General features: G+C 52.5%; 53 protein-coding genes, 1 other RNA gene and 5 pseudogenes (1 of these 59 running past the window's edge). 25 read left to right on the forward strand and 34 right to left on the reverse strand.

Annotated features, from left to right (window positions below; translation table 11 throughout):
• A pseudogene (locus ABK821_RS18920) lies at positions 1–113 on the forward strand (IS5 family transposase); the annotation flags it as partial.
• A gap of 12 nt (positions 114–125) precedes the next feature.
• Positions 126–509 (forward strand): annotated as a pseudogene (locus ABK821_RS18925) (YlaC family protein); the annotation flags it as partial.
• 100 nt (positions 510–609) lie between these two features.
• Here ABK821_RS18925 and ABK821_RS18930 read toward each other — a convergent pair.
• Positions 610–990 (reverse strand): annotated as a pseudogene (locus ABK821_RS18930) (PLP-dependent aminotransferase family protein); the annotation flags it as partial.
• On the opposite strand from ABK821_RS18930, the pseudogene ABK821_RS18935 reads away from it, so the two are divergent.
• Positions 931–1,299: pseudogene (locus ABK821_RS18935) on the forward strand (GNAT family N-acetyltransferase); the annotation flags it as partial. The pseudogenes ABK821_RS18930 and ABK821_RS18935 overlap by 60 nt on opposite strands.
• On the opposite strand, the gene ykgO reads toward ABK821_RS18935, so the two are convergent.
• The 3 genes from ykgO to ABK821_RS18950 form a co-directional block, all read right to left on the reverse strand.
• Positions 1,296–1,436, reverse strand: a complete 141-nt coding sequence (gene ykgO / locus ABK821_RS18940; RefSeq protein WP_003859006.1) for a type B 50S ribosomal protein L36 — start codon at positions 1,434–1,436, stop codon at positions 1,296–1,298. The pseudogene ABK821_RS18935 and the gene ykgO sit on opposite strands and share 4 nt — an antisense overlap.
• Positions 1,436–1,699, reverse strand: coding sequence for a type B 50S ribosomal protein L31 (locus ABK821_RS18945; RefSeq protein WP_138358321.1), 264 nt, complete (start codon positions 1,697–1,699; stop codon positions 1,436–1,438). Before ABK821_RS18945 ends, ykgO begins: the two co-directional genes overlap by 1 nt.
• A 118-nt stretch (positions 1,700–1,817) precedes the next feature.
• Positions 1,818–2,891, reverse strand: a complete 1,074-nt coding sequence (locus ABK821_RS18950; protein WP_138358021.1) for a LacI family DNA-binding transcriptional regulator — start codon at positions 2,889–2,891, stop codon at positions 1,818–1,820.
• 268 nt (positions 2,892–3,159) lie between these two features.
• Between ABK821_RS18950 and ABK821_RS18955 the strand changes: the two genes are divergently transcribed.
• Positions 3,160–4,431 (forward strand): maltoporin, encoded by a 1,272-nt coding sequence (locus ABK821_RS18955; RefSeq protein WP_138358023.1) that lies wholly within the window; start codon positions 3,160–3,162, stop codon positions 4,429–4,431.
• A gap of 120 nt (positions 4,432–4,551) precedes the next feature.
• On the opposite strand, the gene ABK821_RS18960 is transcribed toward ABK821_RS18955, so the two are convergent.
• The 6 genes from ABK821_RS18960 to ABK821_RS18985 form a co-directional block, all read right to left on the reverse strand.
• Positions 4,552–4,866: a glucose PTS transporter subunit EIIB gene (locus ABK821_RS18960; RefSeq protein ID WP_138358025.1), complete on the reverse strand. Its 315-nt coding sequence runs from the start codon at positions 4,864–4,866 to the stop codon at positions 4,552–4,554.
• Positions 4,867–4,931: 65 nt separating this feature from the next.
• A complete protein-coding gene (locus ABK821_RS18965) occupies positions 4,932–6,989 on the reverse strand; it encodes a beta-galactosidase (RefSeq protein ID WP_138358027.1) in 2,058 nt (685 codons plus the stop codon).
• Between the two features lie 31 nt (positions 6,990–7,020).
• Entirely contained in the window at positions 7,021–8,223 is a 1,203-nt protein-coding gene (locus ABK821_RS18970) for an arabinogalactan endo-beta-1,4-galactanase (protein ID WP_138358029.1), read from the reverse strand.
• Positions 8,224–8,227: 4 nt separating this feature from the next.
• Positions 8,228–9,079, reverse strand: coding sequence for a sugar ABC transporter permease (locus tag ABK821_RS18975; protein ID WP_138358031.1), 852 nt, complete (start codon positions 9,077–9,079; stop codon positions 8,228–8,230).
• Positions 9,080–9,089: 10 nt separating this feature from the next.
• Complete coding sequence (locus ABK821_RS18980) at positions 9,090–10,397, reverse strand: carbohydrate ABC transporter permease (RefSeq protein ID WP_142501750.1); 1,308 nt, start codon at positions 10,395–10,397, stop codon at positions 9,090–9,092.
• A 55-nt stretch (positions 10,398–10,452) separates the two neighbouring features.
• Complete coding sequence (locus tag ABK821_RS18985; RefSeq protein ID WP_138358035.1) at positions 10,453–11,685, reverse strand: maltodextrin ABC transporter substrate-binding protein; 1,233 nt, start codon at positions 11,683–11,685, stop codon at positions 10,453–10,455.
• A 355-nt stretch (positions 11,686–12,040) separates the two neighbouring features.
• Between ABK821_RS18985 and ABK821_RS18990 the strand changes: the two genes are divergently transcribed.
• Entirely contained in the window at positions 12,041–13,150 is a 1,110-nt protein-coding gene (locus ABK821_RS18990; protein ID WP_138358037.1) for an ABC transporter ATP-binding protein, read from the forward strand.
• 245 nt (positions 13,151–13,395) lie between these two features.
• Here ABK821_RS18990 and ABK821_RS18995 read toward each other — a convergent pair whose 3' ends face one another.
• A complete protein-coding gene (locus ABK821_RS18995) occupies positions 13,396–13,668 on the reverse strand; it encodes a metal-sensing transcriptional repressor (protein ID WP_138358039.1) in 273 nt (90 codons plus the stop codon).
• Between the two features lie 164 nt (positions 13,669–13,832).
• Here ABK821_RS18995 and ABK821_RS19000 point away from each other — a divergent pair, with 164 nt between their 5' ends.
• Positions 13,833–14,654 carry a nickel/cobalt efflux protein RcnA gene (locus ABK821_RS19000; RefSeq protein WP_343178326.1) on the forward strand — a complete coding sequence of 274 codons (822 nt, stop codon included), beginning with the start codon at positions 13,833–13,835 and terminating at the stop codon, positions 14,652–14,654.
• Between the two features lie 72 nt (positions 14,655–14,726).
• Here ABK821_RS19000 and ABK821_RS19005 read toward each other — a convergent pair whose 3' ends face one another.
• The gene (locus tag ABK821_RS19005) at positions 14,727–15,341 is read right to left on the reverse strand and encodes a hypothetical protein (RefSeq protein ID WP_343178327.1); all 615 of its coding nucleotides are present in this window, start codon (positions 15,339–15,341) and stop codon (positions 14,727–14,729) included.
• A gap of 87 nt (positions 15,342–15,428) precedes the next feature.
• Here ABK821_RS19005 and ABK821_RS19010 point away from each other — a divergent pair, with 87 nt between their 5' ends.
• A complete protein-coding gene (locus ABK821_RS19010) occupies positions 15,429–16,856 on the forward strand; it encodes a PLP-dependent aminotransferase family protein (RefSeq protein ID WP_343178328.1) in 1,428 nt (475 codons plus the stop codon).
• 133 nt (positions 16,857–16,989) lie between these two features.
• Here ABK821_RS19010 and ABK821_RS19015 read toward each other — a convergent pair whose 3' ends face one another.
• The 3 genes from ABK821_RS19015 to ABK821_RS19025 form a co-directional block, all read right to left on the reverse strand.
• Positions 16,990–17,205 carry a hypothetical protein gene (locus ABK821_RS19015; RefSeq protein ID WP_138358047.1) on the reverse strand — a complete coding sequence of 72 codons (216 nt, stop codon included), beginning with the start codon at positions 17,203–17,205 and terminating at the stop codon, positions 16,990–16,992.
• Positions 17,202–17,459, reverse strand: a complete 258-nt coding sequence (locus tag ABK821_RS19020) for a hypothetical protein (RefSeq protein WP_138358049.1) — start codon at positions 17,457–17,459, stop codon at positions 17,202–17,204. The genes ABK821_RS19015 and ABK821_RS19020 overlap by 4 nt, the downstream gene beginning before the upstream one ends.
• A gap of 416 nt (positions 17,460–17,875) precedes the next feature.
• Positions 17,876–19,243 carry a PTS transporter subunit EIIC gene (locus tag ABK821_RS19025; protein WP_142501754.1) on the reverse strand — a complete coding sequence of 456 codons (1,368 nt, stop codon included), beginning with the start codon at positions 19,241–19,243 and terminating at the stop codon, positions 17,876–17,878.
• A gap of 276 nt (positions 19,244–19,519) precedes the next feature.
• Here ABK821_RS19025 and ABK821_RS19030 point away from each other — a divergent pair, with 276 nt between their 5' ends.
• Positions 19,520–20,719 carry an enolase C-terminal domain-like protein gene (locus ABK821_RS19030; protein ID WP_395034072.1) on the forward strand — a complete coding sequence of 400 codons (1,200 nt, stop codon included), beginning with the start codon at positions 19,520–19,522 and terminating at the stop codon, positions 20,717–20,719.
• Here ABK821_RS19030 and ABK821_RS19035 read toward each other — a convergent pair whose 3' ends face one another.
• Positions 20,720–21,436, reverse strand: a complete 717-nt coding sequence (locus ABK821_RS19035) for a GntR family transcriptional regulator (protein ID WP_138358055.1) — start codon at positions 21,434–21,436, stop codon at positions 20,720–20,722.
• Positions 21,437–21,618: 182 nt separating this feature from the next.
• Here ABK821_RS19035 and ABK821_RS19040 point away from each other — a divergent pair, with 182 nt between their 5' ends.
• Positions 21,619–22,164, forward strand: a complete 546-nt coding sequence (locus ABK821_RS19040; protein ID WP_138358057.1) for a flavin reductase family protein — start codon at positions 21,619–21,621, stop codon at positions 22,162–22,164.
• Positions 22,165–22,341: 177 nt separating this feature from the next.
• Here ABK821_RS19040 and ABK821_RS19045 read toward each other — a convergent pair whose 3' ends face one another.
• A complete protein-coding gene (locus ABK821_RS19045; RefSeq protein ID WP_395034074.1) occupies positions 22,342–23,244 on the reverse strand; it encodes an NAD(P)-dependent oxidoreductase in 903 nt (300 codons plus the stop codon).
• A gap of 423 nt (positions 23,245–23,667) precedes the next feature.
• Here ABK821_RS19045 and ABK821_RS19050 point away from each other — a divergent pair.
• Positions 23,668–23,982: pseudogene (locus ABK821_RS19050) on the forward strand (PQQ-dependent sugar dehydrogenase); the annotation flags it as partial.
• 195 nt (positions 23,983–24,177) lie between these two features.
• A complete protein-coding gene (locus ABK821_RS19055) occupies positions 24,178–25,173 on the forward strand; it encodes a LysR family transcriptional regulator (protein WP_395034075.1) in 996 nt (331 codons plus the stop codon).
• A gap of 134 nt (positions 25,174–25,307) precedes the next feature.
• Here the strand turns inward: ABK821_RS19055 and ffs are convergent.
• Positions 25,308–25,404: signal recognition particle sRNA small type (gene ffs / locus ABK821_RS19060), an RNA gene on the reverse strand.
• A 266-nt stretch (positions 25,405–25,670) separates the two neighbouring features.
• Here ffs and ABK821_RS19065 point away from each other — a divergent pair.
• Positions 25,671–25,982, forward strand: coding sequence for an MGMT family protein (locus ABK821_RS19065; RefSeq protein ID WP_395034077.1), 312 nt, complete (start codon positions 25,671–25,673; stop codon positions 25,980–25,982).
• A gap of 37 nt (positions 25,983–26,019) precedes the next feature.
• On the opposite strand, the gene ABK821_RS19070 is transcribed toward ABK821_RS19065, so the two are convergent.
• Positions 26,020–26,532 carry a YbaY family lipoprotein gene (locus tag ABK821_RS19070; RefSeq protein WP_142501760.1) on the reverse strand — a complete coding sequence of 171 codons (513 nt, stop codon included), beginning with the start codon at positions 26,530–26,532 and terminating at the stop codon, positions 26,020–26,022.
• Between the two features lie 220 nt (positions 26,533–26,752).
• On the opposite strand from ABK821_RS19070, the gene tesB reads away from it, so the two are divergent.
• A complete protein-coding gene (gene tesB, locus ABK821_RS19075; RefSeq protein WP_395034079.1) occupies positions 26,753–27,616 on the forward strand; it encodes an acyl-CoA thioesterase II in 864 nt (287 codons plus the stop codon).
• Positions 27,617–27,669: 53 nt separating this feature from the next.
• Here the strand turns inward: tesB and amtB are convergent, their stop codons facing one another.
• The 5 genes from amtB to ABK821_RS19100 form a co-directional block, all read right to left on the reverse strand.
• Positions 27,670–28,956 carry an ammonium transporter AmtB gene (gene amtB / locus ABK821_RS19080; RefSeq protein WP_171034786.1) on the reverse strand — a complete coding sequence of 429 codons (1,287 nt, stop codon included), beginning with the start codon at positions 28,954–28,956 and terminating at the stop codon, positions 27,670–27,672.
• A 33-nt stretch (positions 28,957–28,989) separates the two neighbouring features.
• Positions 28,990–29,328, reverse strand: a complete 339-nt coding sequence (gene glnK, locus ABK821_RS19085; RefSeq protein ID WP_008503304.1) for a P-II family nitrogen regulator — start codon at positions 29,326–29,328, stop codon at positions 28,990–28,992.
• Positions 29,329–29,572: 244 nt separating this feature from the next.
• Positions 29,573–31,351: a SmdB family multidrug efflux ABC transporter permease/ATP-binding protein gene (locus ABK821_RS19090; protein ID WP_142501761.1), complete on the reverse strand. Its 1,779-nt coding sequence runs from the start codon at positions 31,349–31,351 to the stop codon at positions 29,573–29,575.
• Positions 31,344–33,116 (reverse strand): SmdA family multidrug ABC transporter permease/ATP-binding protein, encoded by a 1,773-nt coding sequence (locus ABK821_RS19095; protein ID WP_395034080.1) that lies wholly within the window; start codon positions 33,114–33,116, stop codon positions 31,344–31,346. Before ABK821_RS19095 ends, ABK821_RS19090 begins: the two co-directional genes overlap by 8 nt.
• A gap of 42 nt (positions 33,117–33,158) precedes the next feature.
• Positions 33,159–33,617 carry an Lrp/AsnC family transcriptional regulator gene (locus ABK821_RS19100; RefSeq protein ID WP_138358073.1) on the reverse strand — a complete coding sequence of 153 codons (459 nt, stop codon included), beginning with the start codon at positions 33,615–33,617 and terminating at the stop codon, positions 33,159–33,161.
• Positions 33,618–33,732: 115 nt separating this feature from the next.
• On the opposite strand from ABK821_RS19100, the gene ABK821_RS19105 reads away from it, so the two are divergent.
• Positions 33,733–34,785: a PLP-dependent cysteine synthase family protein gene (locus tag ABK821_RS19105; protein WP_138358075.1), complete on the forward strand. Its 1,053-nt coding sequence runs from the start codon at positions 33,733–33,735 to the stop codon at positions 34,783–34,785.
• Between the two features lie 157 nt (positions 34,786–34,942).
• Entirely contained in the window at positions 34,943–35,638 is a 696-nt protein-coding gene (gene queC, locus ABK821_RS19110; protein WP_343178333.1) for a 7-cyano-7-deazaguanine synthase QueC, read from the forward strand.
• A 108-nt stretch (positions 35,639–35,746) separates the two neighbouring features.
• Here the strand turns inward: queC and ABK821_RS19115 are convergent, their stop codons facing one another.
• From ABK821_RS19115 to bolA, 9 genes are all read right to left on the reverse strand, one after another.
• Positions 35,747–36,145 (reverse strand): YbgC/FadM family acyl-CoA thioesterase, encoded by a 399-nt coding sequence (locus ABK821_RS19115; protein ID WP_142501764.1) that lies wholly within the window; start codon positions 36,143–36,145, stop codon positions 35,747–35,749.
• Between the two features lie 110 nt (positions 36,146–36,255).
• Positions 36,256–36,624 carry a helix-hairpin-helix domain-containing protein gene (locus tag ABK821_RS19120; RefSeq protein ID WP_138358081.1) on the reverse strand — a complete coding sequence of 123 codons (369 nt, stop codon included), beginning with the start codon at positions 36,622–36,624 and terminating at the stop codon, positions 36,256–36,258.
• Positions 36,625–36,773: 149 nt separating this feature from the next.
• Positions 36,774–38,648, reverse strand: a complete 1,875-nt coding sequence (gene ppiD, locus ABK821_RS19125; protein WP_343178334.1) for a peptidylprolyl isomerase — start codon at positions 38,646–38,648, stop codon at positions 36,774–36,776.
• Positions 38,649–38,861: 213 nt separating this feature from the next.
• Complete coding sequence (hupB, locus tag ABK821_RS19130) at positions 38,862–39,134, reverse strand: nucleoid-associated protein HU-beta (RefSeq protein ID WP_002444653.1); 273 nt, start codon at positions 39,132–39,134, stop codon at positions 38,862–38,864.
• Positions 39,135–39,342: 208 nt separating this feature from the next.
• Positions 39,343–41,697, reverse strand: coding sequence for an endopeptidase La (lon, locus tag ABK821_RS19135; protein WP_138358085.1), 2,355 nt, complete (start codon positions 41,695–41,697; stop codon positions 39,343–39,345).
• A gap of 182 nt (positions 41,698–41,879) precedes the next feature.
• A complete protein-coding gene (gene clpX, locus ABK821_RS19140) occupies positions 41,880–43,154 on the reverse strand; it encodes an ATP-dependent protease ATP-binding subunit ClpX (RefSeq protein ID WP_138358087.1) in 1,275 nt (424 codons plus the stop codon).
• Positions 43,155–43,284: 130 nt separating this feature from the next.
• Positions 43,285–43,908: an ATP-dependent Clp endopeptidase proteolytic subunit ClpP gene (gene clpP / locus ABK821_RS19145; protein WP_138358089.1), complete on the reverse strand. Its 624-nt coding sequence runs from the start codon at positions 43,906–43,908 to the stop codon at positions 43,285–43,287.
• A gap of 315 nt (positions 43,909–44,223) precedes the next feature.
• A complete protein-coding gene (gene tig, locus ABK821_RS19150; RefSeq protein WP_142501766.1) occupies positions 44,224–45,522 on the reverse strand; it encodes a trigger factor in 1,299 nt (432 codons plus the stop codon).
• A gap of 346 nt (positions 45,523–45,868) precedes the next feature.
• A complete protein-coding gene (gene bolA, locus ABK821_RS19155; protein ID WP_138358093.1) occupies positions 45,869–46,186 on the reverse strand; it encodes a transcriptional regulator BolA in 318 nt (105 codons plus the stop codon).
• A gap of 422 nt (positions 46,187–46,608) precedes the next feature.
• Between bolA and ABK821_RS19160 the strand changes: the two genes are divergently transcribed.
• The 7 genes from ABK821_RS19160 to cyoE all read left to right on the forward strand — a co-directional run bounded on the left by ABK821_RS19160 (position 46,609) and on the right by cyoE (position 53,975).
• Positions 46,609–47,187: a lipoprotein gene (locus tag ABK821_RS19160; RefSeq protein WP_138358095.1), complete on the forward strand. Its 579-nt coding sequence runs from the start codon at positions 46,609–46,611 to the stop codon at positions 47,185–47,187.
• Between the two features lie 43 nt (positions 47,188–47,230).
• Positions 47,231–48,706, forward strand: coding sequence for a muropeptide MFS transporter AmpG (gene ampG, locus ABK821_RS19165; protein ID WP_343178335.1), 1,476 nt, complete (start codon positions 47,231–47,233; stop codon positions 48,704–48,706).
• Positions 48,707–49,186: 480 nt separating this feature from the next.
• Entirely contained in the window at positions 49,187–50,134 is a 948-nt protein-coding gene (cyoA, locus tag ABK821_RS19170; RefSeq protein ID WP_138358099.1) for a cytochrome o ubiquinol oxidase subunit II, read from the forward strand.
• A 19-nt stretch (positions 50,135–50,153) separates the two neighbouring features.
• Entirely contained in the window at positions 50,154–52,136 is a 1,983-nt protein-coding gene (gene cyoB, locus ABK821_RS19175) for a cytochrome o ubiquinol oxidase subunit I (RefSeq protein ID WP_343178336.1), read from the forward strand.
• Complete coding sequence (locus tag ABK821_RS19180; RefSeq protein WP_138358103.1) at positions 52,136–52,747, forward strand: cytochrome o ubiquinol oxidase subunit III; 612 nt, start codon at positions 52,136–52,138, stop codon at positions 52,745–52,747. The genes cyoB and ABK821_RS19180 overlap by 1 nt, the downstream gene beginning before the upstream one ends.
• Complete coding sequence (locus ABK821_RS19185; RefSeq protein WP_138358105.1) at positions 52,747–53,076, forward strand: cytochrome o ubiquinol oxidase subunit IV; 330 nt, start codon at positions 52,747–52,749, stop codon at positions 53,074–53,076. The genes ABK821_RS19180 and ABK821_RS19185 overlap by 1 nt, the downstream gene beginning before the upstream one ends.
• An 11-nt stretch (positions 53,077–53,087) precedes the next feature.
• A complete protein-coding gene (cyoE, locus tag ABK821_RS19190) occupies positions 53,088–53,975 on the forward strand; it encodes a heme o synthase (RefSeq protein ID WP_138358107.1) in 888 nt (295 codons plus the stop codon).
• Between the two features lie 196 nt (positions 53,976–54,171).
• Here the strand turns inward: cyoE and ABK821_RS19195 are convergent, their stop codons facing one another.
• Positions 54,172–54,930: an IclR family transcriptional regulator C-terminal domain-containing protein gene (locus tag ABK821_RS19195; protein ID WP_138358109.1), complete on the reverse strand. Its 759-nt coding sequence runs from the start codon at positions 54,928–54,930 to the stop codon at positions 54,172–54,174.
• Between the two features lie 152 nt (positions 54,931–55,082).
• Between ABK821_RS19195 and ABK821_RS19200 the strand changes: the two genes are divergently transcribed.
• The 3 genes in view from ABK821_RS19200 to ABK821_RS19210 are tightly spaced (at most 12 nt apart) and all read left to right on the forward strand, a layout consistent with a single transcriptional unit that may run on beyond the window.
• Complete coding sequence (locus ABK821_RS19200) at positions 55,083–55,904, forward strand: shikimate dehydrogenase (protein WP_142501768.1); 822 nt, start codon at positions 55,083–55,085, stop codon at positions 55,902–55,904.
• Positions 55,901–57,577, forward strand: coding sequence for an FAD-dependent oxidoreductase (locus ABK821_RS19205; RefSeq protein ID WP_138358113.1), 1,677 nt, complete (start codon positions 55,901–55,903; stop codon positions 57,575–57,577). The genes ABK821_RS19200 and ABK821_RS19205 overlap by 4 nt, the downstream gene beginning before the upstream one ends.
• 12 nt (positions 57,578–57,589) lie before the next feature.
• A protein-coding gene (locus ABK821_RS19210) for an NIPSNAP family protein (protein ID WP_138358115.1) crosses the window boundary here: on the forward strand, positions 57,590–57,671 show its 5' end (the start). It continues 239 nt past the right edge of the window; only the first 82 of its 321 coding nucleotides appear in the window; its start codon is at positions 57,590–57,592; the stop codon falls past the right edge of the window.

Below are 57,671 nucleotides of genomic sequence, written 5' to 3' on the forward strand. Positions count from 1 at the left end.
CATTGAAAGAAAACAGGCGAATCGCCACACGTTCGGAAAAAACAGCCAGAAACTACCTGAGCATGCTAAAACTGGGGGCGATCAGGTTATTTTTAAGGCGATTGTTAAGTTAAGGGACACAGCCTAGCTTTATTCGTCATCACCCGTGGCTGTTTGTTGCCATGTACGCGGCTTTCCTGGCCACACTCGTTGTGATGATGCGTTCAGAAACGCTGGTAGACTCAGTGTGGCTGCTTATCGTCCTGTTCGTTCTGCTAAACGGTTTTTTCTTCTTTGATGTCTATCCCCGCTATCGCTACGAGGATATTGATGTACTGGACTTTCGCGTTTGCTACAACGGCGAATGGTACAACACCCGATTTGTTCCCAACCAGCTGATCGAGCGTATCCTGCAATCCCCCCGCGTCGCCGATAAACAAAAAACGCAGTTGCGGAAAATGATTGATACCAAAGGTGAGCTTTCATTCTACGATGTATTTTCTCTTACCCGCGACGGAACGGCCCAATAAGACGATTCAGCGTCCGCAACGCCGGAATAAAATGCGCGGCGGACGTATTACCGTAGCCCAAAACCAAGCCGCTTCTGGCGTTTTTCGCGTCAAGATAAAAACGGCTTAACGCTGCCAGATGACGGGCAATCGCCTGCCATAGCCTCCGGTTCTCCTTGCGTGTCGCCAGAGCCCAACAATACGCCCCCCTCTTCACGCAATAACTTGTCAAGGAGCCGACGCCAGATAAAAAGCGGGAAATAATTCACCGCAGGCACACCCGGCGTAAAGTGTAACGTTGGCGAGTCATGATGCGTGCCTGTCTATCATGTCTGCAAACGCTCAGAGAGCACGACAATCAGCTCTTCCTCGTTATCCTTTCCCAGTGATTTCAGCGCTGCAACATACGTTTCCTGATGGCTATGCCGCAGATATCCTTCGGTTGCTCCAGGGCGCTGTCGAGAGTATTGCGCGACGACCTCAGCCGCTTCGCCATAGCACGGCAATGGCAACCGAAGCCCAGTGGCTGCTGATGCGTTACGTGTTTGAAACTCTCGGCTATCGCCGCTACGAGTGGAAATGTAATAGCCTGAACGAGCCTTCTCGTCGGGCGGCGCTGCGGCTGGGATTTCAGTACGAGGGGCGCTTTCGGCAGGCGCTGGTGGTAAAAGGCCACAATCGCGATACCGACTGGTTTTCCATTATCGATAGCGAGTGGCCGCGAATTGATAAAGCGATACGGCAATGGCTGGCCGCCGACAATTTCAGCGCCGACGGCCAACAGTTACGCAGACTGGAAAGTTTCCGTTAACGTCTTTTTTTACGTCCCTGCACGGCCTTAAAGCGGGGATTACTTTTGCAAATCACGTACAGCCGCCCTTTGCGCTTAACGATCTGGCAATCCGGGTGGCGCTGTTTGGCGCTGCGTAAGGAATTAAGTACCTGCATTATTTGCTCCTTTTCGCATCAAGAAAGCCACCGAAACGCTGGCGGAAGCGCGCGGTACTGCCTTCATTGTTGAACGTTTTCTGTTTGCCAGTGTAATAAGGATGCGATTTGGACGACACATCAATTGTTACATAGGGATACGTGACGCCTTCCAGTTCAATCTCACGTTCAGTTTTAATCGTTGAACCGACTTTAAAATACTCGTTGGCGCTGGTGTCATGAAAGACCACCGTGCGGTAGTGCGGATGAATATTGGGTTTCATCATGGCCTCAATAATATGTTATAACATAACAATAAAATACGCCAGACCGATACAAAGATCAACCATGACAACTCCGTGGGTAATAGAGAGTCGGCGGCACTGGCCGCCCTTCTCCGGATTAAGGATTTAACTGATGCGCCAGCACCCGTAGCTGCTCGGCAATAGATTGCAGGTTTTTACCAGATTCCGTTTTAGGCCCGCTAGAGTGGCGTACCACCAGACGAGCCGGGAGAATAGAAGATGTATGGGATGTCTCGTTATCGCCGCTATCAAGGATGCGACGCACGGCTTCTTTTCCCTGCAGATCAAGATCCAACGATACGGTTGTTAGCGCCGGATAAAAGAAAGAGCTTTCATAAGTATCATCGTAACCAATGACTGACTTTTCTCCCGGGATCGGTACCTGATGCTGATGAAACGCGCTCAGCACGCCAAGCGCCATCTGGTCATTGCCCACCAGAACCGCAGTAAAGTTTGGCGTTTCACGCAGCATTTGTAGCGCCCCCGCATAACCACTCTGCGCATCCCAGTTACCGCGAATCACCGTTACTGGCTGTAGCCCATAACTTTCCAGCGTCTCTATCCAGCTTTTCAAACGTAATCTTGCCGATACCGAGCTTTCAGGCCCGGCCAGTACGGCGATCTCCCGATGACCCATTTCATACAGGTATTTGACGCTGGCCCGGGTACCATCAGCCGGATTAAACGAAACGTTAAACACAGAACTATAGGGATCAACATCCAAAAAAAGACAGACGATATCATCGTTATCAACCGCAATTTTCTGTGCTTTTTCAGTCTCAAGCGGCACATTGATGATAACCTTATCTACCCGCTGGGACTTCAGTTCATTGATCGAATCCTGAATACTTTGGTTGACGCTCTCATCGATCATTGAAATAAGCACCTGATACCCTTCCATATTCGCATAGCGTTTCACCGCCGCAGCAACCTGGGACGGCGCATGCAATGCAAGGGAAGTCGTCACCAGACCCACGGTATGACTCCGCTTACCGACCAGTTGTTGTGCCAGACGATTAGGGACATACCGCAATTCTTTAATGGATTTCTCTACCTTACTGCGCGTGGCTTTGGATACATTAGCAGACTTATTGAGTACCCTGGACACGGTCTGATAGGAGACACCCGCATGGCGGGCAACATCTTCTAAGGTCGCGCTTTTAGACTTCATGGTCCGGTTCCTTATATTGTTATCCCTGGATTGTAACAGGGGCAATTTTAAAAAACGCCCATTGCAGCACTTCCTGAACAACAATCCTCACAAAAAGTATGACGTTCACAATACAACAAAATGTGAATAGACTCACTACCCGTAACAAAACCCGCTTATTTATTTGCAGTTAATCACACTATAGCGATCATCCATTTGCCTGGACTCTGATTTAGGACTTTTATGACACTTGTTATGTGAACGTAATACAAAAAATAAGAGGAATGACATGAACACTACGCTACGCACACTCTCCGTTGCGTTGGCCGCTGCGCTGATTTCACCATCCGTGTTTGCCGCTTCCGCTACAGTCCCGGGTATCGATTTTCATGGTTATCTGCGCGCCGGAGTTGGGGTCTCCGGTGACGGAAGTGAAGCCGAATGGCAAAAAAATAAACTGGGACGTCTGGGTAATGAATCCGATACCTATGGCGAGCTGGAGTTAGGTTCAGAAGTTTACAAAAAAGACGACGTCAGTTTTTATCTCGACAGCATGGTCAGCATGGTGTCTGATGGCTCTAACGATAACGAAACAACGCTGGATGATGATGCGCAGTTCGGCCTACGTCAGTTGAACCTGCAAATCAAAGGCCTGATTCCCGGCGATCCGAATGCCGTCATTTGGGGCGGTAAACGCTACTATCAGCGCCACGATCTCCACATCATCGACACCAAATACTGGAACATTTCCGGTTCCGGCGCGGGGATTGAAAATTACACATTCGGCCCAGGCGCCGTCTCATTTGCCTGGATCCGCGGAGACGCCAACGACGTTGACTATCGCGTCGATGGCGACAGCAACGTCAACATTAATTACCTCGATCTACGCTACGCAGGCTGGAAGCCCTGGTCCGGTTCATGGACAGAATTTGGTATCGATTATGCGATGCCGAACACCACCAAGAAGCAAGACACCTACGGCGGGCTATATGATGCTGAAAATGGCGTTATGCTGACCGGTGAAATCAGTCAGGATATGCTGGGCGGCTACAACAAGACGGTGTTGCAGTATGCGAATAAAGGGCTGGCGCAAAACATGGTCTCCCAGGGCGGCGGCTGGTATGACATGTGGCACTACGTTAATGACGCCACCGGCTATCGCGTGATCAATACGGGTTTAATCCCGATTACCGACAAATTCTCCGTTAACCATGTACTGACCTGGGGATCGGCGGATAACATTACTGAGTACACGGATAAAACGCGTATGATCTCGCTGGTGGCTCGCGGGCAATATCAGTTCACCGACTACGTGCGTCTGATTGGCGAAGTGGGCGGTTTTTACCAGAAAGATAGCTACAAGAACAATACCGATTACAAACAGGCAGGTGAAAAATACACCATTGCACTGGGTCTGGCGGATGGTCCAGACTTTATGTCACGCCCGGAACTGCGTATTTTCGCATCCTGGCTGAATGATTCTGAGAATGGTAAGCCGTTCGAAGATCAAACAGCCAACAATACGTGGAACTTTGGTGTCCAGGTAGAAGCCTGGTGGTAATGATATTTAAATCTGTTTTATCTCCCACTGTAAGGTCGTTAATTACCCTCCGGTAATCATTATTGCCATTGAATGCTTGCTATATTTTCGGGATAACCCATTATTGGGTTATCCCATTTTTTATTTACGGCTGGCAAAGTGTTCATCAAGTAATTGTCGCAAGGCATCAGACTGCTTCCCGAATATAGCATGTACCTGTTGCCCAAGAATAATTACACCAAGCGCCCCCTGCTGCTGCAAAGACCGGGAATCAATAACCGCCAGATTATTTACCGTAACCCGTAAACGGGTAATACAGGCATCAACATTAATAATGTTGCTCTCACCGCCAAAGGCCTGAATTAAATTTTCAATCTGTTGTTGTTCCGCATGACTCAACGGTTCCATCTTACGGGGTTGAGAAAAATAATTCAGAAAGGATTTCAAACTCACCATAACAGACTCCTGACAGACAGATAAAAAAACGCCTGCTCTCAGGGGCAGGCGCGGGTAAAGAAAAATTACGCGTTACGGCTAAGGACACGACAATCCCATGCATTTAACGTTAACGGCCCATTCAGCGCCGTCGCGGTAAGACTATCCTGATAGCCCTGCGGCAGGGTTACGCTATGCTGCTGTGCGCTGAAGTTTTGCAGGAATACGTACGTGGTTTCACCATCGGTACGCGCGGTCGCCACCACGCCTGGCGGGAATTCGACTTCAACCGCACGCGGCAGCGCCAGTTCTTCGCTGAGAGTGGCAAAGAGATCCCGCTGGAAGGCCAGATCGTTGCGCGAAGCCACATGCCAGGCCTTGCCCTTGCCGAAGTGGTTCACGGTGACCGCCGGTCTTCCTGCGTAAAAATCATCGCGGTAGGTCGCCAGCGGTTGCGCCGTTTCGGTATGAATCAGTTCACACAGATGGCGTACCTGATACGGTCCCTGCAATCCGCCTTCATTGCCAGCCAGGCCCTGCACAAGATTACGTTCACCATCATTCAGACAGTCGATCTCCTCCGCCCAGATACCCAGCAATTTACGTAGCGGGCCAGGGAAACCACCGAGATGGCACAGGTCCGATTCGTTAACAATCCCCGTCCAGTATGTTGTCACTAAATGGCCGCCGTTAGCCACAAACGCCTCGGCACGTTCGGCAAAGCCGTCGCGAACCATATATAACATCGGCGCAATGACCAGTTGATAAGCGCTCAGATCAACGTCAGCATCAATAATATCAACCGCGATACCCTGTTCCCAGAACGGACGGTAGTGCTCGTTGACGGTATTTTCATACTCCATGCCGAGATTACGCGGCCCCTGCGCATCATCCAGCGCCCAGCGGTTTTGCTGGTCGAAAATAATCGCGACTTTAGCCTCTGTTCTGCACCCCACCACGCCCTGGAGCTTGCTTAACATATCACCGAGTTTAGTGACTTCACGGCCCACGCGCGTGTCCAGATGGCCGACATGGTCGATAACCGCACCATGAAACTTCTCCACCGAACCGCGACTCTTGCGCCACTGAAAATACTGCACTGAATCAGCGCCGTGCGCCACCGCCTGCAGGGAAGAGAGAATATGCATTCCCGGCTTCTTCAGCTTACTGGTCGGCTGCCAGTTGGTCGTGCTCGGCGTGGATTCCATCAATACAAAAGGTTTCCCCCCTTTCAGGCTGCGCATCATGTCGTGATACATGGCGGTGTAGCAGGCCAGCGTGGTTTCGTCTTTATCACGGTGCCACATGGGATAACTGTCCCATGAGATAAAGTCCAGCGTCTGCGCCAGTTGCCAGTAGTCGTAATCGTAGAAATACTCCATGAAGTTGGTTGTGACCGGCAGGTCGGCATTCGCCGCTTTCAGCGGGGCGATTTCATGACGACAGAAGTCAGTCACCTGCGCGGTATTGAAACGATGCCAGTCAAGGTTGAGGCCATGAATTGAGATCTCCCCCTGCGGAGCCGGAGATTCAATCTGCGACCAGTCGCTATAAGTATGGCTCCAGAAAGTGCTCCACCAGGCATGATTGAGGTTATCCAGCGTTTTGTAGCGCGCTTGCAGCCAGTCGCGGAATCGCTGCTGGCACAGATCACAGTGGCACTCGCCGCCATATTCGTTGGAAATATGCCAGCCCAGTACCGCCGGATGATGAGAATAACGCTCTGCCAGCAGCGTATTGATTTTCAAGGTTTTCTCGCGATAAACCGGCGATGACATACAGTGATTATGACGTCCGCCGTGCAGCGCCGGTACGCGATCGCGGCCTACGCGCAGCACCTGAGGGTACTTTTGCGACATCCACGCCGGGCGCGCACCGCTTGGGGTGGCGAGAAACACATGAATGCCAGCGGCATACAATTTATCAAGAATATTATCCAGCCAGCCAAATTCAAATACGCCTTCCTGAGGTTCCAGTTTCGCCCAGCTAAATATTCCCACCGACATGACATTACATTTTGCCTGCTGCATCATGGCAATATCTTTATCAATAATATCGGGGTAGTTCTCCCACTGCTCCGGATTATAGTCGGCGCCATGCAATAGCGCATTGACCTTCGGGCTCAAAGGCGAAAATTTCTTCATAATAAACATCCTGAAATATAAAGCTGAATAATTAATTAAACACTTTCAATGATGGCAATGCTTTTCCCTGGCAATCAAATAGCGCCTGATTTTCCCGCGCATTACCCTCTTTCCACTCATCGTGGATATATTTCATACCGGCAGGCGTCGCCCAGGTATTTCCCGGTACGGCAATCCACGTCGGCTCCCAATAAAAAATACCTTTGCCCCGATGATCCGGAACATCAGCTACCGCCTGCATTAAGTCATGAATATAATTGTATTGCCCCTGGACGGTAGCAGGGTAACCCCCGGCCTTTTCCTCTTTTGCCTGAAAACTGTTTTCGGCGTTATCGCAGTTCTTCAGGGTATAAGCATACGCGGCTTCGACAACAATCACGTCTTTATGATAGCGCTGACTGATATCATCCATATTGGCTTTCAGCGCGCTAATCGGACCATTCCAGTAGGTGTACATCGACAGGCCGATAATGTCATAAGGCACATTGCGTTTGCTGATTTCATCAAACCACCAGCGGAAGGTGTCATTTTTGGTCCCTTCAGCCAGATGGAGCATGATTTTTACCTTCTCACCGTGAGTAAGATTTTCCTTCAGGCCGCTGATAGCGGCATTAAGCAGCCCTGCCAGACGATCGAACTCACCGCCGCCCTGCCCCCAGCTTTTTCCTTCCGGCCACAGTATGCCGCCATTGATTTCGTTGCCGATCTGCACCATATCCGGCAGTACGCCCTCCTGCTTAAAGCGCGCGATCGTGTCACGGGTATAGTCGTGGATCGCGGTTTTCAGCTGTGGATAATCCATTTTTTCCCAGGCTTTCGGTTTGAACTGTTTGCCTGGATCGGTCCAGAAATCACTGTAGTGAAAATCGAGCAGCAACTTCATCCCCTGGGCTTTTGCGCGCTTCGCCAGCGCCAGCGTCGTCGCCAGATCGTTATCCCCGCCGCCATAACGCTGGCCCTGAGCATCTTTAGGATCAACCCACAACCGCAGGCGAACATAATTCACACCATCAGCCTTCAGAATCGCGATCGGGTCTTCAGGCTGATTATTGTGGTTAAAGAACTTTGCGCCGTATTTTTCAGCATCCAGCAGCGTGGAGATATCCGCGCCTTTAATAAAATCGGCAGGCATGTTGCTAAACGGCCTGGTTTGCAGCGTCTCTTCCGCAAGCGTAGTGGCGGAAAATGAGCATGCCAGAGCAACAGCAAACCATACGGGAGGGAATTTTTTCATGGGATTATCCTTTTGTACTACCGGAGGTCAGACCGGAAACAAAGTATTTTTGGAGCGCCAGATACAAAATCGCGACCGGGACAGCAATCAGCACCGCTCCCGCCGCGTAGGTGGTATAGCTGGCCCCCATCTTCTGCGCGACCAGGTTATACAGGCCAATCGGCAGCGTGTACTTATCCGGCGTACGCAGGATGGTGCTGGAGAGAATGAAATCCCCCAGCGGGCCGGTGAACGAAAACAGCGCAACGACCGCCAGAATCGGCTTCGACAGCGGCATGATAATTTCGATAAAAATACGAAAACTGCTGGCGCCATCCATCCGCGCCGACTCGTCCAGATCTTTTGGGATCGCATCCAGATAACCTTTCATTAGCCAGGTATTCATCGGGATCATGCCGCCAACGTAGATCAGCACCAGCGCCAGGTGGCTGTTGATCAGCCCCAGCAGTTGCGAAAGAACAAAGATCGCAATCAGCGCTGAGAACTGCGGGATCATCTGCAATAGCAAAAACAGCATCAGCCCATTCTGTCGCCCTTTAAAACGAAAGCGGGAGAACGCATAGGCGGTGAAACTGACGCTGATTAACGTCAGCACCATGGTCATGAAACTGATCTTCATCGAATTCCAGTACCAGGTCAGATAATTCACATTACCGTTGAACAAATCCTCATAATGCTGAAACGACAGGTTTTCCGGGATTATTGATGTGCTCAGCAAACTATTCCCGGCATTCAGCGACGCCCCTACCGTCCAGATCAGCGGATAAATAATGATCGTCGACACCAGGATGACCACCAGCCAGGTAAGTGACAGACGAATCCACTTTTCGCGTTTAATACTCGGTGCTTTAGCCATGTTGCTTCCCTTACGCCATATCGTCATTTTTAAAGGATTTAGTGGCGCGGAACTGCCACAACGCCAGACCGACGACAAAAATCGACAGCAGGATCGTAATGGTGGCCGCGATGGCGTATTGCGAAGACGACATCGTTAATTTGTAGATCCACGACACCAGAATATCCGTGCCGCCGGCATTAGACCCCGCCACCGCCGGGCCGCCGTTGTTGAACAGATAGATAATGTTGAAGTTGTTAAAATTGAAGGTGTATTGCGTGATGATGATCGGCGCAATGGAGTACAGCACCAGCGGCAGCGTAATGGTCCGCAGGCGGGTAAATGCACTGGCGCCATCCATAGTGGCCGCTTCATAGAGATCGTCCGGGATCGCCTGCAGTACGCCGGTGGTCATGGCGAAAACAAACGGGAAGCCAAGCCAGGTCTGCATCATGATCAGCGCAGTCCTGGTCCAGAACGGGTCGGTCAGCCACGCCTTCGGACTAATATCCAGGAACGACAATATCGCGTTATTAATCACCCCGAATGAATCGTTGAACATCCCGGCAAAAACCAGAATCGTGACAAACCCTGGCACTGCCCACGGCAGGATAAAAATCGTGCGAATCATTGGTTTAAAGCGCAGATCTTTCTGGTTGACCAGAATCGCCAGCAGCACGCCGACGGTGCATTGCAACGTTGTCGCCAGCAGCGTCCATACGACCGTCCATTGCAGCACGTCAAAGAAGGTTGAGCGCCAGATGGACAGGGTAAAAATATTGATGAAATTTTTGAATCCCACCCAGTCCACCAGCTTCGCTGGCGGCGTGTGATAAAGGTTGTAGTTAGTAAACGCGATCGCGAAACCGAACAGAATCGGGAAAATGACGACAAACACCAGCAAAATAAAGCCAGGCGTGATCATCAGATAAGGAAAACCGTCGCTAAGCAGCATTTGATACTGTTTACGTACGCTATTCAGCGCCAGGCCTTCATCGCGTTTTTTGCCATTTACCCACGCATCACGCAGCGAGAGAAAATAGATAAGCAGACCGAAGGCGATAACCAGTACGCTGATGATCCCTTCCGCCAGCAGAAAAATAGAGTTATCCCGCGGCACCTCTTCACCTAAGGTGTATAACCCCCACAGGCCTTCGCTGAGAAAATCATAAAAAATGCGCATAAAACTGCTCAGCAGCGCCAGGAAGACAATCCCCTTCAGCCACTGGCGGTGATAAAACTGTCCAAAGCCCGGCACGATAGCCAGCAACAGGCCGCACCACGCATGGCGTCCCGCGCCACGCGCCTCGGCAATATTTTCGCTGGGATTGATAATCACACACCACTCCTTCTAAAAACGGGAGGCCCTCCTCCCGTTCTGTTACATCACCTGGTTACTGATTGCTGGCCTGCATCGCTTCGATTTGCATCTTGATCTGCTTCACTGCGCTATCAAGCGCCGCCTTCGGCTCCTGTTTACCGGTCAGGCTCAGCTCCAGCGCGGCATTGGCCGGCCCCCAGACTTCACCCATTTCCGGGATCCCCGGCATTGCCGTTGCCCGCGCAGACTGCACCGCCACCGCGCTGGCCTTTTCATCATTCTTAATCACCGGATCGTCGATCATCGATTTCAACGGCGGGATTTCGCCCGTGGCGATGTAACGCGCTTTCACATACTGCGGCTGGTTGATAAATTCGATGAACTTCTGCGCCAGCGCTTTATCTTTACTCCAGGTCGACACCACATAGCCTTTCACGCCGAGGAAGGAGCTCATTGGCTTGCCATCCGGCAGCATTGGCAGCGGAACAACGCCATAGTTAATCCCTGCCGCTTCATAGGGCTGGAAAGCCCACGGACCATTGATGACCGCCGCCGCTTTCTTCTCGGTAAACAGCGAGTCGATGGCATTCAGCCCGTTATCGCCGAGGATCCCTGCCGGGAAAACCTTATCGGTGTAGAATTTTTTCAGGAAGGTCACCGCTTCCACCGCGCCAGGCTTGTTCAGGCCAATATCCTGCGGGTTGAAACCGCCCTTATCGTTTTTGCCAAAGATATAACCGCCCATTGGGGCGATAACACCCCAGCTGTAGTAGATCTGGTCAAATTTCGCCAACAGGCCGTATTTGCCCGCATCACGCTGTTTTTTCGAATAGTCGAACCACGCCTGCAGGCTATCCAGCGGTTTGTCGATCAGGTCTTTGTTATAAATCAGTACCAGGGTTTCCACCGCTTTCGGCACGCCATAAAGCACGTTATCCATCCGGAAGGCGTTGATTGATGCCGGCGTAAAGGCCGCCTGCTTTGCTTTATCCATCGTCAAAGGAGACAGCAGCCCCTGGACAACCGCGCCACCTAACTGGTCATTAGGGATCACCAACACATCCGGCCCGATCCCTGCCGGTCCATCAAGACGCAGCTTTTCCAACTGCTGGGCGTAGGGCATCTCCTGTACGTTAACCTTGACGTTGAACTGCTTTTCAAAATCGCTCACCGCGGCTTTAATACCATCGGCTTTTTTAATGTCTTCCCAAACGTTTAGCTGTCCAGCCGCGTGCGCCTGCACGCTCGCGAGTTGCCCGGCAGTCAGGGCAGTAAGGATCAGTGCAGCAAGAGTGTTCTTTTTCATTATCAACCTCATGTGAAGGTATAACAATTTAATGGTTTTAATTGTGAAGTGGTGACTTCGGTTAATCGCTTAATCAATTGAGAAATAGCGATTCATGAACAACAATCTCGTTATCTTTGATTTGTTATACGCTACGCTTTGAATACCAATAAAACCACTAAAAGCTGCCAGTTGTGTGATCATGATTACAGAAATGAAACTTCAATATAGGGCGCGAAAAATCTGGAAGTTATAGTCAGTGCATGATTTTAGTGTCGTTGAGCATCGTCAGGCTGAGTTGTTATACGTTATACAAAAAACAGTTTACAGTCCAAATCCCAACGGCAAACAACGGCTACTAACCTGGGGAATGTTGATGTCCAATATACGACTGAGGAATGTCACTAAACGGTTCGGCAGTACAGTGACGCTGCATCAGATAAACCTTGATATTGAAGATGGCGAATTTGCGGTATTCGTGGGCCCATCCGGCTGTGGTAAATCCACTCTCCTGCGGATGATCGCCGGGCTGGAAGAGGTCAGCGACGGTGAGGTGCTGATTGGCGATGAGGTGATGAATGACGTCGTTCCGGCACATCGCGGCGTCGCCATGGTATTCCAGTCCTATGCGCTCTATCCGCATATGACGGTGGCGGAAAATATGGGTTATGGTCTGAAGGTCAACAAAGTGCCAAAAGATGACATTCGCCGTCAGGTTGAAATGGTCGCAAAAACGCTGCAACTCTCTCATTTATTAGATCGTAAACCGAAACAACTTTCTGGTGGCCAGCGTCAACGCGTGGCAATTGGTCGCGCCATTGTGCGCAATCCGCGGGTGTTTATGTTTGACGAACCGCTCTCCAACCTTGATGCTGAACTGCGTGTTGAAATGCGTCTGCATATCGCCAAACTCCATCATGAACTCAAGACCACGATGGTTTATGTGACCCACGATCAGGTCGAAGCGATGACCCTGGCCGATAAAATCGTCGTGATGAACTACGGGAAAGTAGAGCAGACGGGTTCACCGATGTCGCTGTATTACAACCCGGTGAATAAGTTCGTCGCCGGATTTATCGGTTCGCCCAAAATGAACTTCCTGCCCGCAACGGTGACCGCCTGGCAACCCGATCAACTTAGCGTGAAGATGGCGCAAGACCACCATCTGACGCTCCATATCACCACATCACCGTTACAACCGGGTGCTTCCGTTACGCTTGGTATTCGTCCTGAACACCTTTCAACGGATGTAAATATTGGTACCGTTGTCGAGTTTCAATGTGAAGTCGTTGAGAGACTGGGCAACAATACCTATCTGTTCGGCCAGTGCTATGGCCACGATAACGTCAAAGTTCTGTTGCCCGGCGACGTTCATTTCCAGCCCTGGCAGAAAATCAGCGTTGCGTTTGACGATCGCTACTGCATGGTGTTCGACGAAAATGATCAACGGATTAGCGCCGATATCGCCGCACCTGATGCCCATTAAACGCAGTGTCTGATTATCGTGACTGCGCTTGAGCACAGGAATATGCGCCACGTATTCACAATACATAGCGACGGTAAGGAAGCACTTAATCTGGCGACCATCGCCGAAGGGAAAAAGCCAAAAACGGCGCAAGCGGCTCCGCGTTGGTCGGGCGCGCCGTCCCCGAAGACGGCTTTGCGATCAAAGACGCCGTGCGTCCCGTGGGTTGTCGGATCCGACGCCCCTGAACAACTCCGGACCTGATGCTATTTCAGATAGGATTTTATCACCTGCATCACCACGTCAAGGTCAGCTTCACGCTGGCCTTCTTCCGGCTCTTTAACCACATGGTCTGTTAAATGCCCCTGGATGACCTGCAGCATCATACCGTTAACCGCGCCGCGAATCGCCGCCAGCTGCTGCAAAACCTCTGCACACTCATGCTCCCGATTGAGCATTTTTTCCAGAGCGGTGCTTTGCCCCTGAATTTTCTTCAATCTGGTCAATAACATCTTCTTGTGACGAACGGTATGTGACATGACGCGATCCACGGTTTGATTAATAGGTCATTTTCACTGACAACACAGTATCCAATGAGAACAGCATAACACGCCCTACTCCCCCGGAGTATTTTTCTACTGGGGGGTAGTATTAGCTTACTGGGGGGGAGTAGTATACAGTCACGTTTGTCAAGGAACGCCATATGAACGATTTCACGTTACTGCTGCAACAGGGCAATGCCTGGCTGTTTATCCCCGGAGCGATTCTATTAGGTGCGCTGCACGGCCTTGAGCCCGGACACTCGAAAACCATGATGGCGGCATTTATTGTGGCAGTGCACGGCACGCTGAAACAGGCTGTACTTCTGGGCTTAGCGGCGACAGTGTCGCATACGGCGGTGGTCTGGCTGGTGGCAATGGCGGGGCTGTGGTTTGGCCGCGGCTGGAATGCGCAAACATCAGAACCCTGGTTTCAGTTGATCTCCGGGATACTCATCGTGTTAATTTCCTGCTGGATGCTGTGGCGTACCTGGCTGGTATCTCACTGGCATGAGCATGAGCATGAGCATGAGCATGAGCACCATCATCACGATCATCCGCATGGACACAATCCCCATACTCATCAACATCCGCTGATCGCCGCCGATCGCCAGCAGGATGCTCACCAGCGCGCGCACGCTGAAGAAATTAATCGTCGTTTTAACAGTCAGCGAGCCACCACCGGGCAGATTATGCTGTTCGGGCTAACGGGCGGGCTCATCCCCTGCCCGGCGTCAATTACCGTCCTGCTTATCTGCCTGCAACTGAAAAAATTCTCGCTGGGCGCCACCCTGGTGCTAAGTTTTAGCGTCGGGCTTGCGCTCACCTTAGTGGCCTCTGGAGCGATTGCCGCCCTGAGTCTCAGGCATGTCGCTAATCGTTGGCCCGGTCTGAACGCCCTGTCCCACAAAGCGCCATGGATTTCCGGCACGCTGATTATGGCGCTGGGCTTATATATGCTGTTTTATGGCTGGAATAACCTGTAGTTGCCTTCCCGGCATCAACAGGTTTTCCGGAGATTCGGCAGGTCAGCTTCTGTACCCGCTGACAGCGTAAAATCAGGAAACCGCCTCATCGGGTTTTGCCAGCGCTTTACCCCCTATGGGCTGGCGAAACCACGGCAGGCACAGTTGGATCAGCGGCCCAATCGTCAAAGCATAAAGCACGGTTCCCGGGCCAAAATTACCGCCCATCAGCCAGCCAATCAGCAGGACGGAAACTTCAATTACCGTACGAATGCCGCGCAACGACCAGCCGGTACGCGCATGCAGGCCCGTCATCAGGCCATCACGTGGCCCGGGGCCAAAACCTGCGCCAATATACATCCCCGTCGCCAGCGCATTGAGCACAATAGCCGCTACCAGCAACAGACTGCGTGCCACCAGCGATTCCAGCGGCGGCAACATCGCCAGAGTGGCATTTGCTGCCAGCCCCAGCACAATCACATTGCTCACCGTTCCCAGCCCCGGCATTTGGCGTAGCGGGATCCACAGCAGCAGCACTGCCGCCCCCGTCAGAATCATGACCGTACCGAAATCCAGACGGAACTGCTTGCCAATACCAAGGTGAAACACATCCCACGGATCGGCCCCCAGGCTGGCATGCACAAATAACGCGGTCGATACGCCATACAGAACCAGACCAATATAAAGCTGCAATAAACGACGGATCATTTTTCACCTCAGGACAATTGCGATCATCCACATCATCAGTAAAAATGGATTGATAATTAATGGCCAGTTTTTAAAAAGTGGATCGCTATGTCTGCTCGTCGCTTTGGTTCTCAGTCACTGGTACGCCTGCTCGGCAACTGGCAGGAATCTCACTCTCGTACACCGCTCTGGCGTCAACTGGCGGAAGCGTTACGCCTGCTGATCCTCGATGGCCGTCTGCCGCTGGAAACCCGTCTGCCCGGCGAGCGTGAACTGGCGGCATCCCTGAATATCAGCCGTACCACCGTTGCCAGCGCGCTCGGACAACTACGAGAAGAGGGCTACCTTTACAGCCGCCAGGGAAGCGGTTCGCGTATTGCCCTGCCGGAACGACCTATGGAGACGGCAGCGGAAAACCCGGCCCCGTTATCCATCAATTTGGCCGTCGCCGCGCTTAGCGCCGGGCCAGAGATTCATCAGGCCTACCGCCAGGCCCTCAAAATCATGCCGCAGCATTTAGCGAACACCGGTTACGATCAACAGGGGCTACCGCAGCTGCGCGCCGCAATCGCCAGCCGCTATAACCAACGCGGCCTGCCGACACGTAGCGATGAAGTGATGATCGTCAATGGAGCGCTCAGCGGATTCGCGCTGGCGCTGCGTTTATTAACCGGGCCAGGGGATCGCGTCGTGGTGGATGCGCCAACTTACCCCATGGCCATTAGCGCGATTCAGGGGGCGCACTGCCGCCCGGTTGGCGTTGCGTTACCGCAGCAGGGCTGGGACTGCGACGGTTTAGCGGCAACGATTGCGCAAACGTCGCCACGGCTGGCCTGGCTGATGCCGGACTTCCATAACCCCACAGGTCGCTGTATGGACAGCATCACCCGTCAGCGGGTAGCCAATATCGCCGCACAAACCCACACCACGCTGGTGGTGGACGAAACAATGGTTGATTTATGGTATGACGCGCCACCGCCGCCGCCGCTGGCAACGTTCAATGTCGACGCACCGATAATCACTATCGGCTCTGCGGGGAAAAGTTTTTGGGGCGGCCTGCGCATCGGCTGGATCCGCGCCTCTTCGCGAACAATTGCCTCATTAATTCAGGCGCGCGACGCTCTCGATCTCGGCACGCCATTGCTGGAACAGCTAGCCTGCTGCTGGCTACTGGAAAACGAGCATTCCCTGTTGCCATTGCGACGAAACATGCTGGCAGCCCGCCGGGATATGTGCGGTGCGCTAATGGCGGAGTATTTTCCTCACTGGCGCTTCACGCCGCCGGAGGGCGGGCTCTCGTTTTGGGTTGAATTGCCGGAGATGCTGGCAACGATCTTCTCCGCGCGCGCGGAAAGTCACGGCATTCACATTGGGACAGGAACCCGATTTGGTCTGGCTGGCGCCTTTGACCGTTATTTGCGTTTACCTTTTACGCTGTCGGACGAAGAGCTGCGCAGGGCTTTTAATACCCTGCAGCCGATATGGCATAGCCTCACAGAACAGAAAACACATTTCCGCATCAGGAAAATCATCTAATAAAATATCGACGGGCTGGTGCCAGCCCGTCAAAAATCATCATCGATGATACTTGCGAGATGTTTTTATAAAATTGCGTTTCAACCTTGTCATCGAAAAATGTCAGTGCGATGACAAAAGCGAGATAATTCCATTAATGCTGGCGTGGGATTGGAAATCCCTTTAGCGAAATAATAAAGCCGTCTCCATCCTTTTTAATTTTAGCCCCTGTATCACACCAGTCGGAGGCAAGGCGAAAGAACTCATCACTACCAATATTCCAGTTCAAACGCACGTGTTTAACGTACCCGGAACGGAGCATGTCACAGGCTTCGCTATAATTGCTGGCTGTAGAGAGTTGTTGTTTCATTTTTTCTTCTTCAGGATTTTGCGTAGTGCCTTGATTTCTTTAGGGGTTAACGGAGAGGTTTCCTCTTCGACATGCTGGTTATCGATATCTTCTTCTGAAACCGCCGGTTCATCTGCTGATTCTGCTACCTGAAAGGCTAACTGCAGCAGTTTTTCCGTGGCCGTTCCTAAGTTTTCGTTATTTTCTTCCGCATACTGACGGAGTTTTTCTTTTAACTCGCTATCAATTTTTACGTTCAGAACTACTGTGGTCATAATCACGCTTCCCGTGAAATAAAATCATCATAGAATTAATACACGAAGTTAACATGCTAATCCAGAGATATATTTTTAGCTTATACCCGACAACATTTTCCCATCAATAATCTGCACGTTATATATGACATTAAGATGACAATAAGATGTCATTTAAATTTCAAATTTATGACACTGGCGTCGTGTGGCCTTTTCTTCGCCAGACACGTCCACATGAACAGAAACAGCATGCATGACCGCAACGCTGTTCCCTACATAAAAATACATAACGATATTAAAACAGGCGCCACGTCGGAATAGCCAACAAAATCACAGGCCGCCCCGTGCAGCAAAGGGCAATAACTCACTGACGATGACTGAAGGTGAAGAGATAGCGAGCATTCGTCTGGCGCGCCAACAGGCGCACCAGCGTCAAGCTACTCCACTGTGTCTTTACCTACCAGTACAGTGGTTAACAGGAAAGAAAGCAGCAGCGCGATCGCCACGCCGGAGAGGGCAAAAACAAAATACGGGCCAATATACGCTGGCAGGCTAAAGATACTCGACAAAATATAGCCATACAGCCGGACCCCGAAGAAAGCAATAAATGCAGAGGCCAGCGAGCTTGCTACCGTCGCGGCAATAAACGCTTTTTTATAACGCGTCAGGACGCCAAACAACGCAGGCTCCGTAATGCCCAACAGTGCGGAGATTGCCGCCGATAGCGTCACCGTTTTGTCCTGACGGTTGTTACTTATCCGCCAGATAGCGAACGTCGACCCGGCAATCGCCATATTCGCCATAAACATCATCGGCATCAACATGTCATAGCCCTGCTCGCTAAAGTTTTGCAACGCAATGGGCGTCATTGCGTGATGCATACCGGTAAGAATAGCGATCGGCCGAATCGCCCCCACAACCAGCCCGGCAAAACTGGCTGAAATACCAAATAACCCCTGAATAAACAAGGCCAGCACTTTACCCAACCAGATCCCAATCGGCCCGATAACCACCAGTGCCGCCAGCGCCGCGAGAAACAGCGTCAGCGTCGGCGTGAAGACCGTCTTTAATACGTCCGGCATGATCCTGTCCACCCAGCGGTGAATATAACTCAACGCCAGAATGGAGAAAATCACCGGAATAACGCTTGCGGCATAGTTAAATACCGAAACCGGTATCGCGTTGAGTAACCAGAAGGCGCTCACCGCCCCTTCCTGATGCGACGCCAGCGCCTTTGCAGCATCGATCAGCGATGGATACATCAAACAGGCAGCCACTGCCGCCGCCAGATATTCATTGGTTTTGAAAATTTTCGCCGCCGATACGGCGAGGAAAAATGGCAGAAAATAAAAAACGCCACTGGCTATCAGGTCAATCACCACCACGGTATCGCTTTTCGCCGAGACCACATTCAGAGCAATCAACCCGGCCAGCAGGCCCTTTATCATCCCGGCACCGGCAATCGCTGGCACGATGGGACCAAACACCCCGGAAACCGTATCCATAAACAGCGATACCAGACTTTTGCGCCGTTGAATAGGCGTCTCGTTTTGCGGCGCTTTTCCCAGCACCGTCAGCATTTGCTCATACCAGCTATTTACCTTCGGTCCGATAACAATCTGAAACTGATCGCTTTGCAGTTGCGCGCCAAGCACGCCCGGTAGTGCCTTAATCGCGTGTTGATCAACTTTATTATCATCAACCAGATCAAAGCGTAAGCGCGTCATACAGTGCCAGACATTGTTGATATTATCCTGTCCGCCGACCAGACGAATAATATTAGTAATGGCTTCTTGCGTCCCCATAAATGCTCCTGCAGGAATATTGTCGTTTTAATATCTGCCCAAAAGGGTAGAGAAAGTCGACATTCAAAACAAACCAATAAAACATGAACTCCATCACAAATTACCATCAATAAGCCATAAAAAGCCCGATAAAAATAAAATTGGTATGGTTTTTAATTAAATTAAACAAAAATAACTTACCAAAATTTTTATTAAAAAAAGGTTTACCACAGTACAAAATTAAGGAGATGATAATACCCCTATCGGCACATCACTTCGCTGTAAAGGAGTCTCCCAGTGACGCCAACCATCATTCAAAATATCGAATGCTTTATCACTCGCCCGGACAGACATAACCTGATTACCGTGCGGGTTAGCACCGACAAAGGTCTTACTGGCCACGGCTGCGCAACCTTCCAGCAGCGTCCGCTGGCGGTCAAAACCATGGTTGATGAGTATCTGAAACCGCTGTTGATCGGGCGCGACGCGAATCATATCGAAGATCTCTGGCAGATGATGAACGTTAACGCCTACTGGCGAAACGGTCCGGTGATAAATAATGCGATATCCGGCGTGGATATGGCGCTGTGGGATATTAAAGGCCAACTGGCAGGCATGCCGCTTTATCAGTTGCTTGGCGGGCAATCCCGGGATGCCATTGCCGCCTACAGCCATGCCAGCGGTGAAACGCTGGAAGCGCTCTTTGCCCGCGTAGACCACCTGCGCGAACAAGGCTATCGTCATGTTCGCTGTCAGTTAGGTTTTTACGGCGGGACACCGACGCAACTGCATACTCCGGAAAACCCAACGCCCGGCGCCTGGTTCGATCAGCAAGAATATATGGACAATACCGTCGCCATGTTCAGGGCGCTACGGGAAAAGTATGGTTCTGGTCTGCAAATTTTGCATGATGTACACGAACGCCTCTTCCCGCAGCAGGCAATACAACTGGCGAAGCTGCTGGAGCCCTATCAGCCGTATTTTATTGAAGATATTTTGCCGCCGCAGCAGAGTGCCTGGCTTGAGCAAGTGCGTCAGCAAAGCTGTGTTCCGCTGGCGATGGGAGAGCTTTTTAATAACCCGGCGGAATGGCATGAACTGGTGGTAAACAGGCGCATCGATTTTATTCGCTGCCATATTTCGCAAATCGGCGGCATCACTCCGGCACTAAAACTGGCCGTGCTGTGCCAGGCCTTTGGTGTACGCCTTGCCTGGCATGGTCCTGGCGATATGTCTCCCATTGGGATCGCGGTTAACACGCATCTAAATATTCATCTGCATAACGCGGCGATCCAGGAATACATTCCCTGTTCAGTGGAAACCAACAACGTTTTTCCCGGCGCGCCGGTGGCGAAAGACGGTTTTATCTATGCGCCGCAAACGCCGGGCATCGGCGTAACGTTCAATGCGGAGGAAGGCGCACGCTACCCGGTCGTTTACCGCCCGCACGAGTGGACGCAAAGCCGTCTGCCGGATGGCGCAATCCACACACCGTAATCAGGCCTCGCCCCGGCGGAAGGCGAGGTTTGCCCGGTTATGCGGAATCACATAGGTACAGGTGTAGTGGATATCAATGATATCGCTGATTTCATACACTCTACCCCCTTCCAGAATCCCGCGATTACTGATGTGCATAGCCGGGCTGCCTTTCTTGCAGCCCAGCAGCGCCGCCTGCTCACGACTGACAGCAACCGCACGATAGGTCGTCAGCATGTGCGAAATCTGATATCCCTTTCTCAGGACATACTGCTGCAATGAGCTCTCGATGATTTGCTGATTCAGATCGGCGAAATCCGCGGCAGGCATGCGCGATATTTCAATTTGCACAGCCTCTTCATCCACAAAGCGCAGCCGACAGAATTGCCAGATAAAACTGTCATCCGTCAGTCCAAAGATCTGTTGTTCATCGCGATCGGGACGTTTTTTATGCAGACTGACCAGCCGAAAGCGGATCTGATCGAAGCGTTTTTCAGTGATAGAATTGTAGACCAGCGGATTGTTGCGCGCCTGCTCGTTAATCCAGATCCCAGACCCTTGCACAACCCGCACGACGCCAATGCTGGCCAGCTTTTCAATCGCCTGACGAATGGTAAAACGGGAGACACCATACTCTTCCGCCAGCTGTCTTTCGGGAGGGAGTTTGCGCGGCCCGGATTCACTGCTTTGATAAATTTTGCTTAACAGATCCTGAGTGACAAACTCTTTTTTCTTCATCCTTATTCATTCCTGAACGAAATGCGTGTTATCGCATTTGAAGGTTTGTTTTCACAGTATCAAACAGAGCAGGCCGTGCCGTAAAGCGCTGTCAACGCCCTGTTGCGCAGCGCGCAGAAAGTAACCAGATAATCCTCTGGATTTGCTATCTTTTAAACAGGCTTACTCATGGAGATAGCGCGATGAAAAAGCAATCCTGGCCCCTGCATGATGTGCGTCACTGGCTGGAACCCGGCCCGGTCGTGCTCGTCAGCAGCCACTGGCAGGGTAAAAACAATATTATGACGCTGGGCTGGCATACTATTCTCGAGTTCACTCCGTCATTGATAGGGTGCATGATCTCAGCCGGTAACCTCAGCTATGAGCGGATCCGCCAGAGCGGTGAGTGCGTGATCAACTTACCCGACGCACAGATGGCAGATATCGTCGCGGGAATTGGTAACTGCAGCGGCGACAGAATCGATAAGTTCGCTGAATTTGGGCTGACGGCGGAAAAAAGCGAGCGGGTTAGCGCCCCGTCCATTGCCGAATGTCACGGCAATTTCGAATGCCGTTTGTACGATGACGCGATGATCGATAGCTACAATTTCTTTATTTTTGAAGTGGTCGCCGCGCGGGTGAACCCCCAGCCGACTTGGCCGCAAACCCTGCACTACACCGGAGGTGGTCTGTTTCGCACGGATGGCGACATTATCGACCGCCAGGCATTATTTACCAAAGTATCCTGAGCGTTATTCGTCCGGCAAAGGGGATATTGGGCCATAGCGGCATCACTAAGTTCAGGGACCTGACAGCTTTTGAACTATGCAGGCGTCCGGGAAACGATCGCTATTTTGGTCATTCGCTACCCGCGATTGCCCATAAATGCGTGGGGCCCCTGAACGGTCTTATCATAACTGTTCCCGTCATACCTCTTCTGATAAAGCAGTTTGCGAGCCGAAGTGAGAGTGTTTCGCAAGCCAGAGGTAAATCGATGCCAGATCCAGGTCTGAATAACCATTATCTGCCGCATCGTCCCAGCAATCGGCAATTTTTGTCAGAATGGGGAGCTCGATTTCTCCTGCGGCATCAAGTGCCAGATTCGCATCTTTCAGCGCATGACTGAGCTGCATTTGCGGTGAGAAACGATTTTCCGCGATCATCTCCAGTTTAGCTTTCACATACGGTGCCGCCAGTGGCCCACCATCCAGCGCCTGCCAAAACTCAGCAGGTGTAAAACCTAATTTTGCCGCCAGTAAAGTACTCTCGGCAACGCCCTGCATCATCATAATCAGCCACGTATTGAGGACGAGCTTCATTTTTTGACTACTCCCTACGCCTCCAAACCATTGAGTTCGCCGGGCAATCGCAGAAAACACGCACTCAGCCGCCATACAACGCGTACGAGCGCCGCTGGCGAGCACCAGAATTTGCGCATTTTCTGCCGGTTTTTTAGTACCCGATACGGGGGCGTCGAGATAAGTCAGGGAAGGACGTAGTGATTCCAGCAGGTTTGCCGCCTCTTTGGTTTCCTCTACGCCAATAGTGCCCATTTGACAAAAGATAGCCCCATCCTGACACGCGGGTGCTATCTGTTGGATCACATTTAACGTCGCTTCTGCATTCGTCAGGACGGAAAGGATCACTTCCGCAGACTCGACTGCCTGCTGTGGTGTCGCATGACGGATGAGCCCACTGGCAAGCAAATCCTCACCTCGCGCTGGCGAACGGTTCCAGCCGTGGACGGTAAACCCATTTTTTAGCAAATTACTGGCAAACGCATGCCCCATGGCACCGAGTCCAAGGACGGCAACAACAGGTAAGTTCATGACATTTTCTCCTGCTTACATCAATGTAATTCCGTAGTGTTTCCGGTTATACCCTGATTAACGCTATGTAACTGGATTAGGTGAATACCACCATAACGGAGTGTAACATTATAAGGTATGGCGATTTATGCAAAACTGATTTCCATATTTTGACATATCGAACCTGTTAACAAAATGTATAATCACTTCGCGTTTTTAATATGAATAACCAATAACATATCGGGTTATTTACCCTGCTGCAATGCACCCGTATGTATGTGGCTAAAAACAGTATCAACACACTTCGTACCCACTCTCCCTGACGAGGAATGAATAATGAGTGATAACGCTCCCAAACGGTGCAATATCCTTGCGACCATCTTTTATAATTTTCTCAACCCGAACCTTATGGTTTTTTTATTGCCTGTGTCAAAGACAAGGCGCCTTAGTTCCCACGTCGCGCCATTAGGCATGTTGTTTTATACTGGCGGGATGTTGCCGCAAAAATACCAGGGTGGCGTATTCATCAGTGAGCACGGTAGCCGGGACCGTTCGCCGCTTAACGGTTATAACGTCAGTTTCATCGCATTTAAAGAAGGCAAGCCCGTTGGTAAACCTGAAAGTATTATTAGTGGCGTTGTCTCCGAAGATGAAAAAGAACTGTCTGGCGCACCCGTGGGGCTCGCACAGGACAATCAGGGCGCATTAATTATCGCCGATGATGTTGGCAATACTGTCTGGCGGGTAACCGAAAAATAATATCCGTTCTTATCATTCGGCTTCTCGCATTCAGGGAATGCCCTTTTTATACATCGCCAGTCACGCCAATAAATATCAGGACAGCCACGGACGAAAAAAATGATGAGCAATAAAGTCAAGTCGATTATTATTAAGCGCCTTCGCCATGAGTGGGTTACTGAACAGGCATTCATCATAAAAGAGACGTAAAATTCGATGAACCATTTAGCTGCAATCAGAACCTTTGTCAGCGCCGCGGACCTTAAAAGCTTTAGTGCTGCGGCCAAAGCATTAAATATCGAAGTATCAACTGCTTCCCGCCATATTTCTGATTTAGAAGAGTACTTACATGTCACACTATTTAACCGGTCTACTCGTGGGTTAACGTTGACGGAAACAGGGGATTTTTTCTACTCACATGCTCAACAATTGTTATTACAGTGGGAAGAAGCGCGTCATTTAACGACCGCGATGGATAAACACCCTTCCGGCCTGCTACGCATTAGCGTTCCCAGCACATTTGGCCGATTGCATGTTATGCCATTTGTTGATGAGTTTCTTCGCTTACACCCTAACGTTACGCTGGATATCAGCTTCAATGATGAAATACAAGATCTGATTGAATCCCGTATCGACTTAAGCATCCGTATTGGCGTATTGCCTGACTCATCCATTCATGCCCGAAGGCTGGCCTCACAAACGCGTTCAGCCTGGGCCAGTCCACAGTGGATTGCAAAGAACACCCCTTCAGCAACTCCCGGGACCAACAACGACAGGCAAGAAGAGATCGCTACTGTGATGTTTTCGCGACTGCATGGTTCAGGGTGGTTTACGCGTAAAGTCGGCTCAACGGGCGCATGGCGACGGATACCTGTACATTATCGTCTCAGCGTCAGCGACAGCGCCGCAATGCTTTATGCCTGCTGCAATCATGCGGGAATTGCCATTTTACCGGACTGGTTGTCCCATGAAGCAGAGAGAAAAGGCGACATTCAACGGGTCTTTCCTGACTGGGAATTTAGTATGTTCCCTGCTGAAACCGCTATCTGGATACTCTATCCGCAGAAGCGAATATTGCCACGTAAGGTCCGAACCTTTATCGATTTTATGGTCGAAAAGGTGGGAATACCGCCCTACTGGGAGCGAAGTAAGGGTATGACTTATGAGTCTGTTAACCACGTTAACCCAAAAACAGACAAAGGCATTCGTTAACCTGCATAAGAAGGGAACACCCCGAATATCACGCTGATTTGCGGGCGACAGACAAACGGCATATCACTCGCCAATCAATGCAAAAAGACAAGCGTTTTAACCATTGAGGTGTCGTTAGCACAAATGGGTGGGGGCCCTGCCAGCTACATCCCGGCACACACGTCGTCTGCTCTGGCTGCTTCCTTCCGGACCTGACCTGGTAAACAGAGTAGCGTTGCGGGAGAACCAACAGGGCCCCCATTGAGAGCGCCAGTGACCTGACGCGCTGGCGCATTATCCCTGCTGGCCCGGTGAATTGCAAGCTACCGCCGATTAGCTGCTGGTTTATTGCACAAAGGAGAGAAATGAACACTGTAGAAACCCTTTGTCCGTACGCCCCGATGCAGGCAAAGACGCCTTGAGGATATCGCGCGGCCGAAAGCCTGCGGCTTCATCCGCTATCTGTACAGGCGGTCATCTAACGCTTATTCTGAATCTTTCCGGCAACAGGATGTAGCATGAATTCTCACGATACTTTCCCCCAGCGGGTCTGGCAGATAGTGGCCTCGATTCCAGAAGGCTACGTTGCCACCTACGGCGATATTGCGCATCTGGCAGGTTCGCCGCGTGCGGCACGCCAGGTGGGAGGTGTGTTAAAGCGGCTGCCGGAAGGGTCCACGCTTCCCTGGCATCGCGTGGTTAACCGTCATGGCGATATCTCCCTCACCGGCCCCGATCTACAGCGCCAACGCCTGGCGCTGTTGGCAGAGGGCGTACAGGTTTCCGGTAGTGGCCATATCGACCTGCAACACTATCGCTGGATTTATTAAAGGTAAATAAATGCCCCGGAGAGGGGCATGGTCGTGATTATTGCGCGGCAGGCACAGCGTCATTAGCCATTGGTACCGCCGTTTGCTGGACCGGAATCAAATGCAGATCGGCACGATTACCGCCCTGGTTAATCACTGTCTGCACCGTATCAGTGATAAACATCAACTGGCCATTAACGGTAATCGCGGCACTTAACAGAATGCGTGCGTTGGGCTTAATGTCCGCCGGGTTATAAGGCAATACAAAGTTAAACGGCGCCTGCTTTCCTTCCGTCCTGACCGCTTTTTGCGACAGGACGCGCGCGGGCGCATCAGCCAGGGACGCATCCGATAAGGTCACGGTCAATACAGCATCCGGCGGTAATGCCACGCGATGTCGAATGTTGATGGTCCCTGAGACATTAGGTTGTTGCTGCGAGGAGCTTAGAGAGGCAATGCCATAAGGATCGGGTGCCGCCGTCTGGTTCGCTGTATTGCTGCCGTGATTATTCGCACAGGCAGATAACGTCGCCGCCACGGCTAACGCGCTTAGCATATAGGCAATTTTCATTCTTTTCTCCTTTTTATCCCTTATATAACAGGAGCACATCCTGCCAGGATCAGGAACAGGACATGAGCATCGTGAATAAGTGTGGCACAGATCTCAGTTCTCTTCCTGGAAATGAGCCCATATTCAGATTCTTGCACCCATCGGACCACTTACGATTCCAGGTTATACTTTGCCTCAATAACGCGCTGCGCACGGCAGCCACCATTGATTGAGGGTCACTATGAGTCAGGCACTAACCAATCTGCTGGGATTATTAAATCTGGAAAAAATTGAAGAAGGGCTATTCCGCGGGCAGAGCGAGGATCTGGGATTGCGCCAGGTCTTTGGCGGCCAGGTGGTAGGTCAGGCACTCTATGCAGCCAAAGAGACCGTCCCGGCGGAACGTCTGGTTCACTCGTTCCACAGCTACTTTCTGCGTCCCGGGGACAGTCAGAAACCTATCGTCTATGACGTTGAAGTCCTGCGCGACGGTAATAGCTTTAGCGCCCGCCGGGTTGCGGCCATTCAGAACGGCAAGCCTATTTTCTATATGACCGCGTCTTTTCAGGCCCCGGAACCTGGCTACGAACATCAAAAAACGATGCCCACGGTGCCCGCCCCGGACGCCTTACCCTCTGAAACGGATATCGCCCGTAAGCTGGCCCACCTCTTGCCACCGCAGGTTAAAGATAAATTTCTCTGCGATAAACCACTGGAAATTCGTCCGGTTGAATTTCATAACCCGCTGAAAGGCCACGTTGCAGAGCCAGCTCGCCAGGTATGGCTCCGCGCCAACGGGGCGGTGCCGGAAGATCGCCGTATTCACCAGTATCTGCTGGGCTACGCTTCTGACTTTAACTTCCTGCCTGTGGCGCTGCAGCCGCATGGCGTCGGTTTTCTGGAGCCAGGAATGCAGGTTGCCACTATCGATCACTCAATGTGGTTCCATCGCCCGTTCGACATCAACGAATGGCTGCTTTACAGCGTTGAAAGCACCTCCGCCTCTAGCGCGCGGGGTTTTGTCCGCGGTGAGTTCTACGCTCAGGATGGCACGCTGGTCGCATCGGCAGTGCAGGAAGGCGTGATACGTAACCGTAACGCATAAAAAAACAGAGCCTCCCTGGGGAGGCTCTGTTGTGCATGGAAATACGTTATTGATCAGGCATTGTAGGCGTTTTCGCCATGGCTGTTCACATCCAGACCTTCGCGTTCCTGGTCTTCCGGTACGCGCAAACCTACGGTCATATCGGCAACTTTGTAACCAATAAAGGCAACAACACCGGACCAGACGATAGTGAGCGCAATACTTTCCAGCTGTACCAGCACCTGATGGCCCATGGTCACACCTTCCGCATAACCCACGCCGCCCAGAGAGGCCGCAGCAAAGATACCGGTCAGGATACAACCGACAATACCGCAAACGCCGTGTACGCCGAACACATCGCACGGATCGTCAACACGCAACCAACGTTTCAGCACGGTTACGCCCCACAGACCCGCCAGGCCCGCCGCGATACCCACAATCAGAGAGGCGCCAACACCGATGTAGCCACACGCTGGAGTGATACCGACCAGGCCCGCAATGGCCCCGGAGCATGCGCCCAGCAGAGACGGTTTACCGCGAGTCGCCCACTCACCGAAGGTCCACGCCAGGATGGCCGCTGCCGTTGCTACTACGGTGTTGACGAAAGCCAGACCGGCAATTTCGTTCGCCGCGCTAGCTGAACCGGCGTTGAAGCCAAACCAGCCAACATAGAGAATAGCGGTACCGGTGAAGACCATCGGCAGATTATGCGGTTTGAACGCTTCTTTGCCAAAGCCAACGCGTTTGCCCATCATGTAGGCACCCACCAGTCCGGCAACCGCGGCGTTGATGTGTACAACCGTACCGCCCGCGAAATCAAGCGCGCCGTGCGTCGCCAGCAAGCCGCCGCCCCATACCATATGCGCAATCGGCACATAAGAGAGGGTCAACCATACCACCACGAAAATCAGCACCGCGGAGAAGCGGATACGTTCAGCCAGCGAACCGACAATCAGGCCGACGGTAATACAGGCGAAAGAGCCCTGGAAAGCAACATGAATATATTGATAGAAGCTGCCCATCAGCGCTTTTAACTCAATATTCTTCAGCAGTACCCAGTCGAAGTTGCCGAAGAAGCTACCGCCTGTGCTGAAAGCCAGGGTATAGCCATAAACCACCCACAACACGCAGACCAGAGCAAAGGTCACAATGACCTGGGTCAGCATAGAAAGAACGTTTTTACTGCGGATCAAGCCACCATAGAACAGCGCAATTCCCGGAATGGTCATAAAAAGCACCAGCGCGGTGCAAATCATCATAAAAGCGTTGTCGGCCTTATCAGCTACTGCCGGAGCGGCCATCGCCAGTCCCGGAAGAAGCGCCAGAGCTCCCAGACCTGTTTTCATTGTTGCTATCTTCATTGTTTCGTTCCCCATCACTGTGTGCTCTGAAATTTACAGTGCCGCTTCGTCAGATTCGCCGGTACGAATGCGAATGACGCGCTGCAGCTCGGCGACAAAGATTTTGCCGTCGCCAATCTTTCCGGTGTAAGCCGCTTTGCTAATGACATCAATGACTTCATCAAGCTGATCGTCAGCAATCGCAACGTCAATCTTCACTTTAGGAAGAAAATTAACGCTGTATTCGGCACCGCGATAAAGCTCCGCGTGGCCTTTCTGACGGCCGAACCCTTTAACTTCAGTGACCGTGAGGCCCTGAATACCCATTGAAGATAATGCTTCACGCACGTCTTCCAGTTTGAATGGTTTGATTACCACGGTAACCAGTTTCATAAGTCCCCTCCAGTCAGAATTCGGTAATGGCCGCAGCTAACACGCAGGGAATAAAGCAAAGGCTATGCCAGAAATGAAAAAGGGCCGCTAAGCGGCCCTTGAATGCGGAGGAAAAAGAGTAACTCTGCTGAAACGAAGCGACAAAACGCCGCCACCAACTAAAATCGCACCATTTCAGTGCGCAATATGTGACATTCTTGCACCAGATTAAACCACAATGCAGAGACTGCCTGCTTATAGTGCATCAGGCAATAAGCGACGCTTCCTGGGCGCTGGCCGCCAGCTCTTCGCCCGCTAATTGCAACTGATACATCTGCCAGTAACGGCCTTTAGCCGCCAGCAGTTGCTGATGGCTCCCGCGCTCTACGGCCTGACCGCGATGCAATACCAGAATCGTATCAGCCTCGACGATGGTCGATAAGCGGTGCGCAATCACCACCAGCGTCGTGTGCTCACGCACCCGCGCCAGCGCCTGCTGAATCGCCTGCTCGGTCCCGGAGTCAATATTGGCCGTCGCCTCATCAAGGATCAGCACCTGCGGCGTATCGACCAGCACGCGAGCCAGCGCCAGTAACTGCTTCTGACCGACAGAGAGGTTATTCCCCTGCTCGCCCAACTGCGTATAAAGCCCGCCATCCATTTCACGAGCCAGCCCTGCCAGTTGCACCGCTTCCAGCGCGTCCCAGACCTGAGCTTCGCTGATATCGCGGCCAAGCGTGACGTTAGCATAGAAGGTATCCGCCAGCACGACCGGATCCTGCTGCACCATCGCAATCCCCTGGCGTAGTGCACGGTGGCTTAATGAAGGAAGCGGACGACCATCGATACAAATCTCTCCCTGAGTTAACGGATAGTATCCCATCATCAGGCTCGCCAGAGTGCTTTTACCGCTACCGGTGTGGCCGACCAGCGCCACAAAACTGCGCGACGGGATAGTGAGATTGATGTCCTGCAACACCAGGCTATCGTCGCGATAGGCAAAAGAGAGATGTTCGATACTGATCTCTCCACTCCGCAACGGTTCGTTATCCTCGCCCCAGGCCTGGCGCGGTTTGTCCATCAGTTCGAAGACCCGCTCCCCCGCGACGACCGCCTGCTGCAGCATCGACTGCTGAGTTGTCAACTCAATAAGCGGCTCGTTCAGGCGCCCAAGATAGCTAATAAAGGCGTACAGCACCCCGACCTCAATCATTCCGCTGCGACTAAAAGCAAACAGCATCAACAAACCGCAGAGAATTAATGAAGAGAATAAACTCAGCAACGGACGCAGCAGAAAGCCATCGAGGCGCAGCGTTTGCATACGCGCCAGATAGTGCGCGTAGCTGGCTTCACGCATCCGCTCGCCGAACCGCGCCTGCTGGCGGAACTGCTGAATAACCCCCATGCCGTTAATCACTTCATTAAAACCGTCGTTAATATCCGCCAGCCAACTGCGGACGCGTCTGACGATTGGCGTGCTGTAGCGCTGATAAATCATCATCACGCTCAGCACCGCGGGGAAGATGGCAATAGCCACCAGCGCCATCCGCCAGTCGAGGCTAAACATCGCCACCAGCATCGCGCCAATCAAAGCAGCGCTACGCAATACGGTAGCCACAACGGTGACGTACAGATCACGAATCACTTCCGTATCGTTAGTCACCCGTGAGATAAGCTGTCCGACCGGCTGGGTATCAAACTCGCTGAGCGGCTGACGCAGCGCGGCATCCATCACGTCGCTCCGCAACTGCTGCACCACGCCGACCGCGGCCCGATTAAACAGCAGTGCCTGACAGTAATGCAAAATTGCAGCAAGCATTTGCAAGCCAATGTAGGCGGCGGCGAGGCCGCACACTAACTTCAGCGGCAACGCATGTTTCGCGACCATGTTATCAATAAAGTAACTAATCAACAGCGGACCGCTCACTTCCGCTATCGCCGCAACCCACATGATGATAACCGCGATCATTAACGGTTTGCGCCACGGAGAACCATAAGCCAACAGGCGCTTTAACGTCGGCCAGAGTTCAGTAAAACTACGCACCAGCGACCTCCTCTGGTTCTTGTGGCACATCATCCAGCGCCGCTTCCAGCTGTTGATAACGGTACATATCGCGATACCAGCCCGGCTGTGCGCTCAGAGCCTCATGGCGACCACGCTGGGCGACATGCCCATGCTGCATCACGAGGATCTCGCTGGCTTCCGTCAACGCCGACAGGCGATGGGCGCAGATGATCAGCGTCCGCCCCTCCCCCCACTGCGACAAATTATGCAAAATCTGGTGTTCCGTGCGGCCGTCCACCGCCGACAGCGCATCATCAAGAATCAGAATCTCCGCCTCCAGCAGTAGCGCGCGGGCAATGGAAATGCGCTGTTTCTGCCCGCCGGAAAGCATCACGCCGCGCTCACCGACTTCGGTGTTATATCCCTGCGGCAGACGCAGGATATCTTCATGCACGCAGGCAAGCCGCGCGACATGCTCAATTTGCGCCTGCGTCGCCTCCGGTTTGCCGAGCGCAATGTTTCTGGCGACAGTATCGGAAAACAAAAATGGCGTTTGGTTGACCACCGCCAGTCGGGCACGCCAGCTATCCAGTTGTAGCCGGGTCAGAGGAACATTGTGGAAGCGGATGTCACCTTCAGTCACGTCAAAATGACGCTGAAGCAATGCCAGTATAGTGCTCTTGCCGGAACCGGTCGGCCCGCAAATGCCCAGTCTCTGCCCGGGCTGCAGCGTAAAATTGACCTTTTCCAGAGCGGCACGATTGGCCTGTGGATAGATAAATTTATGAACAGCGAAGCTGAGTACACCCCGCCCTTCCGCCGCGGGTTCTCTGCCGTCGTTAACGACCGGCGCCTCTTCCAGCATGGTACGAATCCGCGCATAGGCCGCGCTGCCGCGCTCGACGATGTTAAACATCCACGCCAGCGCCAGCATTGGCCAAATCATCAGGCCGAGATACATCACAAAGCTGGTAAGCTGCCCAAGGGTCATGCTGCCCTGCAAAACCATCCAACTACCGCCGCCGATCGCCAGCAGGTTGGCAGTACCTATGGCGAGATAAATCGTGGGATCAAAGCGGGCGTCAATGCGCGCCACGCGCATATTTTTCGCCCCGGTATCCGCGGCATCGGCGGCAAACTGCGCCGATTGCCGGTCTTCAAGGCCAAAGGCTTTGATCATGCGAATACTGGTCAGGCTCTCCTGAGTACGATCGTTCAGGCTGGAAAATGCCGCCTGCGCCACGCGAAAGCGCTCATGTAACACCTCGCCATTGCGCTTGATCGCCAGCGCCATAATTGGCATCGGCAGCAGCGACAGCAAGGTTAACTGCCAGCTGATCTGCGTCGACATCACAATCAGCACCGCACAGCCCATGACCATGGAATCCACCAGCGTCAACACCCCTTCGCCGGCAGCAAAAACCACCCGATCAACATCATTTGTTGCGCGGGCAATCAGATCGCCGGTACGGTGGCGCAGATAAAAAGCCGGATGCTGACGACTAAGCTGGCGATAGAAATCCTCGCGTAGCTCTATAGCCAGTTGATAAGAGGCGCCAAACAGCAGAACGCGCCAGACATAGCGCAGCAGATAGACCATCACCGCAATAACGATCAGCAGGACGATCCACATCCATACCTTTTCTGTGGTGTCGTGTTGTTTCGTGACGCCATCAACCACGATGCCCACCACTTTTGGCGGCACCAACTGGAGAATGGCAATGATAATCAGCAGAGTAACGGCGCCGAAATAACGGCGCCACTCCCGGCGAAAATACCAGCTAAGTTGAACAAATAATCGCAAGCGGTTAAATCCTGAATGTATAATTCGTGGCGGCAGAAGCCGTTAATCAATAGGCAAGGCTGTGGTGTATTTTATCTGTTCCATCGCAAAACTCGAAGTGACATCCGAGAGCCCTGGCACGCTATTCACCAGACGTTTATAAAAATCATCGTAGCTCTTCATATCTGCCACCTGCACCCGCAGCAGATAGTCATACTCTCCCGCCATGCGCCAGAAGCCGAGAACCTCCGCCATCTGCTTGACCTCGCTGACAAAGCGGCAATACCAGTCGCTACTGTGATGCTGCGTCTTAATCAGCACAAAGGCCGTCAGCCCAAGCCCGACTTTTTCCGCATCCAGCAAGGCAACGCGCCCGCGAAGAATACCGTCGTCTTCCAGCCGCTTCAGACGCTTCCAGCAGGGCGTGGTGGTCAGATTAACGGCATCAGCCAGCGCCTGCAAAGAAAGGGTACAGTCATTTTGCAGCAGAGAAAGCAGCTTACGGTCTATTTTATCTAACATTGCGCACCTCGAGAGAAAAATTTACTCCGTTCATTGTAATTGAAAGGTTAAATGGCAACAATTTTTCCTTCTGTTTCCGCTAAGCTGGGCACAAAATGACAAACAGGAAATCAACATGAACAGCGCATGGGTAAAACACGCGATTAGCGAAATTAATGCCGATTATCAGCGTTCTGCCGACACGCATCTTATTCGTCTTGCGTTGCCGGCATTCCCCGGCATCCAGCTTTACCTGAAAGATGAAAGTACCCATCCGACCGGCAGTCTGAAGCATCGCCTGGCCCGCTCCCTGTTTCTCTATGGTTTGTGCAACGGCTGGATTAAAGAAGGAACGACAATTATCGAATCCTCTTCCGGTTCTACTGCTGTCTCTGAAGCATACTTCGCCCGTCTTTTAGGCCTGCCGTTTATCGCCGTTATGCCTTCCTGTACGGCGAGACGTAAAATTGAACAAATTGAGTTTTATGGTGGCCGCTGTCACTTTGTCGACAATGCCTGTGAAATCTATGCGGCTTCCGAAACGCTGGTACGCGAACTGAACGGTCATTATATGGATCAGTTTACCTTTGCCGAACGCGCTACCGACTGGCGTGGAAATAACAATATCGCCGACAGCATCTTCCGCCAGATGAGCCATGAACCTCACCCCCAGCCCTCCTGTATCGTCATGAGCGCAGGCACCGGCGGAACCTCGGCAACCATTGGCCGCTACATCCGCAGTCAGGGTTATGATACCCGGTTAATGGTGGTTGACCCGCAAAACTCGGTTTTTATGGACTACTGGCAGAGCCGCGATACCCGCCTCCGCAGCCCGGTCGGCAGCAAAATTGAGGGTATCGGCCGCCCACGCGTCGAACCTTCATTTATCCCCGATGTGGTCGATGAGATGCTTCGCGTGCCGGATGCCGCCAGCGTCGCCACCGCGCTGTGGCTGGAAACGCTGCTCGGACGTAAGGTCGGGGCATCAACCGGCACCAATATGTGGGGAGTGCTGCACCAGGCCGTTCGTATGCGTGAAGAGGGCAGTACCGGCTCAATTGTTACTCTGCTGTGTGATAGCGGCGAACGCTATCTGGAAAGCTACTACAACCCGCAGTGGGTCGCGGCCAATATTGGCGATGTCTCTCCGTGGCAGGCGCAAATCGCGGAAATGCTGCAGGTAAAATAGTGATCGTCTCCGTGCGGCAAAAGATTCCATCCGCACGCGCACGGTGGGTTTGATTCCACCTGCGCCGTGCTTCCTGGCTGCAACGTCGCGACAGAGCTGGTCGTCGCGTTCATCAGGCGCTACCATACGCCCATCATATTAACAGTCAGGAATTACCATGAAACGCGCCGTAGTTGTCTTCAGCGGAGGACAAGATTCGACGACCTGCCTGGTGCAGGCACTGCAACAGTATGACGAAGTGCATTGCGTCACTTTTGATTATGGCCAACGCCACCGCGCGGAGATTGACGTTGCCCGCGAGCTTGCGCTGAAACTGGGTGCGGTCGCTCACAAAGTGCTGGATGTCACCTTGCTTAATGAACTGGCCGTCAGCAGTCTGACGCGCGACAGCATTCCGGTACCGGACTACAAGCCGGACGCCAGCGGGATCCCCAACACCTTCGTACCCGGACGCAACATCCTGTTTTTAACGCTGACAGCAATTTATGCTTATCAGGTTAAAGCGGAAGCCATTATTACCGGCGTTTGCGAAACCGACTTTTCCGGCTACCCGGACTGCCGTGACGAGTTCGTGAAAGCGCTGCACCATGCGGTCAGCCTCGGAATGGCGAAAGATATTCGCTTTGAGACGCCGCTGATGTGGCTCAACAAAGCCGAGACCTGGGCATTAGCCGATTACTGGGGCCAGTTAGATCTGGTGCGCATCGAAACCCTGACCTGCTATAACGGCATTAAGGGAGACGGCTGTGGTCAATGTGCCGCCTGTAATCTGCGCGCCAACGGTCTGAACCATTATCTGGCGGATAAACCGACAGCGATGGCGGCAATGAAGCACAAAACCGGGTTAAAGTGATCGTTTTGCCGGATGGCGGTACACGCACCTTATCCGGCCTGGCGACATTCACCCGGGTCAATGTCGCCCGTAGGCCTGATAAGCGAAGCGCCATCAGGCAACTTTCCATTACTTCACCATCTGCTCCAGTTTCTCGCGCAACTCACCTTCCAGCGGCAAGGCTTTCTGCGTTTTCAAATCAATACAGACAAAAGTAATCTGCGCGTCCACCACAACCTGCCCTTCCGGCTCAAGCGTAATGACCTGGCTTAAAATGCCGCTCTTCCCGTTTAACTGCTGCACCTGGCTGGTGACAGTCAGCAGATCGCTCAGCACGGCAGGGCGACGGTAGTTAATATTAATATTCACCACCACAAAGGCGATGTTGTGCGCGCTCATCCACTGGAAGCCCGAGCTGTTTTCCAGCCCCTCCCAGCGCGCCTCTTCGAGAAATTCCAGATAGCGCGCATTATTCACGTGCTGATAAACATCCAGATGATAGCCACGAACTTTGATTTGTGTCTGCATAGCGTAAATGCCTTGTCTTTAATTGTTGTATTGAGGTCAGAGGTCACACCACCTATGTGACCTCTTCAGTCTGGCAAATATTTACCACTGTGCAAACATACGCTGAAAAATTACAGCTTCAGGTGTGACAGATTTCTCTCCACCAGCGCGTTGCCCATACCAGGTACCTGTTTTAAATCATCCACGGTTTTAAATGGCCCATATTCTTCCCGGTAACTCACGATGGCCTGTGCCTTCTTCAGGCCAACGCCATTCAAAGCCCGCGACAGCTCTTCAGCGCTGGCACTATTAATACTGACCCGGTTCCCTTCCCGGTTGGTCGCGCTTAACGCCTCAGAAGCCTTCACCGGTGGCGACGGTACACTTTCTTTCGTTATTGACGGTGCCTTGCCAGCGGAAGGTGCCGCCTGTGCTATCTGGCTTCCCGCCGCACAAACCAGTACGGCAGCGGCAATAAGGGTTTTAACTCCTCGTTTCATGCTGTTATCTCCTTGTTTGTAGACAGCAGAGCCACGATATCGACGAGGGGAAAAGAGTACAAAAGTCAAAAAACAGAAATGGAAAAGGCCGCGAAAGCGGCCTTTGAGAATTACATCACGTTACTGGCTTTTACCAAGCAGACACGCAATTATTGTTGCTGATTGATGATGTCACCGAACTTAATTTTCGCGGCTTTACGCAGGTTACTCATCAACGCTTCGAAAGCGATCTGCGCATTATTCTGAGTGATCCCCTGAATCATCGTTTTTTTCTGCTCTTCGGGCATCGTACCCGCTTTCACGTCGTCCAGCGCCAACAGAACCACGTTACCCTGCATATCAGTGCCGACACCATAGCTCGGTTTGCCCGACTGCGGCAGCGGCAGTGCAAAGACAGACTGGCTCAGGGCGTCCTGACCGGTGCGTGACAGCGTCTGCGGCGCGCCAAAGGCCAGACCTGCGGCTTTCATCGCGTCGTCGCCTTTGCCCGCTTTCAGGTCCGTCAGCAGCTTATCAGCATCCAGCTTCGCCTGCTGCTCCGCCTTATTGTGCTTAACGATATCGCTTACCTGTGATTTGACGTCCGCCAGCGGTTTTACCGCTTCCGGTTTATGTTCGCTGATGCGCAGAACAAACGCACGGTCACCGTCAACGGTGATGATATCGGAGTTGCTGCCGGGCGCACCATTTTCACCAACCAGACCACCGTTGAAGATAGCGTCAGCAACCGGTTTGAAATTCAGCGCCGACGGCAGGTTATCACGACCAAACCAGCCGGTTTCAACAACTTTCAGGCCTGCAACCTGGGCGGCACTTGCCAGAGATTCGTTATCGTTGCTCGCCGCATCGCTGACTTTCTGCTGCAACGCATAGTAGGCGTCCAGCGCTTTTTCCTGTTTCACCTTCGCCGCGATCTCAGTACGAACCTCAGACAGCGGTTTAACTTTCGCCGCCTGAACGTCATCAAGACGCGCCACCAGGAAGCCAACCGAAGATTTAATGACGCCGGAGATCTGACCTTTTTCTTTCAGACCTGCGTTTTTCAGCTCAGGTACGGTTACCGCATCGTCCAGCCACCCCATATCACCGCCGTTACGCGCAGAGATAATGTCGGTTGATTTTTCTTTCGCTAAAGTGGCAAAGTCAGCGCCTTTTTTCAGCGCATCAAGCACCGCCTGCGCATCCGCTTCGGTTTTGGTCTGGATGACGCTATAGCGGTTACGCTGCGGCTGAGTGAACTGATCCTGATGCTGGTCATACCATGCCTGAATTTCTTCGTCCGAAACGTTTTCCTGCATGTTCGCGGCATCCATCTCGATGTAACTCACGCGGAACTGCTCAGGCGCCATAAAATGCGCCTGATTCTGCTGGTAATATGCGTTGATTTCATCGTCAGTGGCAGTTTGTTTCGCTGCCAGCGCATTTACGTCGATAGTCGCTTCACGCACCACGCGCTGTTGTGAAACCAGCGCCACCAGTTGGTCAGACTCTCCCGGCAGCATAAAGTCGGTACCGGCAACAGCGTTAATCAGCTGCTGAGTCGTCAACTGATTGCGCAGGGCCTGCGCATACTGGTCCGTGGTCATCCCCATCTGATTAACGATACCGCTAAAGCGCTCGTTATCAAATTTACCGTTCGACTGAAAAGCCTGGGTCTGAAAGATAGCCTGCTTAACCTGCTCGTCACTGATGCTAAGGCCAAGTTTACGGGCATACTGGTCGAGCAGCGCCTCGTCAATCAGACGGTTCAGCACCTGTTGACGCATCGCTTTCATGTAATTTTCATTACCCGCCAGCTCCGAGAAGCGATCGCCAAGCTGCTGCTGCATACGATTACGCTCGCTGGCGACGGCATTTTCAAATTGGGTTCGACCAATTTCCTGGCCGTTCACTTTCGCGGCATAGTTGTTACTACCGCCAATCAGGTAACCACTCACCCCAGTCAAAATGAACGAGACGATAATGATACCGAAAATAATCTTAAGCACGACGCTATTGGCGGCCGTGCGTAGGTTGTCCATCATGGTGTAACAACGCTCCGCTGTAGATGACTTTTGCTCGCGCAGCATAGCATGCGATAGCCGCCGCGCGTGAGGACGTATTTTGACAAGAAAACGGGGTGATTGTCAGCCCACAACTGCGTATAAACTCACATAAAGTCGCATTCTGGCAAATAAAAAAGGCACATCTCGCGATGCGCCCTTGTACTTCGTCACAGACCCCAATGGGGAAATCGATCAGTTTACCGCGTCTTTCAGCGCTTTACCGGCACGGAAACCCGGTACTTTAGCGGCTGCAATAGTGATTTCTTTACCTGTTTGCGGATTGCGACCGGTACGGGCAGCGCGTTCTTTAACAGCAAAAGTACCAAACCCTACCAGCGCAACGTCATCCCCAGCCTGCAGAGATTCAGTAACAGAAGCGATTAAAGCATCTAACGCACGTCCAGCTGCGGCTTTAGAAATGTCCGCGCCGGCAGCAATTTTGTCAATCAGTTGAGATTTATTCACTGTTCTCTTCCTCTCTTTATAATTTATATCGCACCAGAATCCTTCGTGATGCGACCGCGCAGCAGTTATATCAGGACTGTCATGCCCTTACAACAGAGTTGTAATTGACCCCCCTGCCAGCAATCTAAGTTAGCGAGACAAAAAAAGGCTGGCAAGTACGAATTTACTTACCAGCCCTATTTTTCTTAGCGCTCTTTGCGCAAAATCACTATTTAACCGTGACAGCTTCCATACCAAACGGCGCGTTCTGCAACGCAAGTGTCAGAACTTCCTCGATTCGTTTCACCGGATGGATATCTAAATCGGCAATAACGTTTTCCGGAATTTCTTCAAGGTCACGCTTATTTTCATCAGGAATCAGAACAGTCTTAATGCCACCGCGATGTGCGGCAAGCAGTTTTTCCTTCAGACCACCAATAGGCAATACCTGGCCACGCAGGGTAATTTCCCCGGTCATTGCCACATCAGCGCGCACCGGATTGCCGGTCAGACAAGAAACCAGCGCGGTGCACATTGCAATACCGGCGCTTGGACCATCTTTCGGCGTCGCCCCTTCCGGTACGTGAACGTGAATATCACGTTTTTCGTAAAAGTCTGAGTTAATTCCCAGCTTGTCCGCCCGTGAACGCACCACGGTCAGCGCGGCCTGAATCGACTCCTGCATAACCTCGCCCAGTGAACCGGTATAAGTCAGCTTACCTTTACCCGGAACGCAGGCGGTTTCAATGGTCAGCAGATCGCCCCCCACTTCCGTCCATGCCAGGCCAGTGACCTGACCCACGCGGTTTTCGCTATCCGCGCGCCCATAGTCATAGCGCTGTACGCCGAGGTAGTCATGCAGATTGTCACCGTTAATCTCGATGTGTTTCAGCGACTTATCCAGCAGCAGCTGTTTCACCGCTTTGCGGCACAGTTTCGAAATTTCGCGTTCCAGACCACGCACGCCCGCTTCTCGGGTGTAGTAACGAATGATGCTGATAATCGCGCTATCGTCCACCGTCAGTTCACCTTTCTTCAGCGCATTACGCTCAATCTGTTTCGACAGCAGGTGACGTTTAGCGATGTTCAGCTTTTCATCCTCGGTGTAGCCGGAGAGACGAATCACTTCCATACGGTCCAGCAGCGGCGCCGGGATGTTCATGGAGTTGGACGTCGCCACAAACATCACATCGCTGAGATCGTAATCCACTTCCAGATAGTGATCGTTAAAGGCCACGTTCTGTTCCGGATCCAAAACTTCCAGTAGCGCCGAGGCCGGATCGCCGCGCATATCCGACGACATTTTGTCGATCTCATCAAGCAGAAACAGCGGGTTTTTAACCCCCACTTTCGCCATTTTCTGGATCAGTTTGCCCGGCATCGAACCAATATAGGTCCGACGGTGACCGCGGATTTCCGCCTCATCGCGCACGCCGCCCAGCGCCATACGCACATACTTACGCCCGGTTGCTTTGGCGATGGACTGGCCCAGAGAGGTTTTACCCACGCCCGGAGGCCCTACCAGGCACAGAATCGGCCCTTTGAGCTTGTTAACACGACTCTGCACTGCGAGGTATTCAAGGATGCGATCTTTCACACGTTCCAGACCGTAATGGTCAGTATCAAGGATCTCCTGAGCCTGGCGCAGATCTTTTTTCACTTTACTGCGGGCATTCCACGGTACCTGAACCATCCAGTCGATGTAACCGCGAACGACGGTTGCTTCCGCCGACATCGGAGACATCATTTTCAGTTTTTGCAGTTCCGCTTCGGTTTTCTCTTTGGCCTCTTTCGGCATTTTTGCCGCATCGATCTTACGCTTCAGCGCTTCGTTCTCATCCGGCGCGTCATCCATCTCGCCGAGTTCTTTTTGAATGGCTTTCATTTGCTCATTCAGATAGTACTCGCGCTGAGATTTTTCCATCTGCTTTTTCACACGGTTGCGAATGCGCTTCTCAACCTGTAGCAGATCGATTTCTGATTCCATCATCGCCATCAGATATTCCAGACGCTCATTAACGTCGGACATTTCCAGAACGGACTGTTTGTCCGCCAGCTTCAGCGGCATATGTGCAGCGATGGTATCGGCCAGGCGTGCCGGATCGTCAATGCTATTCAGTGAGGTCAGCACTTCCGGCGGAATTTTTTTGTTCAGCTTGATGTAGCCTTCAAACTGGCTGATAGCAGTACGAACCAGCACTTCTTGCTCGCGTTCGTCAATCGTCGGCGATTCAAGATATTCCGCTTTGGCGGAAAAATGTTCGCCATTATCAGACAGCGCTGAAATACGCGCACGCTGCAAGCCTTCCACCAGCACTTTAACAGTACCGTCCGGCAGCTTCAGCATTTGCAAAATAGAGGCCACGGTCCCGACGGTGAAAAGATCGTTTACACCCGGCTCATCCGTCGACGCTTCTTTCTGCGCAACCAGCATGATTTTTTTATCATGGTCCATGGCCGCTTCGAGACAACGGATAGATTTTTCCCGCCCAACAAACAGGGGTATGACCATGTGCGGATAAACCACCACATCGCGCAACGGCAATACGGGGATTTCAATGCGTTCAGAACGCTCAGGATTCATAGAGCTCTCTCTTAGTTTAAAGTCCGCCAGGTAGACGACGACGCAATTCCATCACGCGCCGCCGTTAATATGTAAGCAGTATATGGGGATGTATTCCATACATTCAACGGCGGGAATGCAGGAAAAATAAAAGGGGAGATAAAATCCCCCCTTTTTGTTAACTGCTTGAGCGAACTGGCTAATTATTCACCAGAAGCCTGCTGTGCTTCCGGTTTGCCGTAAATCAGCAGCGGCTTGCTTTGCCCATCAATAACCGAAGCGTCGATGACCACTTTTTCGACATCTTCCATTGACGGCAGATCGTACATGGTATCAAGCAGCGCGGCTTCAACAATAGAACGCAGGCCACGTGCGCCGGTTTTACGCGCCATTGCTTTCTTAGCGATAGCGTCCAGCGCTTCGTCACGGAACTCCAGCTCGACCCCTTCCAGATTAAACAACGCCTGATACTGCTTGGTCAGCGCGTTTTTCGGCTCTTTGAGGATCTGAATCAACGCGTCTTCGCTCAGTTCGTTCAGGGTTGCCACCACCGGCAGACGACCAATAAACTCAGGAATCAAACCAAATTTGATCAGATCCTCCGGCTCAACCTGTGACAGCAGTTCGCCCTCGCTGGCTTTATCGGACTTAGCCTTAACCGTCGCGCCGAAACCAATACCAGAACCGGTTTCGACACGGTGGGAAATGACCTTATCCAGACCGGCAAACGCGCCGCCGCAGATAAACAGGATCTTAGAGGTGTCAACCTGCAGGAACTCCTGCTGCGGATGCTTGCGGCCCCCCTGCGGCGGAACCGCGGCCACGGTGCCTTCAATAAGCTTCAACAACGCCTGCTGGACGCCTTCGCCAGAAACATCGCGGGTGATCGACGGGTTATCCGATTTACGGGAAATTTTGTCAATCTCATCAATATAGACGATACCGCGCTGGGCTTTCTGTACGTCGTAATCACACTTCTGCAGCAGCTTCTGGATGATGTTTTCGACATCCTCACCCACATAACCCGCTTCGGTCAGCGTAGTCGCATCAGCCATGGTGAACGGAACATCCAGCAGACGCGCCAGCGTTTCCGCCAGTAACGTTTTACCGGAGCCGGTCGGCCCGATCAGCAAAATGTTGCTTTTGCCCAGTTCAACACCGTTGCTGGTATCACCGTTACGCAGGCGTTTATAGTGGTTATATACCGCCACTGCCAGCACTTTTTTCGCCGGTTCCTGACCGATAACGTAATCGTCCAGATGATGGCGAATTTCGTGCGGAGTCGGCAATGCGCTGCGCTCACGATGCGGCGCAACTTCTTTAATCTCTTCGCGAATGATGTCGTTACATAAATCAACACATTCGTCGCAGATATACACGGATGGCCCGGCGATTAGCTTACGCACTTCATGCTGGCTCTTGCCGCAAAAAGAGCAATACAACAGTTTGCCCGAACCATCTTTGCGTTTATCTGTCATGAGTCCAAACCCCTTATTAAGTTCTTTGTGCCGCACACAACGACGCAAATGCCATTCTCAGGCGCAAACCGCGATAAGCGTTGTGCCGCCCTCCTTCAAACAAGTATAGCGGCCCCCTTGCGCCAGGGCATCAATTACGATGAGTCAAAATGGAGTCGACGAGGCCGTATTCCACTGATTCGGAGGCAGACAGGAAACGATCGCGCTCGGTATCACGCTCGATCTGCTCCAGAGATTGACCCGTATGGTGCGCCATCAGTTCATTCATGCGGCCTTTCACCTTCAGGATCTCACGGGCGTGGATTTCGATATCCGTCGCCTGACCCTGATAGCCGCCCAGCGGCTGATGAATCATCACGCGGGAGTTGGGCAGGCAGAAACGCTTACCTTTCGCCCCGGCCGTCAGCAGGAACGCCCCCATAGACGCCGCCTGGCCCATACAAATGGTGCTCACGTCAGGCTTAATGAATTGCATGGTGTCGTAGATTGACATCCCTGCGGTAATCACGCCGCCAGGAGAGTTAATGTACAGATAGATATCTTTTTCCGGGTTCTCCGCTTCCAGAAACAGCATCTGCGCCACGATCAGGTTCGCCATATGGTCTTCGACCTGGCCGGTCAGGAAAATGACGCGCTCCTTAAGCAGACGGGAGTAAATATCAAATGAACGTTCGCCGCGTGAGGTCTGTTCAATGACCATCGGCACCAGGGCCATATGGGGTGCAAAGTTATCTCGTTCGCCACTGTATGACATTTTCCGTCTCCTGGATTAATTTGAAAAAAACCGCTGCACTGATTGTAACCTTACGGACGGATTATCAGCCAGAATTTCTGCTGTCGGGCAGAAGTGCATAGATGCACGCTTCATTACGGCGCATGATTATGCCAATGCAGTTACCTTCCCCGGTTATGGGGATGGCGTTACCATAATTCAAGCATAACAATCTTTTGCTGTAACGCTATCACTGAAATTGCCTTTTCTCGCGCTTCCAGAGGCGATCATTGCCGTAAAAAAACCCGCGGCCTTTCGGCAACGGGTTTTGCTCAGACCTTAAACCTTGAGGCGAAATTACGCCTGCTGGTTCATCAGTTCGCTGAAAGAAGTCGCTTTTTCAGACACGTTAGCTTTCGCCAGCACGGCTTCAACAGCCTGCTCTTCCAGCGCGACATTGCGCATGTTGTCCATCAGCTCTTTGTTCTTGCTGTAGTACTCAACAACTTCTGTCGGATCTTCGTAAGCGGAAGCCATCTCTTCGATCAGACCTTTAACGCGCTCTTCGTCAGCTTTCAGCTCGTGAGTACGAATCACTTCGCCCAGCAGCAGACCAACAACAACGCGGCGTTTAGCCTGCTCTTCGAACAGCTCACGCGGCAGTTCCAGCGCTTGTTTCTCATTACCACCGAAACGCTGAGCAGCCTGACGACGCAGAACGTCGATTTCGCTATCGATCAGCGCCGCCGGAACGTCGATGTCGTTAGCTTTTACCAGACCATCAATAGCCTGGGACTTAACGCGGTTACGCACGGCGCCTTTCAGCTCGCGTTCCATGTTTTTACGCACTTCAGCGCGCAGACCCGCCACGGAACCATCTTCAACGCCGAAACGTTTGATGAATTCTTCGGTCAGTTCAGGCAGTTCGCGTTCTTCCACTTTCTTCAGGTTGATAACGAACTTCGCCGCTTTACCTTTCAGGTTTTCAGCGTGGTACTCTTCCGGGAAGGTCACGTCGATAGTGAACTCTTCGCCCGCTTTGTGACCTTTAATACCGTCTTCAAAGCCTGGGATCATACGCCCCTGGCCCATTGCCAGTACGAAGTCAGACGCTTTGCCGCCTTCGAACTCTTCGCCATCTACAGAACCGGAGAAATCGATGGTGACCCGGTCTTCCGCGTCAACTTCGCCTTCTTTATCTTTCCAGTTAGCCTGCTGTTTGCGCAGAGTATCCAGCATGGTGTCAACGTCAGCGTCGGTGACTTCAACCAGCGGTTTTTCAACTTCGATCGCTTCCAGACCCTGCAGTTCAACTTCCGGATAAACCTCGAACTCTACCGCGTAGGTGAAATCTTCCCCCAGCTTGTATTCGCCCGGAACATAGTTCGGCGCGCCGGCCGGATTAATTTTTTCTTTAATGATCGCGTCAACGAAGTGACGGCTCATCAGGTCACCCAGCACGTCCTGGCGAACAGATGCGCCATAACGCTGAGCAACAATATTCATTGGCACTTTGCCTTTACGGAAGCCATCAATGCGAACTTTTTTCGCTACGTTGACCAGCTCGCTTTTGACAGCATTCTCGATGCTGTCAGCGGCGATAGTAATCGTTACACGGCGCCCTAGGCCCTGAGTGGTTTCAACTGAAACTTGCATCTTGTTACCTCAAAAAAATCACAGTGCTCGGTCAACTCTGGAATCGCGAGAAAGTTGCCTCGCAGAACCGGGATGCCTTCTTCAAATGAGAAACACATTCCCTGTCGTCAGAATCATCCCGAAGACATTCATAATAAAAGACGCGGCATTATAGCGGCATCACTTTGGTGAGTCGAGAACGGTTGTCACCCACTGCTGCGGCTTTTTTCACATTTCCCGCGCAAATTTGCCGGTAAAAATGCGCAATCAGCACATTTTCCAGGCAAAACAAAACGGCCCGCAGGCCGTTTTTGATAAATCTTCACGCAACATACTGGAAAAGCGCCAGCGGATGCAAATGTGATTTCTACGCGATGCTTCCGGCACCCCGACAAGGCGGAGAAGCAAAGACGGTATCCTGCAGTCCTTCCCACTCTTTTATTGTGTAAGTATGCAGCGCCAGGGCGTGCACGGTGCTTGATAGTTCCTCCGTCAACGTCCCATAAATCATACGGTGACGATTAAGAAAACGCTCGCCGAGGAAGCGCTCACTCACCAGCACCACTTTAAAATGACTTTCAGAGCCCGCAGGAACGTTGTGGCGATAGCTCTCATCCACGACTTCAAGATACATCGGGTCGAACGCTGCCCTAAGTTTTGCTTCGATCTGTTCACGTATCATCATGAATTTTCTCCTCCGACAACGCTGTATTGCCGCCATTCCCTTTAAATGTTAGCCGCTTTTACCGCTTCCATTAGGCGAAAACAACAAAAAATTAGCATTTCTCTGATATTTTCCGTCAAACGTATTGGGTTTACTGATTCTGCATCCCGGAAGACCTGCCTGGATCGCGATAATCACTGCGCCAGGGACAGAAAATGCACAAGACGATGAATTTACATACGTTGCTACTTCCCCTTGCCGTTGGCGATGTTATGATGGCGAGAATTTTCCTCAATTACCCCAAATAGTTCGTGCGGCAGGAAGGCAGCAAGAAAGCGCCCGGGAGCTTACTGAAGTCAGTGACCGGGAAAGTAAACGAAGCTAACCGCGCTGTCGCCTGAAGTATGGCGGGTATGACCACTTCATGCGTTGAGACCCTGAACATGTTTAAGAAAATTATTTTTCCTTTGGTCGCGCTGTTTATGCTGGCTGGATGCGCCACTCCACCGACCACCATTGATGTTTCGCCGAAAATCACCCTGCCCCAGCAGGATCCAAGCCTGATGGGTGTGACCGTGAGCATTAACGGCGCCGATCAGCGGCCGGATCAGGCGCTGGCAAAAGTCACTCGCAATGATCAACTGGTTACGTTAACCGCCTCCCGCGATCTGCGTTTCCTGCTACAGGAAGTGCTTGAGAAACAGATGACCGCTCGCGGCTATATGATTGGCCCGAACGGCGCGGTTGACCTGCAGATTATCGTCAACAAACTGTACGCCGATGTTTCTCAGGGCAACTTGCGCTACAACATCGCCACCACAGCCGATATTGCGATTATCGCCACCGCCGCAAACGGTAACAAAATGACCAAAAATTATCGTGCAAACTACTCTGTTGATGGCGCATTCCAGGCCACTAACCAGAATATCGCCAATGCGGTTAATAGCGTCCTGACCGACACCATCGCCGATATGGCGCAGGACACCAGCATTCACGATTTCATCAAGCAAAACGCGCATTAATGAATCACAGACCTGGCCTCTGGCCAGGTCTGTGCGATACGCCATGTCCAATCACTACTTACGCATTTTCACGCAACCCAAATCGGCCATTTTGCTGATCCTCGGTTTCGCGTCCGGCTTACCGCTGGCCCTGACGTCAGGCACGCTGCAGGCATGGATGACCGTGGAAAATATCGATCTGAAAACGATTGGTTTTTTTTCGCTCGTCGGCCAGGCCTACGTCTTTAAGTTCCTCTGGTCGCCGCTGATGGATCGCTATACGCCGCCGTTTTGTGGTCGTCGTCGCGGCTGGCTGTTAGCCACCCAGTTCCTGCTGCTTATCGCGATTGCCGGAATGGGATTCCTCGAACCTGCCTCGCAATTACGCTGGATGGCCGCGCTGGCGGTCATCATCGCTTTCTGCTCCGCTTCTCAGGATATCGTCTTCGATGCGTGGAAAACCGATGTGCTGACAGCCGAAGAGCGCGGCACCGGCGCGGCAATCAGCGTGCTGGGCTATCGCCTGGGCATGCTGGTTTCCGGCGGACTGGCCCTGTGGCTGGCGGACCGCTGGCTCGGCTGGCAGGGAATGTACTGGCTGATGGCCGCGCTGCTAATCCCCTGCATTATCGCCACCCTGCTGGCCCCGGAACCCAGCGACGTCATTCCGGTACCGAAGACGCTGGAGCAGGCCGTTGCCGCACCGTTGCGCGACTTTTTTGGCCGCAATAACGCCTGGCTCATTCTCTTGCTTATCGTCCTTTATAAGCTTGGCGACGCGTTTGCCATGAGTCTGACCACCACATTCCTGATTCGCGGCGTCGGTTTCGATGCGGGCGAAGTAGGAATGGTGAATAAAACGCTGGGCCTGTTCGCTACGATTGTCGGCGCACTTTATGGCGGCGTGCTCATGCAGCGCCTGACGCTGTTCCGCGCGCTGTTCATTTTTGGTCTGTTGCAGGGAGTATCCAACGCCGGTTATTGGCTACTGTCGATTACCGATAAGCATCTCATATCCATGGCAACGGCTGTCTTTTTCGAAAACCTGTGCGGCGGGATGGGCACCGCGGCATTTGTCGCGCTGCTGATGACCCTATGCAATAAATCCTTTTCCGCCACTCAGTTTGCGCTGCTCTCCGCCCTTTCCGCTGTCGGGCGCGTTTACGTTGGCCCAATCGCCGGTTGGTTTGTTGAAGCCTACGGTTGGCCGACCTTCTATCTCTTCTCTGTGATTGCCGCCGTTCCGGGGATTTTGCTGCTGTTAATTTGTCGACGCACGCTGGAGTACACCCAGAAAACTGAAAATTTTATCCCCCGCACCCGCTTTCCCCAGACTTATACGCTGGCTTTACTTATCCTGGCAGTGGGCTGCCTGATGCTGGCGATATGGTTGCTGCTGCTGGTACTGAACGCGCTGAACTACACCGCCTTCGACTTCCTTGCAGGCCTGCTGGAAATCGCCGTACTCACCGCCGTTGGCGGTATTTTACTCGGCGCGCTCCTCGACTATCTGGCACTACGCAGAACGGAACTGATTTAAACCATTGCCCGGGCGTGAATAGACGTTGTAATTACGAAACGTAATTATAACGTCTTATTAACGTTTCAATATTTATCAGCCGTTATTTGTTGTTTTGTGCGCTTTCTATTTCTGGAAATTATTGACAATTTTTATTCGAATCTTTAAATAATTTAAGCGATTCAGCACAAATAATTGTATTTTGCGATTTTATTATGTCTCATGCTTGATAATTAATTGTTAATTATTTGTATTGTTTTTCCCACAGTTATACTCATTACCTTATAAACCTTTTCTTTCTTATCCCTGTCGTTATCAATCCCGCGGAAATCAAGGTTTGCAAGTTATTATGTCATACTTAGTAACACATGTGACAAACCAGGCAAAAGTAGCTAACACAGTACAGACACTGCTCCAACGATGTTTACAGTAATGCAACCTTCCCGTAAAATGCCCGCACACTTTAAGCGCCACCAGATTCCGTGGAATTGAGGTCGTTCAATGAGACTTAGGAAATACAATAAAAGTTTGGGATGGATGTCATTAATCGCAGGTACTGTATTACTCAGTGGCTGCGATTCTGCACTCCTTGACCCAAAAGGACAGATTGGACTGGAGCAACGCTCTCTGATTCTGACGGCCTTTGGCCTGATGCTGATTGTCGTTATTCCAGCCGTCTTGATGGCAGTAGGATTTGCCTGGAAGTACCGTGCGAGCAATAAAGATGCGAAGTATAGCCCTAACTGGTCACACTCCAACAAAGTTGAAGCGGTGGTCTGGACAGTGCCTATTCTGATCATCCTGTTCCTGGCCGTTCTGACCTGGAAAACCACTCACGCATTAGAGCCGAGCAAACCGCTTGCTAACGATGAAAAACCGATCACCATCGAAGTCGTTTCGATGGACTGGAAATGGTTCTTCATCTATCCGGAGCAAGGTATTGCTACCGTCAACGAAATCGCCTTCCCGGCGAACGTACCGGTACACTTCAAAGTGACCTCCAACTCCGTGATGAACTCGTTCTTTATCCCACGTTTAGGCAGCCAGATTTACGCAATGGCCGGGATGCAGACTCAACTGCACCTCATTGCGAACGAACCTGGTACTTACGACGGCATCTCCGCCAGCTATAGCGGCCCGGGCTTCTCTGGAATGAAGTTCAAAGCTATCGCTACGCCGGATCGTGCAACCTTCGATCAGTGGGTAGCGAAAGCCAAACAGTCTGCGAATGTCATGGATTCCATGGATGCGTTCGACAAACTGGCTGCGCCTAGCGAATACAACAAAGTGGAATACTTCTCTGACGTGAAACCGGATTTGTTTAAAGACGTTATTAACAAATTTATGTCTCACGGTAAGAGCATGGATATGTCCCAACCGGAAGGCGAGCACGCAGCGCATGAAGGGATGGAAGACATGGACATGAGCCACGCGGAAACCGCTCACTAAGGGGCCGAGGAAGAAAACGATGTTCGGAAAACTTACACTGGATGCAGTCCCCTACCATGAACCGATTATTATGGTTACGGTGGCTGCGATTATCATCGGGGGACTGGCGGTTCTCGCTGCCATCACTTACTTCGGTAAGTGGTCCTACCTTTGGAAAGAGTGGCTGACTTCGGTTGACCACAAACGGCTCGGTATCATGTACGTTATCGTCGCAATCGTCATGTTGCTGCGTGGCTTTGCCGATGCCATTATGATGCGTAGCCAGCAGGTGCTGGCCTCGGCCGGAGAAGCTGGCTTCCTGCCGCCTCACCACTACGATCAGATCTTTACCGCCCACGGCGTTATTATGATCTTCTTCGTCGCGATGCCGTTTGTTATCGGCCTGATGAACCTGGTGGTTCCACTGCAGCTCGGCGCGCGCGATGTTGCTTTCCCATTCCTTAACAACCTGAGCTTCTGGTTCACCGTTGTAGGCGTGATTCTGGTTAACCTTTCTCTGGGCGTTGGTGAATTCGCGCAGACCGGTTGGCTGGCCTATCCGCCGCTATCGGGAATCGAGTACAGTCCGGGCGTTGGCGTCGATTACTGGATCTGGGCTATCCAGCTATCCGGTATTGGTACCACGTTAACCGGTATTAACTTCTTTGTGACAATCATCAAGATGCGTGCCCCTGGCATGACGATGTTCAAGATGCCGGTATTTAGCTGGGCATCTCTGTGCGCCAACATCCTGATTATCGCCTCCTTCCCCATTCTGACCGTCACCGTCGCGCTGCTGACCCTGGACCGCTACCTGGGCACCCATTTCTTTACCAACGATATGGGTGGCAACATGATGATGTACATCAACCTGATTTGGGCCTGGGGTCACCCGGAAGTGTACATTCTGGTTCTGCCGGTATTCGGCGTCTTCTCCGAAATCGCGGCGACCTTCTCGCGTAAACGTCTGTTTGGCTATACCTCGCTGGTATGGGCAACAGTATGTATTACCGTTCTGTCGTTTATCGTTTGGCTGCACCACTTCTTTACTATGGGTGCGGGCGCGAACGTCAACGCCTTCTTCGGTATCACCACCATGATTATCGCGATCCCGACCGGGGTTAAGATCTTCAACTGGCTGTTCACCATGTACCAGGGCCGCATCGTCTTCAACTCTGCAATGATGTGGACGATTGGCTTTATTGTGACCTTCTCGGTCGGTGGTATGACCGGCGTTCTGCTGGCGGTACCGGGCGCCGACTTCGTGCTGCACAACAGCCTGTTCCTGATCGCGCACTTCCATAACGTCATCATCGGCGGCGTGGTGTTCGGTTGCTTCGCGGGTCTGACCTACTGGTGGCCGAAAGCCTTTGGCTTCACGCTGAACGAGACCTGGGGCAAACGCGCTTTCTGGTTCTGGATTATCGGCTTCTTCGTGGCGTTTATGCCGCTGTATGTGCTGGGCTTTATGGGTATGACCCGTCGCCTGAGCCAGCAGATTGACCCGCAGTTCCACCCGATGCTGGTTGTTGCAGCCTGCGGCGCGGCGCTGATCGCTTGCGGTATCCTTTGCCAGTTGATTCAGTTCTACGTCTCTATCCGCGATCGCGAGCGGAACCGCGATCTGACCGGCGACCCATGGGGTGGCCGTACGCTGGAGTGGGCGACCTCTTCTCCTCCGCCGTTCTATAACTTCGCTATCGTTCCTCAGGTTCACGAGCGTGACGCCTTCTGGGAAATGAAAGAAAAAGGCGACGCCTATAAAAAACCGGCAGGCTATGAAGAGATTCATATGCCGAAAAACAGCGGCGCGGGCATCGTTATTGCGGCTTTCGCAACGGTGTTTGGTTTCGCAATGATCTGGCACATCTGGTGGATGGCGATTGCAAGCTTCGCCGGAATCCTGGTGACCTGGATTATCAAGAGCTTTGACGAGGACGTGGATTACTACGTACCGGTTGCAGTAGTCGAAAAACTGGAAAATCAGCATTTCGATGAGATTAACAAAGCAGGGCTGAAATAATGGCAACTGATACTCTTGCGCATAATGCCCACGCGCATGAACACGGGCACCATGATACAGGACCGATGAAAGTCTTCGGCTTCTGGATCTACCTGATGAGCGACTGCATTATCTTCGCCTCTCTGTTCGCAACCTATGCCGTTCTGGTGAACGGCACAGCGGGCGGTCCGAGCGGTAAAGATATTTTCGAACTGCCGTTCGTTCTGGTTGAAACCGCACTGCTGCTGTTCAGCTCCATCACCTACGGCATGGCTGCGATTGCCATGTACAAAAACAACAAAAGCCAGGTGGTTTCCTGGCTGGCGCTGACCTTCCTCTTCGGGGCAGGGTTCATCGCGATGGAACTCTATGAATTCCATCACCTGATTGTTGAAGGTATGGGACCGAATCGTAGCGGCTTCCTGTCAGCGTTCTTCGCACTGGTCGGCACCCACGGTCTGCACGTAACCTCCGGTCTGATCTGGATGGCCGTATTGATGGTACAAGTTTCACGCCGTGGCCTGACCAGCACTAACCGCACCCGTATCATGTGCCTGAGCCTGTTCTGGCACTTCCTGGACGTCGTGTGGATCTGCGTGTTCTCGGTTGTTTATCTGATGGGGGCGATGTAATGAGTCATTCTACCGATCATAATGGCGCTTCTCACGGTAGCGTGAAGAGCTACATGACAGGCTTTATCCTGTCGATCATTCTGACGGTTATCCCGTTTGCAATGGTTATGAGTGGCTCCGCATCGCATGCGGCTATTCTGGGAACCATTCTGGTGACTGCGGTTGTGCAGATTATCGTGCACCTGGTGTACTTCCTGCATATGAACAGTAAATCAGACGAAGGTTGGAACCTGACCGCGTTTATCTTCACCGTAATCATCATTGCTATCGTAGTTGTCGGCTCCATCTGGATTATGTGGAACCTGAACTACAATATGATGATGCACTAAGAGCGGCGAGTATGTTTAAGCAATACCTGCAAGTAACGAAACCAGGCATCATTTTTGGCAACCTGATCTCCGTGATCGGCGGTTTCCTGCTGGCCTCCAAAGGCCACATCGACTATCCGCTGTTCATCTGGACGCTCCTCGGAGTATCCCTGGTGGTCGCCTCGGGTTGTGTTTTCAACAACTACATCGACCGTGATATCGATCGTAAGATGGAACGGACGAAAAACCGGGTGCTGGTCAAAGGGCTGATCTCGCCAGAAGCTTCGCTGGTATACGCCACCCTGCTGGGTATTGCTGGCTTCATGCTCCTGTGGTTTGGTGCCAATCCCCTGGCCTGCGGGCTTGGGGTGATGGGGTTCGTGGTTTATGTTGGTCTTTACAGCCTGTACATGAAACGCCACTCCGTCTACGGCACGCTGATTGGTTCTCTCTCTGGCGCTGCGCCGCCAGTGATTGGCTACTGCGCGGTGACCGGCGACTTTGACAGCGGCGCCGCCATTCTGCTGGCGATTTTCAGCCTGTGGCAAATGCCCCACTCCTACGCCATCGCGATTTTCCGCTTTAAGGATTATCAGGCGGCGAATATTCCGGTTCTGCCGGTGGTGAAGGGTATTTCAGTGGCCAAAAACCATATCACCCTCTACATCATCGGCTTCGCCGTCGCGACGCTGATGCTCTCTCTGGGCGGCTACGCCGGATATAAATATCTGGTGGTTGCGGCCGCAGTGAGCGTCTGGTGGCTCGGTATGGCGCTGCGTGGTTACAAAGTGGCGGACGATAAAGTCTGGGCGCGCAAACTGTTCGTCTTTTCTATCGTCGCCATTACCGCGCTGTCGGTAATGATGTCCGTCGATTTTATGGTGCCGGATTCACATAATTTGCTGGCTATGGTCAGATAAAACCGCACTCAGCAATCGCTCAGCAGCCTCCGCTCGCAAGACCGGAGGCTGTTTTTTTATAAAAACGACAGCATAACCAGATAGCGCCGCAGTGAATGTCTGCTCAGCGTCGTAAACAATGCTGCGCGGAGCGGTATACAGGACCGCGTCATCGCCTGCAATATTGCGCCTGATCCGCTCTCTCTTCTCTCCAGGACTACCCCGTCAGCATCGCCTGAGCGCTATAAAGCAAATCGAGATGATCGCGACACAATGCCTCAAGCGAGGTTCTTGATTGATGACTGGTTAAGCTCAGCGCGCCCCAGTAAATCCCGTCTCTGTCCGATAGCGGCACGGCCAGCACCAGCATGCCTATTTCAAACTCCTGCTCAATCGCCGCATATCCCTGACGGCGAACCTGAGCGATTTTTTCCATTAGCGCGGCAACGTCAGTGACCGTATAGGGCGTGCGCTTTTCACGCCGAATCCGCTGCAGAACGGCTTCACACTCGGCTTCCGGTAGCGAGGCCAGCCAGAGTCGCCCCCCGGCCGTACAGTAAATCGGCACCCGCTCGCCCAGTCGCACTGATGTTGAGTTAAACGGCGTATGTTTACTACGAGCAATATAAACCAGCTCATCATCATCAATCATACCGACCGAAGCATGCTCTTCCGTGCGGCTGGCGATGTACTCCACGATTGGCCGCACCATGCGCGGAAACTGTGCCGAATCAACATACGCCTGCCCCAGGCGTAACGCTTTTGGCGTCAGCCAGTAATAGCGGCCATCAGTCTGCAAATAACGTTCATGCAGCAATGTAAGGAAAAACCGCCGTGCGGCGCTTTGCGTCAGCCCGCTCATTTTCGCCGCCTGCGGTACGGTAAGCCGCGGGAACGTTTTAGAGAAGAGCTGGATCAACGCCAGCCCCTTTTGTAAGCCGACGATCAGATCGCGGGAATGAATCTGGTTTTGCATAGTTGTTCACAGTTTTGCAACAATACAATCGATTTAACGCGATTATCGCAGTACTGGTGCGATTAACAACCAGTATGGCCGAATTCTGCGTTGTCGCTCTCAGCTTCCGCTGAAATACTTTCACAACATTCATTTAACAAATGAGGTTTGAAATGATCAGTGGATTCACTCAAGTCGTCGCCGTTATTGGCCACCCGATTAGCCAGGTTAAATCACCGGAGAACTTCAACCGCTACTTCGCTGAGCAACGGATGGATCGCGTCATGATCCCGGTCGATATCGCCCCGGAAGCCGTTGCCGACTACCTAAATGCGCTGCGAGGGTGGCACAACATGAGCGGCGTGCTGGTCACCGTCCCGCACAAGCAGCGCGCCGCCACGCTGGTCGATGAGTTAACTCCGCGAGCCCGACACCTGAACGCCGTCAATGTGATCCGTAAGCTGGCGGATGGCCGTTTACAGGGCGATATGCTTGATGGCGTCGGTTTTCAGCTTGCCGCAGAGGCGCATGGCTTTCACGCTGCAGGTAAAAAGGCGCTGCTTTCCGGCTGCGGCGGCGTCGGCAGCGCAATGGTGTGGGAGCTCTGCGAAGCGGGTATTAGCCAACTGGCGCTCTACGATCAGAATCCCGCCACTCAGCAGTTATTGCACAACCGGCTGGCAACCCATTTTCCGCATGTTCATCTCACAGACTTGCCCACGACGCTTGAGGATCTGGATTTAGTGATTAATGGTTCCCCGGCGGGAATGTCGGGTTTTGAGCCCTTACCGCTGCCGCAAGCGCTGCTGGAAACGCTACCGCCATCGATTCATGTCGCGGATGTCGTGACCGCGCCGGTGATAACCCCGCTCCTTGCCTTCGCCCGCGATCGTGGCTGCGTGATTCAGACCGGCCCGGAAATGGCGCTGGCACAGATGAAACTGCTGGGACAATTTATTGGCGTCATTCCGCAGGAACAAGGGGCGGCGGCATGAAAAGCTGGGATGTCATCGTTATCGGCAGCGGTGCCGCTGGCTTTGCCGCCGCGGTGACCGCCTGCTGTAAGGGGTTATCGGTACTAATGCTGGAAAAAGCCCCACAGTTTGGCGGCACTTCCGCCATTTCCGGCGGCGCGGTATGGATCCACGATAGCGATCAGGCGCGAAAATCAGCAAAAAGCGGCACCGCGCAGGCGATTGCCAGCTATCTGCGGACGATTATCGGCGAGTCGAACTATCGTCAGGATCTGGTGGATGCCTTTATCACCTCTGGCCGCGAGGCGCTGGCGTTTCTAGAAAAAGAGGGGGCGGTGAAATATAGCCTGCGTCCGCTCTCCCCGGATTATTACCCGGATGAACCCGGCGCCGTCGATGTTGGCCGGGCGCTGGAAGTGGTGGAGTATGACGGACGAGAGCTGGGAGAGCACTTTCGCGACCTGCGCTCTCCCCCGCCGGGGATGCTGCTGTTTGGCGGCATGATGGTTAATCGCGTTGATATCCAGCACTTTCTTGATATGCGCCGTTCACTGCGTTCGTTAGCGCACTGTAGCAAGCTGCTGCTGCGCTACGGCCGCGATCGCCTGAAACACCATCGCGGCACCCGGCTGGCGATGGGCAATGCGCTGATTGCCCGCATGGCGACTCTCGCCTTACGCAAAGGCATGACGCTCAGGCTCAACACCACAGTGCTGTCGCTGACCGAACAGCATGGCGAAGTGACTGGCGTCGAAATTGAGCATGATGGTCAAAAACAGACTCTCGCCGCCCGTTGCGGCGTGGTACTGGCGGCGGGGGGATTCGCCGCTGGCAAGCTGGCCGAACGCTATCGCCCTAAAACCCGCGAACACTATACCATGTCGCCCGTCACCAACGACGGTGCCGCACTGCGGCTTGGCGCAGGGGTCAATGCCTGTGAAGGTGAGGACAGGCCATCTAATTTTTTCTGGGCGCCCGTATCGGTGCTACGTCATCCCGATGGCTCGCAAGAGCGCTTTCCTCACCTCGTGACCGACCGCGCGAAACCCGGCGTTATCGCCGTCAACCAACGGGCAGTCCGCTTTGTTAATGAGTCAAACTCGTATCACCACTTTGCCAGCGCGATGCAAAGTCAGCCAGAAAATGCCCCCTGTTTTCTGATTTGCGATGCCCAGGCCATGAAGCGCTATGGCCTGGGTCTGGCGCGCCCCGCGCCGGTAAATAACGATGCGCTGATCAAGGCGGGCTATCTGCACAAGGCCTCGACCCTCGCCGAACTGGCGCAGCAGCTCGGCCTGGAGCCACAAACCCTCGTTGAGACGGTAAACCGCTATAACCGCACCGCCGCCGAAGGACATGACCCGGCATTCGCTAAAGGCGGCAACAGCTATAACCGCGCAATGGGCGACCCGGGCCACCAGCCGAACCCCTGCAACGCCGCGCTCACCTGCGCCCCGTTTTATGCCGTCACTCTTTATACCGGCGATCTCGGTACGTCGCGCGGGCTGGTCACCACCGCCGATGCGCAGGTCGTTAACCAACAGGGCCAACCCATTAAAGGGCTTTATGCCGTGGGTAACGATATGGACTCCATCATGGCCGGAACCTATCCCGGCCCGGGGATAACCCTCGGCCCGGCGCTGACTTTCGGCTACCTCGCAGCCAGTCATATGGCGCAACAACCCGCACTGTAACAGGAGAACACCATGATTTATGAAAAACGTACTTACACCATCAATCCGCTGAAAATGGCCGACTGGCTGGCGCTGTATAAAAGCGACGCTTACG

It is taken from the genome of Klebsiella sp. KE9456, from assembly GCF_043832615.1.
GTDB classification, from domain to species: domain Bacteria; phylum Pseudomonadota; class Gammaproteobacteria; order Enterobacterales; family Enterobacteriaceae; genus Klebsiella; species Klebsiella indica.

Bases quoted from the DNA above. Each gene is read 5' to 3' on its own strand.
- ABK821_RS19040 (WP_138358057.1), top strand. From the start codon at position 21,619: ATGAAAAAGCAATCCTGGCCCCTGCATGATGTGCGTCACTGGCTGGAA.
- ABK821_RS19065 (WP_395034077.1), top strand. From the start codon at position 25,671: ATGAATTCTCACGATACTTTCCCCCAGCGGGTCTGGCAGATAGTGGCC.
- ABK821_RS19115 (WP_142501764.1), bottom strand. From the start codon at position 36,145: ATGCAGACACAAATCAAAGTTCGTGGCTATCATCTGGATGTTTATCAG.
- glnK (WP_008503304.1), bottom strand. From the start codon at position 29,328: ATGAAACTGGTTACCGTGGTAATCAAACCATTCAAACTGGAAGACGTG.
- cyoA (WP_138358099.1), top strand. From the start codon at position 49,187: ATGAGACTTAGGAAATACAATAAAAGTTTGGGATGGATGTCATTAATC.
- ABK821_RS18975 (WP_138358031.1), bottom strand. From the start codon at position 9,079: ATGGCTAAAGCACCGAGTATTAAACGCGAAAAGTGGATTCGTCTGTCA.
- ABK821_RS19045 (WP_395034074.1), bottom strand. From the start codon at position 23,244: ATGAACTTACCTGTTGTTGCCGTCCTTGGACTCGGTGCCATGGGGCAT.
- clpP (WP_138358089.1), bottom strand. From the start codon at position 43,908: ATGTCATACAGTGGCGAACGAGATAACTTTGCACCCCATATGGCCCTG.
- ABK821_RS19070 (WP_142501760.1), bottom strand. From the start codon at position 26,532: ATGAAAATTGCCTATATGCTAAGCGCGTTAGCCGTGGCGGCGACGTTA.
- ABK821_RS18950 (WP_138358021.1), bottom strand. From the start codon at position 2,891: ATGAAGTCTAAAAGCGCGACCTTAGAAGATGTTGCCCGCCATGCGGGT.
- ABK821_RS19010 (WP_343178328.1), top strand. From the start codon at position 15,429: ATGTCTGCTCGTCGCTTTGGTTCTCAGTCACTGGTACGCCTGCTCGGC.
- ABK821_RS19120 (WP_138358081.1), bottom strand. From the start codon at position 36,624: ATGAAACGAGGAGTTAAAACCCTTATTGCCGCTGCCGTACTGGTTTGT.
- bolA (WP_138358093.1), bottom strand. From the start codon at position 46,186: ATGATGATACGTGAACAGATCGAAGCAAAACTTAGGGCAGCGTTCGAC.
- cyoE (WP_138358107.1), top strand. From the start codon at position 53,088: ATGTTTAAGCAATACCTGCAAGTAACGAAACCAGGCATCATTTTTGGC.
- ABK821_RS19005 (WP_343178327.1), bottom strand. From the start codon at position 15,341: ATGATCCGTCGTTTATTGCAGCTTTATATTGGTCTGGTTCTGTATGGC.
- ABK821_RS19055 (WP_395034075.1), top strand. From the start codon at position 24,178: ATGAACCATTTAGCTGCAATCAGAACCTTTGTCAGCGCCGCGGACCTT.
- cyoB (WP_343178336.1), top strand. From the start codon at position 50,154: ATGTTCGGAAAACTTACACTGGATGCAGTCCCCTACCATGAACCGATT.
- ABK821_RS18970 (WP_138358029.1), bottom strand. From the start codon at position 8,223: ATGAAAAAATTCCCTCCCGTATGGTTTGCTGTTGCTCTGGCATGCTCA.
- ABK821_RS19200 (WP_142501768.1), top strand. From the start codon at position 55,083: ATGATCAGTGGATTCACTCAAGTCGTCGCCGTTATTGGCCACCCGATT.
- ABK821_RS19180 (WP_138358103.1), top strand. From the start codon at position 52,136: ATGGCAACTGATACTCTTGCGCATAATGCCCACGCGCATGAACACGGG.
- ABK821_RS18945 (WP_138358321.1), bottom strand. From the start codon at position 1,699: ATGAAACCCAATATTCATCCGCACTACCGCACGGTGGTCTTTCATGAC.
- ABK821_RS18965 (WP_138358027.1), bottom strand. From the start codon at position 6,989: ATGAAGAAATTTTCGCCTTTGAGCCCGAAGGTCAATGCGCTATTGCAT.
- ABK821_RS19105 (WP_138358075.1), top strand. From the start codon at position 33,733: ATGAACAGCGCATGGGTAAAACACGCGATTAGCGAAATTAATGCCGAT.
- clpX (WP_138358087.1), bottom strand. From the start codon at position 43,154: ATGACAGATAAACGCAAAGATGGTTCGGGCAAACTGTTGTATTGCTCT.
- ABK821_RS18995 (WP_138358039.1), bottom strand. From the start codon at position 13,668: ATGTCACATACCGTTCGTCACAAGAAGATGTTATTGACCAGATTGAAG.
- amtB (WP_171034786.1), bottom strand. From the start codon at position 28,956: ATGAAGATAGCAACAATGAAAACAGGTCTGGGAGCTCTGGCGCTTCTT.
- ABK821_RS19195 (WP_138358109.1), bottom strand. From the start codon at position 54,930: ATGCAAAACCAGATTCATTCCCGCGATCTGATCGTCGGCTTACAAAAG.
- ABK821_RS18990 (WP_138358037.1), top strand. From the start codon at position 12,041: ATGTCCAATATACGACTGAGGAATGTCACTAAACGGTTCGGCAGTACA.
- tesB (WP_395034079.1), top strand. From the start codon at position 26,753: ATGAGTCAGGCACTAACCAATCTGCTGGGATTATTAAATCTGGAAAAA.
- ABK821_RS19100 (WP_138358073.1), bottom strand. From the start codon at position 33,617: ATGTTAGATAAAATAGACCGTAAGCTGCTTTCTCTGCTGCAAAATGAC.
- ABK821_RS19015 (WP_138358047.1), bottom strand. From the start codon at position 17,205: ATGAAACAACAACTCTCTACAGCCAGCAATTATAGCGAAGCCTGTGAC.
- ABK821_RS19025 (WP_142501754.1), bottom strand. From the start codon at position 19,243: ATGGGGACGCAAGAAGCCATTACTAATATTATTCGTCTGGTCGGCGGA.
- tig (WP_142501766.1), bottom strand. From the start codon at position 45,522: ATGCAAGTTTCAGTTGAAACCACTCAGGGCCTAGGGCGCCGTGTAACG.
- ABK821_RS19035 (WP_138358055.1), bottom strand. From the start codon at position 21,436: ATGAAGAAAAAAGAGTTTGTCACTCAGGATCTGTTAAGCAAAATTTAT.
- ABK821_RS19205 (WP_138358113.1), top strand. From the start codon at position 55,901: ATGAAAAGCTGGGATGTCATCGTTATCGGCAGCGGTGCCGCTGGCTTT.
- ykgO (WP_003859006.1), bottom strand. From the start codon at position 1,436: ATGCAGGTACTTAATTCCTTACGCAGCGCCAAACAGCGCCACCCGGAT.
- queC (WP_343178333.1), top strand. From the start codon at position 34,943: ATGAAACGCGCCGTAGTTGTCTTCAGCGGAGGACAAGATTCGACGACC.
- ppiD (WP_343178334.1), bottom strand. From the start codon at position 38,648: ATGATGGACAACCTACGCACGGCCGCCAATAGCGTCGTGCTTAAGATT.
- lon (WP_138358085.1), bottom strand. From the start codon at position 41,697: ATGAATCCTGAGCGTTCTGAACGCATTGAAATCCCCGTATTGCCGTTG.
- ABK821_RS19000 (WP_343178326.1), top strand. From the start codon at position 13,833: ATGAACGATTTCACGTTACTGCTGCAACAGGGCAATGCCTGGCTGTTT.
- ABK821_RS18985 (WP_138358035.1), bottom strand. From the start codon at position 11,685: ATGAAAAAGAACACTCTTGCTGCACTGATCCTTACTGCCCTGACTGCC.
- ABK821_RS19020 (WP_138358049.1), bottom strand. From the start codon at position 17,459: ATGACCACAGTAGTTCTGAACGTAAAAATTGATAGCGAGTTAAAAGAA.
- ABK821_RS19185 (WP_138358105.1), top strand. From the start codon at position 52,747: ATGAGTCATTCTACCGATCATAATGGCGCTTCTCACGGTAGCGTGAAG.
- ABK821_RS18960 (WP_138358025.1), bottom strand. From the start codon at position 4,866: ATGGTGAGTTTGAAATCCTTTCTGAATTATTTTTCTCAACCCCGTAAG.
- ABK821_RS18955 (WP_138358023.1), top strand. From the start codon at position 3,160: ATGAACACTACGCTACGCACACTCTCCGTTGCGTTGGCCGCTGCGCTG.
- ampG (WP_343178335.1), top strand. From the start codon at position 47,231: ATGTCCAATCACTACTTACGCATTTTCACGCAACCCAAATCGGCCATT.
- ABK821_RS19160 (WP_138358095.1), top strand. From the start codon at position 46,609: ATGTTTAAGAAAATTATTTTTCCTTTGGTCGCGCTGTTTATGCTGGCT.